Here is a 56206-nt window from a genome sequence, read left to right on the forward strand (position 1 = left end):
TCGACTGGAATCCGCGGATCGACGAGCCATCGAATGCCAGCCCATCCTCGAACACGCTCTCGTCGAACGCTGCGGCCGGAATGGAGAAGTGCTGCATCACTCCGGGCAGATCGCAGAATCGAATGTCGACGTACTCAACCGACTCGTCGGCGATGAGCTTGAAAAGGTCGGCGGCCATCTTTGGTCTCCTTCGCGTTAAGACAGCCAAACGATAGGTAGGGCACATTTCCTGGACATCATCCGGTTATTGCGTCGGCGTAACACAACCCTCACTGCGGGCCCGCTGTCCAGCGAACTAGCACGCGAGGTAGGTAGGGGTATATCGTGGCGTTGCCTGTCGAGATTTTTCAGGCAAGAACGCCGTTCAACGTCGCACGGAACATCACCTTGACCGCTGGTCCATCGGGCCCGCGGGCAAAGACGTGCGAAGGGTCAGGTGCGATGGCGCCCAGTCGGGTGGGGCTCTACAACCCCGCGTTCGAGCATGACGCGTGTGGTGTGGCCATGGTGGTCGATATCCATGGCCGGCGCAGCCGCGACATCGTCGATAAGTCGATCACCGCGTTGATCAATCTGGATCATCGTGGCGCCGCGGGAGCCGAGCCGAACAGCGGCGACGGCGCCGGAATCCTGATCCAGATTCCCGATCTGTTCCTGCGCGCGGTGACCGATTTCGAGCTACCGCCCGAGGGCAGCTACGCCACCGGTATCGCCTTCCTGCCGCAGTCGGCCAAAGAATCAGCGGCCGCGTGCGTCGGTTTGGAGAAGATCGTGGAGGCCGAGGGCCTGCAGGTCCTCGGCTGGCGTGAGGTGCCGATCGACGACTCGTCACTGGGTGCGCTGGCGCGTGACGCCATGCCCACCTTCCGGCAGCTGTTCATCGGCGGCGCCTCCGGCATGGCTCTGGAGCGCCGCGCCTACGTGGTGCGCAAGCGCGCCGAGCACGAGCTGGGCAGCAAGGGCCCCGGCCAGGACGGTCCAGGCCGGGAATCGGTGTACTTCCCCAGCCTTTCCGGCCGGACCATGGTCTACAAGGGCATGTTGACCACCCCGCAGCTCAAAGCGTTCTACCCCGACCTGGCCGACGAGCGCATGCAGAGCGCGCTGGGCATCGTGCATTCCCGGTTCTCCACCAACACCTTCCCGTCGTGGCCGCTGGCTCACCCGTTCCGCCGGATCGCTCACAACGGCGAGATCAACACCGTCACCGGTAACGAGAACTGGATGCGGGCGCGCGAGGCGCTGATTCGCACCGACGTGTTCGGCGCGGCGGGCGGACCGCGCAGCGCCGACAAGCTGTTCCCGATCTGTACGCCCGGTGCCTCAGACACCGCACGGTTCGATGAGGTTCTTGAGCTGCTGCACCTGGGTGGCCGGAGCCTGCCGCACGCGGTGCTGATGATGATTCCCGAGGCCTGGGAACGCCACGAAAGCATGGACGCGTCCACCCGGGCCTTCTACGAGTACCACGACTCGCTGATGGAGCCCTGGGACGGCCCGGCCTCGATGACGTTCACCGACGGAACCGTGGTGGGCGCAGTGCTGGACCGCAACGGTCTGCGGCCGTCGCGTATCTGGGTCACCGAAGACGGCCTGGTCGTGATGGCATCCGAAGCCGGGGTCCTGGATCTGGACCCGGCCACGGTGGTGCACCGGCAGCGACTGCAGCCGGGCAAGATGTTCCTGGTCGACACCGCCGAGGGGCGGATCATCTCCGACCGCGAGGTCAAATCCACGCTGGCCGGCGAACGGCCGTACCAGCAGTGGATCGACGAGTGCCTGATCGGCATCGACGAACTGCCCCCCGGTGACGCCCCCCGGATGGAACACCACCGGGTGCTGCTGCGACAGCAGATTTTCGGCTACACCTATGAAGAGCTCAATCTAGTGCTGGGGCCGATGGCCCGCAGCGGTGCCGAGCCAATCGGATCGATGGGCACCGACACCCCGGTGGCGGCGCTCTCGGCGCGCCCGCGGCTGCTCTATGACTACTTCCAGCAGCTGTTCGCTCAGGTCACCAACCCGCCGTTGGACGCCATCCGCGAAGAGGTGGTCACCAGCCTGCAGGGCGCGCTGGGCCCCGAAGGCGACCTTCTCAACACCGATGAGCCCACCTGGCGGCAGGTCGTGCTGTCCCAGCCGATCCTGAGCAACGCCGAGCTTGCGAAGCTGGTGAAGCTGGACCCGGAGCAGCAGATCGGATCCCGCGGCCCGCACGGCCTCTCCACGGCAGTCATCAGTTGCCTGTACCCGCCTGCCGCCGGCGGCGCCGGGTTGCGTGCGGCACTGAAGCAGGTCTGCGCGCGGGCGTCGGAAGCGATAGCCGAGGGCGCCAGCTTCCTGGTGATCTCCGACCGCGAGTCCGACGAGACGATGGCTCCCATTCCCTCGCTGCTGGCCACCGCTGCGGTGCATCACCACCTGGTCGCGGAGCGGACCCGCACCAAGGTTGGCCTGGTCGTGGAGTCCGGAGACGCCCGCGAGGTCCACCACATGGCCGCGCTGATCGGGTTCGGCGCTGCCGCCATCAACCCTTACCTGGCGTTCGAGTCGGTCGAGGACATGCTCGACCGGGGTCTGCTCGATGGCTTGCAGGCGCCCCAAGACCGCGAGAAGGCGTTGTACAACTACGCCAAGGCCGCTTCCAAGGGCGTGCTCAAGATCATGTCCAAGATGGGGATCTCGACGCGCGCGTCCTACACCGGGGCCCAGCTGTTCCAGCCGATCGGGATCTCCCAGGATGTCCTCGACGAGTACTTCACCGGGCTGTACTGCCCGATCGGCGGAATCACGCTCGACGACATCGCCGCCGACGTGGCTGCCCGTCACGGGCTGGCCTATCTGGACCGCCCGGAAGAGCGGGCCTACCGCGAACTGCCGGTCGGCGGGGAGTACCAGTGGCGTCGTGAGGGCGAGATCCACCTGTTCAACCCCGAGACGGTGTTCAAACTGCAGCACTCGACCCGCACCGGTCAGTACGCGGTCTTCAAGGAGTACACCAAGCTCGTCGATGACCAGAGCGAACGGTTGGCCACGCTGCGCGGCCTGCTGCGGTTCAAGCTCGGGGAGCGCCCACCGGTGCCCATCGAAGAGGTGGAGCCGGCTACCGAGATCGTCAAGCGATTCGCCACCGGTGCCATGAGCTATGGATCGATCTCCGCAGAGGCACACGAAACGCTGGCGATCGCGATGAACCGCATCGGCGGCCGGTCCAACAGTGGTGAGGGCGGCGAGCACCACAGTCGCTTCCTCCCCGACGCCGATGGCTCGTGGCGGCGAAGCGCCATCAAGCAGGTCGCCTCGGGACGTTTCGGTGTGACCAGCGAGTATCTCGTCAACTGCACCGATCTGCAGATCAAGATCGCGCAGGGCGCCAAACCCGGCGAAGGCGGACAGCTTCCGGGCAACAAGGTCTACCCGTGGGTCGCCGAGGTGCGTCACGCCACCCCGGGTGTCGGGTTGATCTCACCGCCGCCGCACCACGACATCTATTCGATCGAGGATCTCAAGCAGCTGATCCACGATCTGAAGAACGCCAATCCCGAGGCCCGCATCCACGTGAAGCTGGTCGCTGAAAGTGGCGTCGGCACGGTCGCGGCAGGTGTGTCCAAGGCGCACGCCGACGTGGTGCTGATCTCCGGTCACGACGGGGGCACCGGCGCCGCGCCACTGACGTCGCTCAAGCACGCCGGAGCGCCCTGGGAGCTGGGACTGGCCGAGACGCAGCAGACCTTGCTGCTCAACGGACTGCGGGACCGGATCGTGGTGCAGGTCGACGGCCAGCTCAAGACCGGCCGCGACGTGGTGATCGCCGCGCTGCTGGGCGGTGAGGAGTTCGGTTTCGCCACCGCACCGTTGGTGGTCTCGGGCTGCATCATGATGCGGGTCTGCCACCTGGACACCTGCCCGGTGGGCGTGGCGACCCAGAACCCGAAGTTGCGTGAGCGCTTCAGTGGCCAGCCGGAGTTTGTCGAGAACTTCTTCTGGTTCATCGCCGAGGAAGTGCGCGAATACCTTGCCGCGCTGGGATTCCGCACCATCAACGAGGCGGTCGGCCAGGTCAACGCACTGGACACCACGTTGGCCCGGGCGCACTGGAAGGCCCACCGGCTCGACCTGACCCCGGTTCTGCACGAACCGGATTCGGCGTTCATGAACCAGGGGCTGTACTGCACCTCGAGCCAGGACCACGGTCTGGACAAGGCACTGGACCAGCAACTGATCGCGATGAGTCGCGAGGCTGTCGACTCGGGTGCTCCGGTCCGATTCAGCAGTGCGATATCCAACGTGAACCGGACCGTCGGAACCATGCTCGGCTACGAGGTCACCAAGGCCTACGGCGCCCAAGGGTTGCCCGACGGGACCATCGACATCACCTTCACCGGGTCGGCGGGTAACAGCTTCGGGGCCTTCGTCCCCTCCGGGATCACCCTGCGGGTCTTCGGCGACGCCAATGACTACGTCGGCAAGGGCCTGTCCGGTGGTCGGATCGTGGTGCGGCCCTCGCTGGACGCCCCCGAGGGCTACGCGGCCGAGGAGAACATCATCGGCGGCAACGTGATCCTGTTCGGCGCAACGTCCGGCGAGGCGTTCCTGCGCGGGGTGGTCGGTGAGCGGTTCGCGGTCCGCAACTCCGGCGCGGTGGCGGTGGTCGAGGGAGTCGGCGACCACGGCTGCGAGTACATGACCGGCGGGAAGGTTGTGGTTCTGGGACCCACCGGCCGTAACTTCGCCGCCGGGATGTCCGGTGGCGTGGCCTACGTCTACGACCCCGATCGGGCGTTGGGCGGCCGGCTCAACACCGAGATGGTGGACCTCGACACATTCGACGATTTCGATGCCGACGATGTGGCCTGGCTGCGTGACATTCTGGCGGCGCATATCGCTGCCACCGACTCGGTTCCCGCTCGCGAGATTCTGGCCGATTGGGCCAACCGCGGAAGGGATTTCGTCAAAGTGATGCCGCGCGACTACCGGCGAGTGCTCGCCGCGGTCGCCGAGGCGAAAGCCAGCGGCGCAGATCCTGAGGAGGCGATTATGGCGGCGGCTCATGGCTGACCCGAGAGGTTTTATCAACATCCCCCTGCGGGTCCTGCCGGTGCGCCGACCGGTCAGCGAGCGCTTGGGCGACTGGAATGAGGTCTACGAAGACTTCGCCGAGGAGTCCGTGCGCGAGCAGGCCGGTCGCTGCATGGACTGTGGTATTCCGTTCTGCCACAACGGCTGTCCGCTGGGGAACCTCATTCCGGAGTGGAATGACTTGGTGCGTACCGGCCGCTGGCGTGAGGCCTTCGATCGGCTGCACGCTACGAACAACTTCCCGGACTTCACCGGGAGGCTCTGCCCCGCACCGTGTGAGCCCGCCTGTGTGCTGGGCATCAACCAGCCGCCGGTGACCATCAAGCAGGTCGAATACGAGATCGTCGAACGTGGCTTCGCTGAGGGCTGGACGGACCCGATCCTGCCGTCGGTGCAGACCGGCAAGTTGGTCGCGGTGGTGGGCTCCGGGCCGGCCGGCCTGGCCGCCGCCCAGCAGCTCACCCGCGGCGGACATTCGGTGACGGTCTTCGAGCGCGACGACCGTATCGGCGGACTGCTGCGTTACGGCATCCCGGAATTCAAGATGGAAAAGCGCATCCTGGACCGGCGACTCGAGCAGATGATCGGTGAGGGAACGGTCTTCAAGACCGGTGTGAATGTCGGGGTCGACCTGACGGTCGAGCAATTACGCGAGGAGTTCGACGCCGTCGTACTGGCGGGCGGCGCCACCGCCTGGCGTGACCTGCCGATCCCCGGCCGTGAATTCGACGGGATCTATCAGGCGATGGAATTCCTGCCGTGGGCCAACCGGGTCCAGGCGGGCGACATGGCCGAGCCCCCGATCACCGCCCACGGCAAGAAGGTCATCATCATCGGCGGCGGTGACACCGGCGCCGACTGCCTGGGCACGGCGCACCGCCAGGGCGCGACGCATGTGCACCAGTTCGAGATCATGCCGCGTCCCCCGGAGACTCGGGACCCCTCGACACCGTGGCCTACTTACCCCCTGGTCATGCGGACCACGTCGGCGCACGAAGAGGGTGGTGACCGGGTGTTCTCGGTCAACACCGAGGAGTTCACCGGTAAAGACGGCCGTGTGACCGGGCTGCGTGCGCACGAGGTACGTCGCCAGGGCGGTGGTTTCGAGAAGGTGGAAGGCACCGACTTCGAGCTCGAAGCAGACCTGGTTCTGCTCGCGATGGGCTTCGTCGGACCCGAACGGTCGCCGCTGCTGGCTGATCTGGGCGTCGAGTTCACCGACCGCGGCAACGTGGCACGTGATGCCGAGTACGCCACCGCGGTGCCGGGTGTCTTCGTCGCCGGGGACATGGGTCGAGGTCAGTCCCTGATCGTGTGGGCGATCGCCGAAGGGCGTTCCGCGGCAGCCAGCGTGGACCGTTACCTGATGGGCCGCACCGCGTTGCCGTCGCCGATCGTCTCGACGGCCGCTCCCATCCGGTAGCGGCCGCCGAGGCGGCGATCAGCTTTGCTGGATACGCCGCGGTGCGAGCAGGATTCGGGCGGCCAGATCCAGCAGATAGCCGAGCACACCGATGACGGCGATCACCGCGACCACAGAGGCGTAGTCGAGCTGATCCCGGGCGTTGAGGATCTGATACCCCAGACCCGAACGCACCCCCAGCATTTCGGCGGGAACCAGCACCACCCAGGCGATTCCGAGGGCCAGCCGCAGACCGTTCTGTACCTGAACGCGCACGGCCGGCAGCACCACTGCGGTCAGTTGCTCGATGCGGCTGGCATGCAGCGATCGTGCGACGTGCAGGAATCCGGGGTCGATCGCGTGGACACCGGCGACGGTTCCGAGTAGCACCGGCCAGACCGCTGCCACGGCGATCAGGAAGATCACCGGCTGGTTGCCGATTCCGAACAGTGCCACGGTGATCGGGGTCCACGACAGCGGTGAGATCATCCGCAGAAATGCCACCAACGGGCTGGCCGCTCGCTCGGCAGTGCGGCTCAGGCCAATGAGCAGGCCGGTCGGGATGCCGATCAGAGCGGCGATGAGCAGGCCGATCAGCAGCCGGTACAGGCTGACGGCGGTGTCGGTTGCCAACACCCCGCGACTGACCAGCTCGGCCAGCGCCGGCAGCACATGCTGCGGCGCGGTCTGTCGCAGCAGTGACTGCGGAGCGCAGAGCACAGTGGTGGCTGCCCACCACAGCGTCACGGCGACGCCGATGCTGGCAACCGGGGGCCATATCCGCGGCCACCACCGGGAGCCCGCGTTCGAGTCGCGGCCTGGAGCGGGTGGGTGACTGAGCTGCGCTGCGGTGGTGATCATAAGGCGTGCACCTGTTCTTCTCGTGTCAGTGAAGCGGCCAGACCGAATGCCGTCGGACCGCCGTGTTGGGCGAGCGCGGCCCGCACGAACTGATCGTCGACGAGGTCGTCGTGGACCCGAGCGGGATCCAGCCGCTCGAGGAATCGACGGTCGCCGTCGATGACCGTCTCGCCCATGGCTTCGACGAGGCGCCGGGTGAAGCTGGCGAAGGGAAACGGGGTGAAGCCGAGCCGCTGGGGATGCCAGTCCGGATGGTTCAGCCGATACGGGGGGTCGGGGTAGGTCAAGGCCAGCTGTACCGCGGGCACGGGTTGCGGCAGGTAGTGGCCGCCACCGAGGGCCTTGGCGGCGGCGATCCGATCGGCGTTCAGCAGTAGTTGCGCGCCGACTACGGCGTCGGTGACCTGTTGGATTGCGTTGGGCCGCTGCGCGATCACGTCGTCGCGGGTGATGAGCGCGCAGCAGGCGTGGTCTCGCCAGACGTCGCCGAGGAAGGTGTGGATGTGTCCGATCTTCTTGATCTGGGCGACCGCGTTGAACGGGTCCGCCACCACGTAGCCGCCGATGGAGCGATTGGCCAACGCCGGCACCATGTCCGACGGGCTCATCACGATCAACTCCACGGTCCGTGCGGCGCGAGAGGCGCTGCGGCGCACCACCGGTCGTAGTCCGTGTGCGCGCAGCAGCTGCTGCAGCACGATGTTGTGGATGGACCACCAGAAAGGAATGGCGACCTGGGTCCCGGCCAGGTCGGCCACGTCGGTGATCTGGGGCGCCACCGTCAGGGCCGAACCGTTGGTGTGATTCCAGCCCAGTACCCGAACACCGCCGCCCAGGGCGTAACGCAACTGCACGGCCATCGGCATCAGCAGATGCGCCACGTCCACCTTGCCGGTGACGAATGCTTCGCCCAGTGCAGCCCAACTGCGGAACATCACCGGTTTGGCCGTGCTGACCAGACCGGCCGGATACAACGCGGCGCTGTGCGCCATCAGCAAGGGCGCGGCGTCGGTGATGGGCAGGTAGCCGATGCGCAGTGGCCCGCCGATCTCGGCCCCGCGAGCGGCGGTGGCACTGCGGGCCAGATCGCCGAGTCCGAAGATGCCGCCGGCCGCGGCGGCCGCGGCAGTGCCCACCAGCAGGCTGCGCCGGCTGAGGGTGGTCACGACCGCACCCCACCGACGACGCTGGCGCGGTCGGCGTCGTACTGGGCCAGAATCTCCTGACGCAGATCCGCGTGGCCGACGGGCGCAGCGTCTGAGATCTCCCACTGGTTGCGCAGCCGCCCATCCGAGCCGAGCAGGATCACTCGCTCTGCCAGCCGTAGGGCTTCATCGACATCATGGGTGACCAGGACCACGGTCACCCGTAGTGCGGCCGCCAACTGTCCCAGCCAGCCCTGCAGGTCGGCGCGGGTGGTGGGGTCCAGTGCGCTGAAGGGCTCATCGAGCAGCAACAATCTCGGGTTGGTGGCCACCGCACGCAAGATGGCCACCCGCTGAGCCTGTCCTCCGGACAGCTGATCGGGATAGCGGTCGGCAAGCTGATCCACGCCGAATCGAGCCATCAACTCGGCGACGCGCTCCTGATCGAAGTCGGAGCGGTGGGCAGCGAAGCGCTTTGCGTAGGAGACATTCTCGGCGACGGTGAGCCACGGCATCAGTAGCGGGCGCTGAAACACCACCCCGGTGCGGGGCCGGTTGCCATCGGAGTTCCACGTGACGGTGCCGGTGTCCAGCGACTCCAGCCCGGCGAGCACCCGAAGCAGCGTCGACTTGCCGCTGCCGCTGCTTCCCAGGACCGCGACGAACTCGCCGTCACCCACGGACAGTTCGATGTCGCGGAGAACGGTGACCGCGCCGAACTGCTTGCCGCCCTGGGCTATGCGTACCGACTCAGTTCCCACCGCAGTTGTCCTTCCGAGGGCGATTGAATGGGGAGAAATGCTGCTTCCCGGAATCGGCGGTTGGCGCCGCTGCGGGTTGCATAACCGGCGCCGCCGGCCAGGGTGGATTCCAGGCGGGTTGCCGCCAGCGCGGTGGTGGCACCGTCGAGGCGTAGCCGAATGATGTCGGCGACACCTGCCGCGCGTGAGCGTGCGGCCAGTGCGAACAGCGACCCGCGCAGGCGGTGCAGGTCCGCGCCCAGCTCGGTGAGTTCGCCGCTGAACTGCTCGGCCAGCGTGCCGCCGGCCCTGCCGGCGCCCTCCAGTGCCGCGGCAGCCACCCCGACACAAAAGGCGGTCTGCAGCAGCAGAAAAGTCGGCCTGATCGTGCTGACGAACGAGGCCAGGTCGGTGGTGAGCACCTGCTCGGGCCGCACCCGAACGTCGTGAAGGTGCAGCGACGTCGATGCGGTTGCCCCCAGGGCCATCAGGTCCGGTGGCGGATTGACCGTGATGCCATCAGTATTCGCGTCAACCACCGCTACCAGCGTGGCGCCATCGCGGCGGCGGGCCGGCAGCACGATCAGTGAGTCCTCGAACACGTTGGAAGCCCAGTGAATCGGCCCGTTGATCCGCAGGCCGTCATCGGTGCTATCGGCGACCAGTGGAACCGGACCCAGCCCGGCGACCTGTTTGAGGCCGGCGGCCATCGCCGTCACACCTGCGCGGGCGCCGCTGCGCAGCGCATCCAGTCGGCCTTCGCGGGCTACCGCCGGCGCGTGCGCCAGGTAGGTCACCGCCATGGTGTGAGCCCACAGCGAGAAGCCGACCGCCAGGCTCGCCGCCGCTGCGTGTTCGATCATGGACGCCAACTCGGGAAGTCCGTCGTCACGCAGGGCGGGCTCGAAGAAGTCGGCCGCGCCGAAGCGCGCCAGGTCGTCGCGGACATCCAGGGTGCCGGCGTCGAGTGCTTCGGCCCGGTCTGCGACTACCGCGGTGAGGTCCGAGAGTGCGGTGTGCACCAGGCGCACCGGTGCGCTCACCGCTGCTCGCCTTCCAAGCGATGCAGTCGGTCGATGGGCGTGGTGACGGCCTCGCGAGCCCGGCGCACCGCGGTCTCGTCGGGGGCGTCGTAGAAGCACAGGCACTTGTCCATGTCCTCGCGCACGTAGGTACGCAGGAACGTGACTTCGGGGACATCGGCGTACTTCGGCGACTTGGCCTTCTTACGAGCAAGGTAGGTGTCCATGTCCAAGTCGGCGGGCAGGTCCCATTCGACGAGGTAGCCCGCCTCGGGGCGCGCGGCCTTGAGTTCGGCCAGCTCGGCACCCACGAGTCGCACCGGGTGGGGGCCACTGGCTTCGGCCACCGACAGCGCGGTCGCGTCGACCGAAGGCGCTTGGCAGGCGCCGAATTCCGCGATCACAAAGGTTCGGTGCTCGCCACCGGTCACTTGCGCCTCGATGAGTTCACCGCCCTGCTGGTGGATCAGGGCGTCGAGCTCTTTGATCGCCCGGTCGGCGTCGGAGCGGTCGAGGCGCAGCGGGGCGATCTCGTAGAGGTAGAGGGTCATGGGGTGTCCTTTCGCCGTCGGATGGCTACGACCGTGCCAGCAATAGACAACCCTGTCTATTGAGCGGACTGGGCTAATCTGCTGCCATGACGCGCACCACCGGAGTGGGCCAAGGCCAGGCCCCGCACGGCAGGAGCGGCGTGCCGCCGGCTCAGCGGCTTCTTGATACCGCGACGGAACTCTTTGCAGCACAAGATATTCGGGAAGTGGGAATCGACCGGATCCTGGCCGAGGCGGGGGTCGCAAAGGCGAGCCTCTATAGCCTCTATGGGTCCAAGGATGCCCTCGTGCTGGCCTATCTGAATGCTTTGGATCAGGCTGATCGCAAGCGCTATCACGGGGCTGCGGCTGCCCTGAGCGATCCCGTTGAGCAGATTCTGCTGTTCTTCGACCTGGCGGCGTCTGCGGCCAAGAAGCGTCGCTATCGCGGGTGCCTGTACGTCAACGCCGCCGGGGCTTACGCGGGCACCGAGCTGGAGCCGGTGGTAGCGCATCGCCGCTGGATGCATACGACGTTGGCGGGGCTGCTGGAGCGGGCGGGGGCCATTGATGCGCAGGACTGTGCGGGCGATCTGCAATTGCTTTACGACGGCGCGCTGGTGGGCTCCAAAGTCGAGCGGTCCGTCGCGCCGATCACCAGGGCCCGCCGGCTGGCCGCTGAGCACATCATGACAAGAACCCCACCAGCAACTTAAGTAACTTTTGTCACATCGGTCGGCGAGTCGGGCTTTGTTTGCCCTGCGGCGGGTGTCTAATGGTCAGCTATGTGATCCGCGTTAACGACGTGTTAACATGGTCCGCATTATTCCAATCTGGTCCGAGCCGGGGCGGGGGTCAGCGCCGTGTACATCAACTCGATATACCGATACCGGATGGGCCGTATGGCCTGGTCGCTGTTGCGCCATCCGCGCAGAAGTCGGGGTTTCCCCGCCAAACACGAACGCTTGATCACCGCCGACGAACTCTTGCGCTTCGCTACCTAGGCGCCCTCGGGCTGCGCGGGAGCGGGCCCTTGGCTCGCGGAAGATAGTTTGCTGACCTCTATCTGCGTGGAGTCTGGGCCAACAGCCCGGAGTCGCGGATCGCCTCCGCCAGCGGTTCGAGCACCGCAGGATCATGCGGTGTAGGCAGGTACGCGATCGCCAGATCCAGGCCCTCGGCCCCCAGTGCCGCGGCGTCGTCGATCACCCGCCGATAGTCCAGCTCGGGCTGAAGCCGCAGATGTGCCGACAGGGTGATCTGCTTCGGGTCACGCCCGATGTCGGCGCAGTGGCCGGCCAGCACGTCGCGCTTCCGGGCGAACTCGGCGGGGGTGCCGCCGACGAAGTTCCAGTGTTGGGCGTACTTCGCGGTGATTTTCAGCGTGCGCTTCTCACCGCTGCCGCCGATGCAGATCGGCGGATGGGGTCGTTGTGGGCCCTTGGGTTCGTTGCGGGCATCGGTGAGTTGGTAGTAGGTCCCGGAGAAAGTGGTGGTTTCGGAACTCAACAGCCCGATCAGGACCTGGCAGGCCTCCTCAAAGCGGTCGAAGCGCTCGCGGATGCTGCCCAACTGAATTCCGTAGGCCCCCGATTCCTCTTCGTTCCACCCCGCGCCGATTCCCAGTTCGAGCCGGCCGCCGGAGATGATGTCGAGGGCGGCAGCCATGTTCGCCAAGACGGCGGGGTGGCGGTAATGGATCCCGGTCACCAAGGTGCCCAGCCGCAGTCGGGTGGTGGCCTGGGCCAGCGCGGTCAGGGTGGTCCAGCCCTCCAGGCATGGCCCGGCCGGGTCGGCGAAGATCGGGTAGAAGTGGTCGAAAGTCCAGCCGGACTCGTAGACGTCGATGGCGTCTGCTGCTCGCCAGACGGCGAGCATGTCGTCCCAGGTGGTGTTTTGGGGTGAGGTTTTGAATGCGAATCGCATCCAGCCGAGCTTAGCGGCGACCGCAAGGACGGCGGAGCCGGCCGTGGCGGGTCGTCGCCGTGGCGGCCGCGGCGACCGCAAGGACGGCGGAGCCGGCCGTGGCGGCAGTAGGCTCACCCGGTGGTCGTGAATCTGGACATCGACACCAAGGTGACGTTGCTGTCGGCTGGCCTGATCTTTGTGTTCGCGCTTGTCCTGGGGGTGTGGAAGCACCACCAGGTCGCCGCCTCCGGCCAGGCGCATGTCTATGTCGATATCGCCTACCGGGCGGCACTGCTGTACTCGTTCGCGACCTTGCTGGTCGCGGTGTTCGTTGAGCTCAGTGCGTGGCCTACGTGGGTAAACATGACCGCGGCCATGGTCATCGTGTTCTTCTTCGTCATCGCGATCGGCAGCTACATGGTGCACGGCGCCTTGCGCGGCACCGACAAGCAATTCGAGCGCCTTGGTTGGCGCCTGCACGTCGCCATGGTGATCCTGGTGATCGGGGAGGTCGGCGGATTTGCGGTACTGCTGGCCGGGTTCGGTGTCGGCGGGTTCTGAGATCGCCTGATCGTGGCAGGCGTCAGGAGGCTTCGCCGTAGATGCTGCTGACCCAGATGTGGGTGAGGGTGTCGACCACCCGTTCGTGGGGAACCGACGGTTCCTCGGCGACCAGTGCGGCCATCATCGTGCGCTCGTTCATCTGATTCAGCGAGGTCGCGAGGTCCAGGGCGGGGATGGTGTTCGGCGCCGCGCCGCGGGTGCGTTCGGCGGCGATCATCGCGGCGGTCTGTTCGATCCACCTCTGCATGAATCCGTTCCACATCGCGCGGAATTCCGGACTGGTGGCCAGTGCCTCGGTGCCGGCCCGGGCGATCGCGCGATGCGAGCTGAACGCGACGAAGAACGCCTTGATGCCGCTGCGCCATACCCGACGTGGATCGGTGGGCAACCGCTGCACTGCCCCGACAAACTCGGAATCGGCCGACGCGATCATGGGCTCCAGCAGGGAAAGCAGCACCGCGTCCTTGGATTTGAAATAGAAGTAGAACGTCGGCCTCGAGATGCCGGCGCCCTTGGCCAGATCATCCACGGAGATCTCACTGAGCGGACGCTGCGAGAGCAGCCGTTCGGCGGTGCTGAGAATCGCCAGTTCCCGATCGTCGCCGGACGGCCGGGTCGGTCGGCGTCCGTGACGGGTTGAATTCGGGCTGGCCACGACGGTTACTTTACACGACGTCGATTTACTCAACAGGGTGTTGACCATCTCGACACACCGTTGATAATCTGACGCCATGACTGAACACCTCGACGTTGTGATCGTCGGCGCTGGCATCTCGGGCATCAGCGCGGCCTGGCATCTGCAGAATCGCTGCCCCAACAAGAGCTACGCCATCCTGGAGAGCCGGGAGAACCTCGGCGGCACCTGGGACCTGTTCAAATACCCGGGGATTCGCTCCGACTCCGACATGTTCACCCTCGGATTCCGCTTCAAGCCGTGGCGCTCGGCCCATTCGATCGCCGAGGGGCCGGACATCTGGAACTACATCAACGAGGCGGCTGTCGAAAACGGCATCGACAAGCACATCCGTTACCGGCACCGGGTGGTCGCGGCTGACTGGTCCGACGCCGACAATCAGTGGACGGTCACCGTCGACAACAACGGCACCCAAGAGCAGATCACCGCATCGTTCGTCTTCGCGTGCAGTGGCTACTACAACTACGAGCAGGGCTACACGCCGGAGTTCCCCGGATCCGACGACTTCACCGGAACCATCGTCCACCCGCAGCACTGGCCGGAGGACCTGGACTACACCGGCAAGAAGATCGTGGTGATCGGCAGTGGCGCCACGGCGGTCACCCTGATTCCCGCACTGGCCAACTCCGGGGCCGGGCATGTCACCATGCTCCAGCGTTCGCCGACGTACATCGGCGCATTGCCGCTGGTCGACCCCGTCGCGGTACAGGCCAACCGATTCCTGCCGGACAAGGCCGCCCACTTCGTCAACCGCTGGAAGGCCATCGGTTTCAGCACTTTTCAGTACCAACTGGCGCGCGCCTTCCCGAAGTACATGCGCAAGACGCTGATGACCATGGCCAAGCACCGGTTGCCCGAGGGCTATGACGTCCAGAAGCACTTCGGCCCGCGGTACAACCCGTGGGACGAGCGGTTGTGCCTGGCCCCCAATGGTGACCTGTTCAAGACCATCCGCGATGGCAAGGCCGATGTCGTCACCGACACCATCAAGACCTTCACCAAGAACGGCATCCTGCTGGACTCCGGGCAGGAACTGGAGGCCGACGTCATCATCACCGCCACCGGGCTGAACATGCAGCTGCTGGGCGGCGCGACGCTGCTGCGCAACGGTGAGCCGATCGACCTGCCCAAGGCGATGACCTATAAGGGCCTGATGTTCTCCGGCGTGCCCAACGCTGCGGTCACCTTCGGCTACACCAACGCCTCGTGGACGCTCAAGGCCGACTTGGTCTCGGAATTCGTCTGCCGCGTGCTCAATTACATGGACGCACACGGCTACGACCGCGTCGAACCGCAGCACCCTGGATCTGCGGTGAAAGAGGAGCCGTTCATGGACTTCAGCCCCGGCTACTTCCGCCGGGCGATGGACGAGCTGCCCCGCTCGGGATCCGAGGCACCGTGGCGGCTCAAGCAGAACTATCTGCTCGACCTCCGGCTGATCCGGCACGGCAAGGTCGACGAGGAGTCACTGAAGTTCAGCAAACACCGTGCGCCGGTGAACGCCTAACCGCGTTCCGGCCAGTAGTGGGAGTCGGGGTAGGGTCGGGCGCCGAACAGGGCGGTCCCGATCCGCACCTCGGTGGCCCCCTCCGCGATAGCCAGCCCGAAGTCGCCACTCATCCCCATCGACAAGCGCGGCAGGTCGTGCCCATGTGTGGTGGCGGTATCACGTAACTGCCGCAATCGGCGGAAACAGCCTCGAACTGTTGCAGGGTCGTCGGTGTTGATGGCCAGCGTCATCAAGCCGCGTACGCGCAGGGTGGGGTAGTCGGCCAGTTCGTCGAGGAAGGGCAGCAGCTGGGCGGGTTCCAGGCCGTACTTGCTGGGCTCATCGGAGGTCTTGACCTGCACCAGCACATCGATGACGCGGTTCTCTGCGCGCAGGTGCCGATCCAGTGTGACAGCCAGCCGGGAGCGGTCCAGCGACTGCACCTCGGCCGCCAGCCGGGCGACCACACCGGCCTTGTTGGTCTGCAGGTGCCCGATCATCACCCAGTCGATCCCCGCACCGGCCAACGCCTCGGCCTTGTCCTTGATCTCTTGGACCTTGTTCTCACCGAAGCGGTGCAATCCCAGTTCGACCGCTTCCCGGATCAATTCGGGAGCGAAAGTCTTACTGACCGGCAGCACGTCGACTTCATCCGGCGACCGCCCCGCGGCCGCGCACGCCTCATCGACGCGCTCACGCAGCAGTTCCCACCGCTGCCGCAAGGTCTCGGGCATGTGAGGTGGACCTAGACGACGACGATGCCGTCGTCGTCGCTGTGGGCGACCGCCCCGGGCACGAACGTGACACCACCGAAGTCGAGCACGACGTCGCGTTCACCTGCGCCGGTCTTGGTGCTCTTGCGGGGATTGGTACCCAGCGCCTTGATGCCGAGGTCAAGGGTGCGCAGGGTGGCGGCGTCACGCACCGCGCCGTGCACGATCAGGCCCGCCCAGCCATTGCCGCGGGCCAGCTCGGCGATGACGTCGCCGACCAGCGCGGTATGCAGCGAACCGCCGCCATCGATGACCAGCACCCCGCCGTCACCGGGTTCGGAGAGAACGGATTTCAGCAGGGCGTTGTCCTGGAAGCAGCGCACCGTGGTGATCCGGCCGGCGAACTCCGTGCGGCCGCCGAGCTGGCGGAACTGAACGTCACAGCTCAGTGCGTCGGGGCCGATCTCGTCGACCAGGTCGGCGGTGGGCCGGAAACGTACGGTCACCGCGGTCAGCCCCGGCGGGCGCGCCGCAACCGGCGAAGCAGCAGCAGCCCAAACACCCCGAGGATGCCGGCGGCCAGTAGCGGCCCGGGCGAACGCCGTGCCGGCGAACTCGGCGGCCGCAGCGGGTTGCGGGCGGTGTCCACGCTGGACTTCGCCTGGGCGGCGGTCTCCTTGGCGCGCTCAGCGAGTTGGCCCGCGCCGTTGGTGGCTACAGCAGGGGCAGGCACGGCGGCGGGCGCCGCGGGAGCAGCGGGCGCACTCTTGACGGGCGCCTTCTTGGCAGGCGCCTTCTTGACCGCCTTGGCGGGTGCCTTCTTGACGGCGGCCTTCTTCGCCGGAGCTTTCTTGGCGGGGGCCTTCTTCGCGGGAGGCTTCGGTGGGGCCGGTGCAGCGGGATCGGCCGGCAATTCGGCGCCGGCCGGGGCGATCGGTTCGGGCGAAGCGGCGGATTCGTGGTCGGGCTGGCCTTGCGGTTCGGTCATACGACAGCTCCTCTGCGAGTTTTCGTCGTGGGCACCGGCAACGTTCCCATCATGCCAGCATCCGCAGGCGGTGATCGCCGGCCAGGAATCAGGAACGCCGCCGGGTGAACCACAGACCGGCTCCAACGAGCGCCACGGCCCCGGCCACGAAGGGCCAAATCGGCAGGTCACCTTCGGGGTCGGCGTAGCGGCGCGGGAGCGCGGGGGTCGCGTCAGGGCGGTCGGTGACCGGGGGACCGGGCTCGCCGGTGCCGGCCACCGTCAGCTCGAAGGGCCACGAGCCCGACACCACATGCCCGTCGGCGGAGGTCACCCGGTAGTGGACGGTGTAGGTCCCGGTCGGACCCAGGGGCCGGACCGCGACGTCTGCGGTGGCGCCGTCGACCCGCGTCTCTCCGATGGACCACAGGCGCGCGTCAGGCCCGACCACCGTCATGGCGGCGAAATCGGCCTGCAGTTGCTCATTGAAGGTGGCGCTGACTCGTTCGGGACCGCGGGCCAGCTTTGCGTCACGGGCCGGGTCGGTCGACACCAGCACGGCATGCGCCGCGGCAACCGCCGGTAGCGCCACCTGCGTCACCATCGCAGCCAGCAACATTGCCGCCACCACGCTGCCGCGCAGCGCCCGTATCACGCCCGCCGCCTACCCAGGGCGATCACGGCGGCCAACGCAGCGACCAGCAGGGCGCCGCCGGCGAGCAGCCGGGCCGCGTTGTCGGCATGGTGTTCGCCGGGTCCGGCCACGGTCTCCGGGCCGGGGCCGGCGGAGACGGCCGGCTCCTGGTGGTGGGAGTGGTGGTGTTCGGATGGCGCGGCCGGGCCGGTCCCCAATTGCAGGCTCGGAACGGGGTGCTCTGCTTCGCCGCCGCCTGGTGGGGGTGCCTGGTCCCAGCGGACCTCGGTGCCATCGGCATAGCGCTGCGCCGAGGGAAAGTTCACCGTTTCGGCGTCGGGCAGACGCATCGCGATCCGGAAAAGTCCGAACTGATCGGCCCCGATCCCACTGCCGGGCGTGGCGGTCCAGGTCACCGAGTGCACCACGCCAGACTTTGTGTCGCGGTCCAGCCGCGCGGTCCATCCGGGTTTGGTCTCGGTGCGGGCCGAGGCGACATCGGGCAGTGTCACTGTGAGTTCCGTTGTGGCAGAACCGGTCGGCGACTCGTTGGGGACCTCGAATGTCACCATCGCGACTCCGCCGCGCACGGCGCCGGGACTGCTGGCGTGTACATGTGCCCACACCGGCGCTGCACCGGCCAAGGACCCTGCGGCCAGTGCCACCGACAGCGCGACGGCGCGGATACGGTTGCTCATGACGGCAGCCCCAACCGGGCCATCAGGTCGGCGTCTATTCCGTCGAGCTGGTCGCTGATCGAGGCGGCGGCCACCCTGCGCCGATCTCCCGGCATGGTCTCGATGGCCGTGACGGCTGTCGCGAGGTCTGAAAGGCGGTCGGTGATCGCTGCAACGAACTGTTTGGTCTCGGAATCCTTGGGCTTGCGGTCGGCCACCAGGCGCACGGTCTTCTCCGCCCCGGCGATCCGGGCTGAAAGCCGGGCGCCATTTCCGGAGAACTCGCCGATCTGCGCCAGCGGCACGCCCAGGTGCGCTGCCCGCTGTTCGTCGATCAGCCCGCGGACCGCCATCGCGACCCGGTACACCACGGGCACGACGATCGGGGCCAGCATTCTGGTGACGACCAAGGTTCGGCGGACGCGGGCCGGCGAGAGGATGCGGCCGTCGCGAGCGGCTTTGAGTTGGCTTTCGGCTGCCTTGCGGGCAGTGCGGTCGCGATTTCGCTCGGAGCGGACCTGAGCCTTCAATGCGCGGGCGTCGGCGCGCTGGGTGGCCTTGAAACGTTTCGCCTCACCCTTGGCGGCGAGCCGAGCTTCAAGCTTGGCGCCGGCTTTCAGCGCACGCGCTTCGGCGCGCCGGGTGGCGCGACTCTTGCGTTTTCTGAACAGGCCCATCGCGGCCGCCTCCCGGTGTTCGCTGGAACCGATCACGCCACCCTAATCGCGGTGCGAGCACCTCAGGCGCTGAGGTGCTCCTTGCGGCGGAGCTCATCGATGTGGGCCAGGACCTCTTCCTGGGCTTCCGGGGAGAGGCCGATGGCCTGGGTGGCGATGCGGCGCACCCCGGGGTCACGCACGCTGTCCAGCCACGCCAACTCGGCGTCGAGTTTGGTGTAGTAGGCGTCGTCGGTGAAGAAGTCGGGTTTGATTCGGAAGAAATTGGCCAGCGCGGCCATGGTGGCGGTGGACGGGTTCGTCCGGTTGCCGGAACGAAGCTGGGAGAGATAGGGGGCCGACATCGTGACGCCCTCTGCTTTGAGTGCCGCGATCACCTCGGCGGACGTGTGAGGTCCTCGGCCGGGCGGATAGACCACATCGAAAAGGCGGTTCAAGCGGACAGCGAACGTCGCGCTCATCGATAGGACCTCCAAGGGGTGGGTAGGCGGCCGTCAGCGCGCTGCCACGGAAAGCAGTAGCGCCTGGTGATTTGCTGATCATCGTAGCCATAGTTACCGACACAACCAAGGGTGCGGCTTGACTCACGAAAAGTGCCCGCGAAACGCCCTCGGTGCCTCACGTAAGAATGCCCGCGAAATGGTGATCGTCGTGGAGCATGGGAAGTGGGTTGTCGATGGCGTCTCGTGCCGAGGTCACCGCCAGGTACGCCAAGGCGTATGTGAGGGCTTCGAAGAAGGACCGGGGCCGGATTCTGGATCAGGTGGTCGAGGTGACCGGCTGGTCGCGTGATAACGCCCGCCGGCGGCTCACGGTAGCGGCCAGGCGCCCGCCGGGTGCGGGCCGCAGTGTCGCAAAACGGCCGCGCAAACCGCGCTCGCCGAAGTACAGCTATGACACCCGTAAGGTGCTGCAGAAGGTCTGGGCCGCCTCGGGTGGGCAGTGCGGCAAGTACCTGGCTGCTTCGATGGCCCTGCAGCTCGACGGGTTGGAGCGCCACGGCGAGTTGGTCTTTGGCCGTGACCGTTACAGCCCGACGGTGCGCGAGGAGCTGTTGGCGATGAGCGCGGCGTCAATCGACCGCTATCTGGCGCCGGTGAAAGCCAAAGACCAGATCAAGGGCAAGTCCACCACCAAGCCCTCGCCGCTGTTGCGCTCGTCGGTCAAGATTCGCAAGGCCACCGACGAAATCGAAGCTGCGCCAGGCTTTTTCGAAGGAGACACCGTCGCGCACTGCGGGCCGACGTTGAAGGGCGAGTTCGCCCGCACCCTCAACCTCACCGATGTGCACACCGGCTGGACTTTCACGCGGACCGTGCGCAACAACGCCCACACCCACATCCTGGCCGCCCTGAAAGCAGGTGTGCATGAAATACCGTATGAGGTAACTGGTTTGGACTTCGACAACGGCACCGAGTTCCTCAACAAAGCCGTCATCAAATGGGCCGGGCAGATGGAGATCTTCTTCACCCGCTCCCGGCCGTACAAGAAGAACGACCAGGCCACCATCGAGTCCAAGAACAACCATCTCGTCCGCAAGTACGGGTTCTACTACCGCTACGACACCGACGAGGAACGTGCGGTGCTCAACCGGCTCTGGCCTCTGGTCAACGACCGGCTCAACTACCTGACCCCCACCATCAAACCCATCGGCTACGCCAGCAGCGGTGACGGCCGGCGCCGCCGTCTCTACGACCAGCCCAAGACCCCACTGGACCGGCTACTGGCGGCCGGCGTCCTCTCACCAGCCCAAGAATCGGAGCTCCTGACCTACCGCGACAGCCTGAACCCGGCCGCGATGGGACGCCAGATCGCCGACCTGCAGAACCGACTTCTCCAGCTGGCCAAGGAGAAAACCGAACAGCTCTACCTCGCCAGCATCCCCACCGCCCTACCCGACACCCGCAAAGGCATCCGGATCAAGGCCTCCTGACCCAACGCCGTTTCGCGGGCATTCTTACCTGAGGCATGGATCAGATTTCGCGGGCATCTTGATCTGAGGCATCACGGGGTGCTTGGGTTGCAAATCCGATCTTGTGGCACGAGATCGGTTTTGCCGCAGTCTATTCGGCGTTTCGTAAAAATCGCTGTGCCCGGAATTTCTTGCAGCGCCTCGCATAATGGGGACCGAAGTCAACGAACCAAAAGTTCCACCATCGTCGGACATTTGGTCCCTATCGCTGGAAGGTGCTCCGGCGAAGTGAAGTTTGCCCCGCTTAACCAGCGGCCGGAGGGATTTGCTGCTGTGCGGTGGAATCGTCTCCGGCGGTCAGCCCGGAGCGGCGCAGCGAAGCGCGCCACAGTGTCGTGCCCAGCGTCATCGCCACCACGCCGACGACCGAGGCGATCGCCACCGGCCGCCAGTCGAGCGCCTCGTCGAACAGGATCCACAGGCCGCATGACAGGAACAGCAGGCCGGCGGCGGTGTGCAGCAGGTGTTCGGGCAACCGGCGGTGCAGCACGTTTCCGGCCGCGATCGCGACCCCGTCGGCCAGCACCATCCCTGCCGTAGCTCCCAGCCATACGCCCAGCCAGTTGCGGTCACTGGCCAATGCGACCGTCGCCAACATCGTCTTATCGCCGAGCTCGGCCAGCAGCACCGAAGACACCACTGCGAACAGCACGAAGCGTGGTTCACGGACCGGGGTCGCGCCCGGAGTGGCGGTGGTTCGCTCTCGCCAGGTCCACGCCGCAAAACCAATGAACGCCACGCCGGCGACGGCGGAGATCGGCCGCGCCGGCAACGTCAGCCCCAGGAAGTGGCCAACCGTCACCGAGATGCCGTGGATGGCGAAGGCCGCGATGGACACTCCGCCCAGCACCACCCACCAACGGTGGCGCAGCGCATAGGTCATGGTGATCAGCTGCGACTTGTCGCCAAGTTCGGCAAGGAACACCACGCCCAGGCTGATCAGCATGGCGGCAAACATGCAGGACGCCCTTTCCTCAGGCCCGAGGCTAGTGACTCACCGGCATGGCCGCCACCGAGCTGAGAAGTTCGACGGCCCGAAACCGAGAGTTCGCGACCGACGGTGCGCGAATGGCGTTATGCGGCAAGCAACATCGCCAGGATCGCGGTGTCGGGATGGCAGACCGGGTCAACACTGACCCGGCTCACCATGGACGTGACCGTGCCGTCCGACTCCGCTTCGACCCAGGCCGCTCGGTGCTGCAGGCCCAGGTAGGGCAGGCCCGGAAGCAAGACGCATCCGGAAGCGGCGCCGCGGCACTCCGGCAGTGAGGGAACGGTCTCCGAAGGTGGGTGCAGCATCAGCAGTGCCGAGGGCTGACGGCCGGCGAAGTATCCCGGCGCTATCGCCGACCGACCCGACACAGTCCCTTCGGCCACCAGCAATCCCACTGTGCCGGGTCCAGGATTGTCGGGCAGTTCCTCGCGCGTACCGAAAACCGTTGTGGTGGAAAGCAATCCGGGCGTGGATGCCACGCGAACCGCGATGCTCAGCAGCTGGGCCCATTCCTTGGTCGAATCCGGCCAGCGGCCGAAGACCACGAATCCGTGGAGTTCCCCACGGGAGTGAAACGGGGCGACCTCGATCGCCCGACCGGACCCTGTCGTCTCCATCGCGCGCACCCTCCGCGACATTGTGGATTGGTGGCTGACTCGCCTGCCCGTATTTCAGCGGCGGGGTTATCTGGCAGCATGCGACAACCACACACGTGATTCAAGGTGACACGGCGAGGGCGCCGATAACGAAACGGTGAAGAATCCTGGCGTAAACCACGATGGGGCGCCGCGCCAACGGCGCAACGCCCCACCGATACCGACAGTGCGGTTAGAAGATCAGGCCCGAGGTCTTCGAGGTGGCCGCCGCGAAACGCGCCTGCACGTCGGCCCAGTTGACCACGTTCCAGAACGCCTTGACGTAGTCCGCCTTCACGTTCTTGTACTGCAGGTAGAAAGCGTGCTCCCACATGTCGACCTGCAGCAGCGGGATGATGCCCAGCGGCACGTTGGCCTGCTGGTCGTAGAGCTGGAAGGTCAGCAGCTTGCCGCCCAGGGTGTCGTAGCCCAGCACCGCCCAGCCTGAACCCTGAAGGCCGTTGGCGGCCGCGGTGAACTGCGCACGGAACTTGTCGAACGAGCCGAACGCGTCGTCCAGAGCCGCTGCCAACTCTCCGGTCGGCTTGTCGCCGCCGTTCGGCGACAGGTTCTTCCACCAGATTGAGTGGTTGACGTGCCCGCCGAGGTGGAAGGCGAGGTTCTTCTCGTTCAAGAAGATCGCGGCGTGGTCGTCGTTGGCACGAGCCTCTTCGAGCTTGGCTACTGCGCTGTTCACTCCGGCGACGTAGGCGGCGTGGTGCTTGCTGTGGTGCAGTTCGTTGATCTGGCCCGAGATGTGCGGCTCAAGGGCTCCGTAATCCCAGTCCAAGTCCGGCAAGGTGTAGTCGGCCACGGGGTTCCTTCCTTCGATAGGTACTGATCCGGTGTCGATCACCGATGATCATTGTCGACAGGTGTTGACGATCTAGCGGCACCCCACTCCCGCCGGCGATCGCGGCGCGATGGGACACCCTTCGACCACACTGCTCCAACACCGAGAGGACCGCAACAATGGGTCAGGCCGGCGCCGGGCCGCGGCCGATCACAGCGCCTGTGTGGGGATTCAGGTCAGGACGAGTGCAAGCAGGAATGACAGCAGTACCAGTGCGATCAATCCGGCGCGCAGCGACGCGAGCAGATAAGCGCGCTTGTACGTCGACGATCCCGCGTGCCAGTGCGCCGCCGCGGCGACGGATCCGGGTCCGACCGGGCTTGCCGTCATTCTCCTGCCCCCAACCTCGCTGTGCGCCCACCCCCGTGAGGCGCATCACATCTGTTCTGTGACGGTGATCATAGCGGTTTACGCGCTCAGTGGAAAAATTCGACGGGATAACCCGGCTTACCTGCGGCGATGTGATCTTGAGGCGTCGATCCGCGGAATGGGGAGTCACCGGCAGCTGGTTAGCGGATCAATCGATTTCGCTCGATGCTGTTAGTCGGTTTGCGCCGAGCTCGGCGCGTTATCCACAGCCGGGGTGACGCTGGCCCTACATCAGCACATCACCGTGCCCGCAGCCTCCGCCGCGCTTGTGGATAAGGCTGTGGAAACTGTGGATAGCCCGTGGTAGCTGGCCGCTTACGCGGTGGGGCACCGCAGGCGCCGGCGACGCGTCCTCGCCAGTGCCGCGGCGGTCTGCTGTGCCGACTTGGCAGTCGTCGCGGGGTGGTAAGCGGTGACCCGCCGCGGTCTGCTTCGCCGACCTTGCGGTCGCCGCTAGGCTGGTGCGGTGATCCAGGTGTGTTCCCGCTGCAACACGCGGTGGAACGTGCGTGAGCAGCAGCGGGGCTGGTGCCCACGCTGCAACGGTGCGCTGTGGGCGCCTCTGACACCCGAACAAGAGGCCCAGCTGCAGTGGACCCAGCCGGGCCCGCAGGCAGCGCCCGCAACATCCGGGGGTGCGCCGCCGCGTCAGGGGCCGGGATACCGCTGGATCGCCGTCCGGCCCGGTCCGCCGCCGCCGCAGGGCCCGCAGCGGCGGCCGCTGGGGCCCACGCCTCGCTACTCGGTGATGCCGCGCTGGACCCTGATGGGTGCGCCGGTTCGTGCTGTGGCCCAACCGAAGTCGGCAGAGCGGACGGCGCCCACAGTGCGCTCGCTGGAGCGGGCGCTCGGGGGTGCGATCGCCGCGCTGGGCATCGCCGCGGTGATCCACGCCCTGATCTACGTCTTGATGATCGTCAATCGCACCAAGCTGCTCAACCCGCTGCTCGCCGGCGGTGCGGTGTGGCTGGGCCGGCTCGCCGGGCTCGCCGCGATCATGGCCGTGGTCAACTGCGCGGTGATGCTGACCAGGTGGCTGATTGCCCGCCGAGCGGCGGCGTTCGCCCGGGCGCACGTGCCTGAGTCGCGTCCGGCCTGGGCCCTGTGGGCCGGGTGCCTGGTCCCGGTGGTCAATCTGGCGTGGGCGCCGGTCTTTGTCATGGAATTGGCCAAGCGGGAGAACCGGCTGGCACCGCTGCGTAAAGCCATCGTGATCTGGTGGGCGGTGTGGGCGGCCAGCACCGCGGCCGCGGTCTTCGCCACCGCCACCAGCTGGGCCGACGGCGCGCAGGCGATCGGCAACAACATGGTGGCCACGGTGTTGGCTTACCTGCTCGGGCTGGCGGCCGTGGTGACCGCGGCCCGGGTCGTGGAGGGATTTGAGCGGCGGTCGATGGGGCGGCCCGCCCAGCACTGGGTCGTGGTCCCTGACGGGCGCGACCCCGCCCCTGCTGTGCCGCGCCCGATTTCAACCGGGACGCCGAAGCCGGAAGAGGCCACGACTCCGGCCCCGGCTCTTGAGTCCGACGGGCGTGAACCGGCAGCATAGGCCCATGACACCGGCTGGCGATGTCGTCTCGGAGCACCCGTTTGTGGTCGCACACCGCGGTGCCTCGATCGACCGCCCGGAACACACCCTGGCCGCTTACGACTTGGCCCTGCAGGAGGGGGCGGACGGTGTCGAGTGCGATGTCCGGCTGACCAGCGACGGCCATCTGGTCTGTGTCCACGATCGGCGGGTGGACCGGACCTCCAGCGGGGCCGGGCTGGTCAGCGAGATGACGCTCTCGGAGCTGCAGCGTCTCGATTACGGCGCCTGGCACCCGGGAGGACAGCCAGGCTCCCTGGGCGGTTTCGGCGACACCGGCCTGCTCACCCTCGATGCGCTGGTTGCGCTGGTGCTGGACTGGCGTCGTCCGGTCAAGATTTTCATCGAGACCAAGCACCCGGTGCGTTTCGGTTCCATGGTCGAGCGTGAGGTGCTCGCGCTGTTGCACCGATTCGGCCTTGCCGCGCCGGCGTCGGCCTCACGGTCGCGGGCGGTGGTCATGTCGTTCTCCGCGGCGGCAGTCTGGCGCATCCGCCGAGCCGCGCCGCTGCTGCCGACCGTGCTGCTCGGTACGGGCGCTCGCTACCTCGGTGGCGGAACAGCGACCACGGTGGGCGCCACCGCGATCGGCCCGTCGATCGAGACGCTGCGTGAGCATCCGGAATTGGTGGACCAGGCCGCCGCACGCGGCCGCGCCCTGTACTGCTGGACCGTTGATCGCAGCGAGGACGTCGATTTCTGTCGGGATATCGGTGTCGCGTGGATCGCGACGAATCAGCCCGCCCGAACCAAGGCGCGGTTGCGGGCGGGCTGATCGGCGGGCGAGGGGTTACCCGCCGGCGATTCGCGGTGCGCCGGCTTCTTGGCCCACCGTGATCTCGCGTGCGATGAAGTTCTCCAGCTCGAACAAGTTGTGCCCGGCACGGTCGGCGACCCTCAGCAGACGGGTCATCAGGGCCACCTCCTCGACCTGTTCGCGCAGGAACCACTGCATGAACTGTTCGCCGAGGTGGTCACCCTCGTCGCGCGCAACGCTGACCAGCCTGCTGATCTGCTCGGTGACGGAGCGTTCCTGCTCGAGGGTGAGCGCCAGAGCCTCGCGAGGCGCGTCGAAGTTATTACGCACCGCGTCAACGCCGGGGATCTCGACCCGGACGTCTCGGTCAAGCAGGTACTGCACCAGCATCATGGCATGATTGCGCTCCTCGACGGCCTGGGCGTAAAAGAATTTCGCCAATTGCGGCAAATCATCCCCGTCGAAATAAACGGCAACTGCGATGTATTGCTGGGCTGCGGTGAATTCGTGGTAAATCTGCTCTTGAAGCAGTGCATGGAATTTAGTCTTGTGGTTGTCGATGTCGCTCATGCCTGCCGATGCTACCCCTGGTCAGAGTAGGTTTGCATCCAAGGTGATGCTTACTCAGGTCAGCGTTGCCTAAGTAAAGATAGGGTTGGCTGAATTTGCGCCGGGTCAATAGTGAACGACGCGTGTCTTAATTGCCCAGGCCTAATGGAGGCGGGGCATCGCGACGCAATGCATCGAATACCTCTTCGGCCGCGCCCTGGTCCCACACCACGACATCGCCCACCTCGGACGCCACGAACTCACCGATCGGCACCGTCAGGTCGGTGGTCGGGCCGCGCAGCGCCCAGCCCAGCGCCGTCAGACCCAGCACGCCGGATCCGTTGTCCACGGTCACCGCCCGGGCTGCGGCGTGGGGCACCTGGTACCAGCGCAACGGGTTGAGCCACACGGACGGATCGGCGACGCGGGCCAGCAGCGCCGACAAGAACTGTCGCTGGTGTGCCATCCGGTCCAGATCGGCGCGCGGTGTCGCGCGACTGCGCACGTAGCCCAGGGCGGCTGCGCCGGTCAGGTGCTGACAGCCCGCAGGCAGCTCCAGCCCGGCAAGCGGGTCGTCGATCGGCGCGTCCGGGCACAGTCGGACGCCGCCGAGAGCGTCGACGAGAGACGCAAAGCCGCCGAACCCGATCTCCAGGTAGTGGTCCACCCGCAGTCCGGTCGCCTGCTCGACCGTTCGGGTCAGCAGGGGTGCACCGCCCACGGCGAACGCCGCATTGATCTTGTCGTCGCCGTAGCCGGGGATGGTGACGTAGGAGTCGCGCGGCAGTGAGACCACCGTGGTCGGTGAGCCCGATCCCGGTTCGGGCAGGTGAACCAGAAGGATGGTGTCGGTCCGTCCGTCGCCGGTCTCGCCGCCGGTACTCAGCTGTTGCTGCTCCCCGGGCGTCAGCTCGCCGCGACTGTCCGAGCCGACCAGCAGCCACGTCGTCCCGCGGCCCGGTGCCGGGCGATCCGGGTATCCGGTGAATGCCGCGGTCCGTTGCAGCGCGGTGTCGAGCCATGCCGCGCTGCCCAGGAGTCCGGCGACCGCGAGCAGTGCCGCCAACGACGCCAGTAGCGCGACTCTTCGCGGCCAGGAGCGTCGGCGGGGTGCGGGTGGCCGCCGTGTGGGCAGCGGTGGTCGGACCGCCGGATGCGGAGGCGGTGCCATGGGACGCCGGACGGGGCCGGCCGCCGGCCTGGGAACCGCCCGCGGTGGTGGCGGTCCCGGCGGCACGGGCCGACCCCTTGGATCGCGGTAGAGCAGTGGCGGCGGCTCACGGCCCGGTGGCGGGTGGTGCCAGGGCCGGCCCGGGCCGCGATCGCCGTTCACCCGCCCAATCTACGTACCGCTCGGCGAAGGGGCGCTCACCGAACGGAACCCAGGCGGTCGCCGGACGGGCGCACCGCGAGCCCACCAACGCCGATCCGCCGATATCTCAGGTTTTATTAGTAATCTTCCGAGCAAATCGTTATCTTGATCCCCCGTCACTCGCCGCCGGCGAGCATGGAGAGAGGTCTACCGCGGATGATTCGTCAGCTCAGCAATCAGCGGACACGTCGCGTTGCCGGGCTGGGAACAGCTGTCGGGGCGTTCCTGGCGTTCGGGCTGACGCCACTGGCACCGGCGCCGACCGCGGCTGCTGACGGCTTTGATGACGTTTTCGAGCTGGCCCTGGCGCCGTTTGTCGAGGGGTCCACCGGTGCGCTCGACTGGAATGCGGTGTTCAGCCCCGAGGCGTGGAACACGTTCTTCGACCCGGCGCACTGGGACACCGGGTTGGCCGACCCGGCGTTGGCGTTGTCGAACCTTGTCCTGCCGGACGCGACGACGTTGATGAACAACTGGGTGTACTCCCCGCTGTACACCGGGATCGACTGGCTGGTCAGCAGCTCGTGGATGGCGCCGATCATCGACGGGGCCAACCAGCTCAGCGGGGCGCTGGGACTGGGCATCATGATCGGAGACGGCGCGGCAGGCACGGCCGAGAACGCCGCCGGCGGTGTCGGTGGCTGGCTGTTCGGAGATGGTGGAGCCGGCTGGGACAACACCGAGGTCAACGGTGTCGGCGGCGCCGGGGGCGCGGCCGGATTCTTCGGCAACGGCGGCGCCGGCGGTGACGGCGGTGAAGGTGGTGCCGGCGGAACCGGCGGAACCGGTGGCTGGTACATGGGTGTCGGGGGCGCCGGGGGTGACGGCGGCGACGGGCTCAACGGTGGTATCGGCGGCGCGGGTGGTGACGGTATCGGCTGGATGCTCGGCATCGGCGGACACGGTGGCGACGGAGGTGACGGTAGCCACCTCGGCGGTAACGGTGGTGACGGCGGAAACGGCTCGATGTGGTTCGGCAGTGGCGGCGACGGCGGTGATGCCGGCAACGGCGTCTATCAAGGCCCGGGTGACCTTCCCGCCTTGGGCGGGGCCGGCGGGCTGGCCGGCTCGATGGGCACGCACGGCGCGGTCGGTCACTTCGGCGCGCTGGACGGTGCGCCGGTCAAGGCTTCGGCAGAACTGGGCACCGCCGGCCAGTGGATCGTCGACATCGACGGCCGTGTGGTGATCCTGCAGGGCGTCAATCAGGTGTACAAGTCGCCTCCGCTCACCCCCGGCGGCGACGGTTTCGGCGCCGACGACGCGGCATTCCTGGCCGCCAACGGCTTCACCGCGGTACGGCTGGGTGTGTACTGGTCGGAGATCGAGCCGCAGCCCGGCGTCTATGACTTCGGCTACCTGGCCTCGGTCAAGGAGACCATCGAGACGCTCAAGGCATACGGCATCGTCAGCGTCATCGACATGCACCAGGACCTGTACAACGAGCAGATCGGTGGCCACGGCGCGCCGGACTGGGCCACGATCTTCAACCCTGCTGACAACGACAACACTCAGCCCTTCCCGTTCGCCTACGCCCTCAACCCTGCGCAGAACCAGGCGTGGGATGCGTTCTGGACCAACACGAAGGTCGACGACATCGGGCTGCAGAACTCCTACGCCCGGATGTGGCAGGTCACCGCCGACTACCTGGGTGGCACCCCGGGCGTGGCCGGCTACGAGATCATGAACGAGCCGTGGCCCGGTTCCCCGTGGCTGACCAGCTTCCTCGGCTTCCCGGCCTTTGACCAGCAGACGCTGACCCCGTTCTACAACCAGGTGACCTCGGCGATCCGTTCGGTCGACTCGACCACCACGGTGTACTACGAACCGAACGTGCTGTTCGGCAACGCGACCGCGGGTACCAACCTGGGTGCGGTCGACGACGACAACACCGTGTTCGCCTTCCACGACTACTGCATCTTCGACGCCCTGGGAGGTGGCACCGCTACGGGCTGCTCGCTGTGGGACGGAATGATGATGGAAGGCGCCCAGCGCTACATCGACCGCTACGACGTGCCGGCGGTGGTCACCGAATTCGGTGCCACCCACAACATTCCCACCATCGCCAGCCAGCTGAACTCGATCAACCCGCGCATGTTCGGTTGGCTGTACTGGGGTTACACCAACGAGGCGGGGTCGTTGGTGCACGACACCAACCTGCCGCCGACCGGGGACAATGTCGATGAGCCGATCGTGGCGGCACTGGCCCAGCCGTACCCGCAGGTGATCGCTGGAATCCCGAACGCATGGTCGTTCTCCGGCGGCGTCTTCTCGTTCAGTTACTCCACGGCCATGGCCGATGGCTCGGGTAGCTTCGGCGCGGGATCGGAGACCAAGATCTCCCTGCCGGACATTCAGTTCCCCAACGGCTATCAGGTCAGCATCACCGGCGGTCAGGTGGTCTCTGCGCCCAATGCTTCGGTGCTGGTCATCGAGTCCAACGCGGGGGCGGGAAGTGTCAGCGTCACGGTCAACCCCGTACCGAGTTAGGCCGGGCGGCTAGCGCAGCCAGCCCAGTTTGGGGGCGAACAGCGCGTAGCCCACGAACGCGATGGCGTCGATCAGGGCGTGGGCGAGGATCAACGGCCACAGCCGTCCGGTGCGCTGCCAGGCATAACCGAATACCAGGCCCATGGCGATGTTGCCGAGCCCCGCCCCGAAGCCCTGGTAGAGGTGGTAGGCGCCGCGCAGCAAAGCGGAGCAGATCAGCGCCACTCGCGGTGAGATCCGCAGCTGCGACAGCCGTGTCAGCAGGTAACCGACGACGATCACTTCCTCGGCCAGCGCGTTGGCGAAGGCGATGAGTACCAGCATCGGGGCGCGCCACCAGGTGTCATTGAGGGCTGCGGGAATCACGTCGGCGTTGAGGCCCAGAGCCCGTGCCAGCAGGTACAGCCCCAACCCGGGCAGCCCGATCAGCGCCGCCAGGCCGAGACCGCCGGCCACATCGCGACGGCTTGGCCACCCTCCCAGCCCGATGCGGGCAGGTCCCCACCCGCTGCGCCACAGCAGGTAGAGAGCCAGAGCCCCCCAGGCGATCAGTTGGAACGCCCATGCGGCGTTGAGGCCGAAGTCGATCAGGCCGAAATAGGAGCGCCGCGGATTGAGCGGGATGCGTTGGGCACTGAGGCCGCGCAGCACGGCGTCAGCGAGCTGCAGTACCGCGGTGACGGCGCTCAGCCCGTAGGTGACCGCCAGCACCAGGAAGATTTCCAGGCGCAGTGCGCGTCGCTGGTCCTGCGGCTCGGTCACCTCGCAACGGTAGCGGCTGCGCCGCGCGCTAGCGCTCCTGGCGGCGGGCCTGCAGTCCGTTGAGGAAGGGGCAGCCCATCAGCGCGCGTACCGCCCGATTCAGGCTCAGCACGTCCTCCACGGGCTGCGGGAAGCTCAGCCGCACATCGCGATCGCCGTCGGGTGCCTCCACCCTCAGCCACATGCCATAGCGATCGACGGCCAATGGGCGAGCCTGTCCGCGCCGCAGCTGCGGCGGCAGCTTGGCGGCGGCCAGTCGGGCGACCATCTCGGGGTGCGCGGAGTCCAGATGCTGCAGCCAATGCGCCTCGATCGCGCAGAACGGGTCGGGACGCGCCGACAGCAGCTCCCGGACGTCGACGGCCTCGGCGCCGGTCGCGTCGGCCAGCACCGCCGAGTCCGGAGTGAGCCGCATCAAGAGGTAGTCGACGTCGGAATCGTTGTCGTCCCGGGCGCCGATGTCGCGATGGCGGCCCGCTGACCGCGGTGAGACGACCTGCAGCAGTGCCGGGTTGGGGTCGACTTCCGCGATGCGGTCGAGCAGCACGGTGACCTCGTCGTTGGGAACCGGGTGCAGCATTCCCGTGATCCATGCCAGCGCACGGACGCGTTCGCGCAGCCTCAGCGGCGCGTGATCGGTCAGCTCGAGCATGGCTTGCACACCGGTGTCGGCGGCCGCCTGGGCGACCGGGTCGGCGGCGGGAATAGCGACCGCGACAGATCCGTCCCGCAGCAGGTGACAGATCGGTGCGCTGACCGGCGCGGCGTCGGCCGAGTCGGCGATCGCCAAGAGGGCTTGCCCCCGGATGCAGGCGCTGCGAATCCGCTCTGCGGACGACGGGACCGTTGCTGCTGTGGTGGTTGCCATCGATCACCTTTCGAAGTGAGGTAAGGCTAACTTAATTAAATGCCGCGGCGCGCGCAACAGGAAGGGTTCCGTCGGGGGCTGTCGGTGAACCCGCCGGCGGCCCGCGGCCGATAGGGTTGTCCGGTGACCCGCATCAGCTATCTCGGCCCGGCGGGGACCTTCACCGAAGCGGCGCTGCTCGCGTTGACCAGCGCCGGGCGGGTTCCCGGTGCCGAGCATCACCCGGTGCCGGTCGAGAGCACCCCAGCCGCTCTCGACGCAGTGCGCAACGGTGCCGCCGACTACGCCTGCGTGCCGATCGAGAACTCGATCGAGGGCGGTGTGACACCCACCCTGGACGGGCTCGCGGCCGGATCGCCGCTGCAGATTTTCGCCGAGACCACACTGGACGTCCTGTTCTCCATCGTCGTTGCGCCGGGCCGTGGTCAGGCCGACATTCGCACCGTGGCCGCCCACCCGGTGGCGGGCGCGCAGGTTCGGCACTGGCTGGCTGAACACCTGCCCGGGGCGCAGACGGTGCCGGCCAACTCCAATGCCGCTGCCGCCCAGCAGGTCTGCGACGGTGAGGTGGACGCCGGGGTGAGCACCGCGCTGGCCGCCGAACAGCGTGGGTTGGTTCCGCTGGCTACGGGCGTCATCGACGAACCCAACGCCCGCACGCGTTTCGTGCTGGTGGGCGCTCCGGCGCCGCCTCCGGTGCGCACCGGCGCCGACCGGACTTCGATGGTGTTGCGCCTGGACAACGCGCCCGGGGCTCTGGCGGCGGCGCTGACGGAATTCGGGAGTCGCGGTATCGATCTGACTCGCATCGAGTCTCGTCCGACGCGCACCGAGCTGGGCACATACCTGTTCTTCCTGGACTGCGTCGGACATATCGACGACGAAGGGGTCGCGCAGGCTCTGCAGGCACTGCGCCGCAGCTGCGCCGACGTTCGCTACCTGGGCTCCTGGCCCATCGAGTCGCCGGGCGGATCCGGGGTGATGGCATGAGCGGGCGGCTGGTGCTGCTGCGGCACGGGCAGTCCTACGGCAACGTCGACCGTCGACTCGACACCCGCCCACCCGGGTCGGAACTGACACCACTGGGACGCGACCAGGCCAGGGCCTTCGCGGAGCGGGGAACGCACCGACCGATGCTGGTCGCTCACTCGGTGGCCACCCGCGCGGTTCAGACCGCCGCCGAGATCGGCGCTCGGCTCGGGGTGACCACTCGGGCGCTTGAAGGCATTCACGAGGTTCAGGCCGGTTCGCTGGAGAACCGCAGTGACGACGACGCGATCGCCGAGTTCAATGCGATCTATCAGCGTTGGCACTCAGGCGAGCCAACCGTGGCGTTGCCGGGCGGCGAGTCGGCCGCGCAGGTGCTCGATCGCTATCTGCCGGTCGTCACGGACCTGCGGCTGCGCTACCTCGACGATGACGACTGGACCGGCGACATCGTCGTGGTCAGCCATGGTGCGGCGATCCGCCTGGCGGCGGCGACGTTGGCGGGCGTGGACGGCAGCTTCGTGCTGGACAACCACCTGGAGAACGCCACCGCCGTGGTGCTGGCTCCGATCACCGATGGCCGATGGAGCTGTGTGCAGTGGGGCTCGTTGACCCCGCCGTTCTACCCCGAACCCGATGCGGATCCGGTCGGCGACGCGCTACGGTCCGACGCCGACCCGATGGGCTAGACAGCGAGCGCGAAGAGCAGCGCGCAGCGGCAGCCGACCGTCTCGCAATCCACGGCGAACGAGTGCGGTAGCACCTCGCCGGGGCAGCCGTCCTCAGTGCACTCGGTGGCCTGGTACGCGTGGTGGATGAGTGAGCCGTGGCAGTGATCCAACCCCGCCCGGCAGTCTCGGCAGTGGTCATCCATGCCTTGTTCTTAGCACTGCGCGCCGACAGGTCCGATCCGGCGCGCCGCGCCGGGTGCCGTCAGCTCCAGCCCAGCTCGTGCAGCCGCTCGTCATCGATGCCGAAGTGGTGGGCGATCTCGTGGATCACCGTGATCCGGACTTCGTCGACGACCTCCTCGTCGGACCTACACATCTCCAGCAGTGCGTCCCGGTAGATCGTGATGGTGTCGGGCAGTGACCCGGCGTAACTCGAATCGCGTTCGGTCAGGGCCACGCCGTCGTAGAGCCCCAGCAGATCGGGTTCCTCGGCGTTGCGGCCCTCCACCAGGATCACCACATTGTCGAAAGCCGCGGCCAGCTCGGCCGGGATCAGATCCAAAGCATCGGAGACCAACTCGTCGAACCGCTTCGGGTCCATCGCGACACTCACCGTGGCTGGCTCCCGGCGGGCAGCTGGTTCAGCCGTTCGGCGGGGATCGACGGCGGCGGGATCGGGGGCTGACCGTTGATCAGCAGCGGTCCGCGGGCACTGTTGATCAACGCGGCCCAGCCACCGTTGCCCAGCGTGGCGCCCAGGCTGCAGGCCACTTCGCGGCTGCCCGCAGACCAACTGGGCAGCGACACGGTGGCATAGGTCAACGTCAGCGTCGTGTCCCGTAACTGCACCGGGTCCAGGTAGGCGTCGGTGAGCCGGGTGCAGGAGTCCTTGATGAACGCATCCTGTTCGGCCTCGGGCGGTAAGGCATCAGGGAAGCGTTCGGCCAGGTTCACGGTGCCGGTGACCTCTTTGGTGTGCGGTGCAGCGCAGTCGACCGGAACGTCGTTGGGCTGGTTGGTGCCCGGGTCGATTCCCAGGCACGTGCCCGGCGGCCACACCTTGGATTGGTCGATATCGGCGACCTTGCCCACGAATGCCGTCTGCTGCCCACCCACGCCGGGGAGCTGCAGGCCACACAGCATCCGACGCTCACCATGCTGGCGCCACGCTCGTTCGCCGGCCCACAACATGCTGGCGACGAACTTGCTGTGCGGGTCGAACTTGGCGCCCAGGTAGCGGCGCACCGCCGACTCGCACTGCTCCTGGGTGATCTGCTCGATGCGGGCCATCGACGGTGGTGGCGCGTCGGGGCCGTACTCGGCGCCCGGGAACATCTTCATGTCGACCGGCCCGGCCACCTCGAACTTGTGCTCCTCGGCGCAGTTGACGATCGTCGCGCCGTCCAGGTCGTTGTTCGGCCAGTTCAGGCAGTCACCCGCCACTGCGTGGTCGATCGCGTCGTTGCCTTTGACCGTGCCCAGTCCCAGTCCCGGACCAGCGCCTTTGCCCCCGCCGGCCGCCGCCGGCTCGGCGTTGAGCCGGCCCAGCAAGCCTCCGGGGCCGTCGCCGACGACCGGGACCACGGTGATCAGTCCGGCGATCAACAGCCCGCCCAGTGCGGTCAGCACCAGGGCGCCCCGGGTCGGGGCGGCGTGCAGCGTGCGCCGCCACAACACCCGCCGGGCGGGTGGATTCTGCTGGTCGGCTGCCTGTGACATCGGGTCCATTCTGACAGGCAGCCGCGGGCGCGTGACAAATGATGCGAAAGTGATGCCGGCTGCCAGGTTGTAGGGTTTTGCCGTGATCGACCTGAAGCTGCTGCGTGAAGATCCCGACCGTGTCCGGCGCTCCCAGGTGGCTCGTGGCGAGGATCCCGCCTTGGTGGATGCCCTGCTGGCCGCCGACAGTGCGCGGCGCACGGCAATCGCGGCGGGCGACACGCTGCGGGCCGAGCAGAAAGCGGCCAGCCGCTCGGTGGGCGCGGCGTCGCCCGAGGAGCGGCCCGCGCTACTGGCCCGGGCCAAGGAGCTGGCCGAGCAGGTCAAGGCCGCCGAGGCCGCCCAGTCCGAGGCGGAGGCGGCCTTCACCGGCGCGCACATGGGAATCGCCAACGTCGTGATCGACGGGGTTCCCTCGGGCGGCGAGGACGACTTTGCTGTGCTGGACGTGGTCGGTGAGCCGCCGGCGATCACGAACCCGCGCGACCACCTCGAGCTCGGCGAGGCGCTGGGGCTGATCGACATGGGGCGCGGCGCCAAGGTATCGGGTTCGCGGTTCTACTTCCTGACCGGTCGAGGCGCGCTGCTGCAGTTGGGGCTGCTGCAGTTGGCGGTACGGCTGGCGGTGGAGAACGGGTTCACCCCGATGATCACCCCGTCGCTGGTGCGGCCCGAAGTCATGTCCGGCACCGGGTTTCTCGGGGCGCACGCCGACGAGATCTACCGGCTCGAGGCCGACGACCTCTATCTGGTGGGGACCTCCGAAGTGCCGTTGGCGGGTTACCACTCCGACGAGATCCTGGATCTGTCGGGCGGTCCGCTGCGTTACGCCGGATGGTCGTCGTGCTTTCGCCGGGAGGCGGGCAGTTACGGCAAGGACACCCGCGGGATCATTCGTGTGCACCAGTTCGACAAGGTCGAGGGATTCGTCTACTGCCGGCCCGAAGACGCCGAGGCCGAACATGGTCGGCTGCTCGGCTGGCAGCGCGAGATGCTGGCCCGTATCGAGGTGCCGTACCGAGTGATCGACGTCGCCGCCGGAGATCTTGGTTCCTCGGCCGCTCGCAAGTTCGACTGTGAGGCCTGGGTGCCCTCCCAGGGCACCTACCGCGAACTCACGTCGACATCGAACTGCACCACCTTCCAGGCCCGCCGGCTCTCGACCCGCTACCGCGACGAGAACGGTAAGCCGCAGACGGCGGCCACGCTCAACGGCACGCTGGCCACCACGCGTTGGCTGGTGGCCATCCTGGAGAACCACCAGCAGGCCGACGGCAGTGTCCGGGTACCGCAGGCGCTGGTGCCCTATGTCGGTGTGGACGTCTTGGAGCCGGCCACTTCCTGATCCTCGTGGTTCTGGGCGCCGAAGAGCCGGCGCGAGCAGTCCAGCAGCATGCGGTGCAGTTTCTCGTTGGGGATGTCTGACACGGTGGGATCGGCTGCCGCGCCCAGGATCCCGGGGACCAGAACCGCGATGGCGATGAGGGTGGCGGCGTCAGGCTCCGGTCCCGCCAGGATCGTCTGCAGGCGCCGGGAGGCATCTCGGAAGTCTCCGACGGCCTCGACGATCCCCACCACCGCGGGGTCGGTGTGCACCAGGGCGGTGGTACGGCGGTGCCGGACCGCCAGTTCGATGATCCCGCTGATGGTGGCCTCGCGCTGCACCTCGCGCGATCCGATGGCCTCGGCGATGGCGACCACCCGGGCGATGTCGTCGAATACGGGGCGGAACACCGCGACGACGATGGCGTCCTTGCAAGGGAATTGGTAGTACACGGCGGACTTTCTGACGCCCAGTCGATCCGCGATCATCTGCAGCGATGTCCCACTGACCCCGTGTTCGGCGAAGAGGCCCTGGGCGGCCTCCAATACGCGCTCCCGCGCGAAACCTCGCGGCGTCGTCTTCGCCACTCCCGTGCCTCTCTCCTCCGGTAGACCGCTCGCGGGTGTGAGCCACGCCGCACAGTTCCGCTGACCGATCGCTTGATTCTACTTTACTGTTCATATAACTTGGCCTTTCGTCAAACTCAAGCGCAGATCTGGGCAGAGAGGGCCTTCCGATGCTGAATTCGCAGGTGCACAGGCTGTCTGGACCTGAATCGGCCACCCCCGGCGCAGCCCGGGTGACCCAGGGCGTTACGGCCTATGTGGTCGACGCGCCGGAGATGGTGGCCGGTGATCATCCGTTGTTCCAGGCGATCGTCGAACTGGGCGTCGCGGCCAAGCGATACGCGGCCGACACCGAGGTCCTGGTGGTGGTCCGCAAAGCCACCGCCAAGGCCGGGACGGCTCGATGAAGGCGTTGCGGCGGGCGTGGATGCCGCTGCTCATCGTGGTGGTGGTGGCGCTCGGGACGCTGACGGTGCTGCGGGTGCGTACCTACTTCGGCGGCGAGAACTCCAACCTCATCAGCGCCAAGGTCGACGACACCAAGCCCTACAACCCGAAGGTCGTCACCTATGAGGTCTTCGGTGAACCCGGCGCGACCGCCGACATCAGCTACCTCGACCTCGACAGCAGGCCGCAGCGGGTCGACGCCGCAGCGCTGCCCTGGTCGGTGACCCTGAGCACCACGTTGTCGGCGGTCTCGCCCAACCTCTACGCGCAGGGCAAGGGCTCCGTGCTGGGCTGCCGCATCAGCATCGACGACGAGCTCAAGGACGAACGAACCACCACCGGCGCCAGCGCCCTGACCTTCTGCTTGGTGAAATCCGCATGAGCAACCGAACCGACAATTCCCCCCACGGTGCCCAGCGCGGCCGGATCGCCACCTGGATCCGGCGCCTGGCTGTCCCGATCATGCTGGCCTGGATCGGCATCATCGTGCTGGCGAATGTGACCGTCCCCCAACTGGAGAAGGTCGCCGAGATGGCGGCGGTGCAGATGACGCCGGAAGAGGCGCCGTCGATGATCGCGGTCAAACGCCAGGGCGAGGTGTTCAAGGAATTCACCTCCAACAGCTCGGTCATGCTGGTCCTTGAAGGCGAGGAGCCGCTGGGCGCTGAGGCCCACCACTACTACGACCAGATCGTCGCCAAACTCAAGGCCGACACCACTCACGTCGAACACGTCCAGGACTTCTGGGGTGATCGCCTGACCGCCGCCGGAGCCCAGAGCCCAGACGGCAAAGCCGCGTACGTGCAGATATATACCGCGGGCAACCAGGGTGAGGCCCTGGCCAATGAATCGGTCAGGGCGGTCAACGAGGCGGTCGACAGTGTCACCGCACCGCCGGGGGTGAAGGCGTATGTGACCGGCGGGGCGGCGCTGGCGGCCGATCAGGACAAGGCCGGCACCCGCAGCATGCGCGTGATCGAGTCGCTGACCTTCGTGGTCATCATCACCATGATGCTGACGGTCTACCGTTCGATCACCACCGTGCTGCTGGCGCTGGCGATGGTGGTGACCGGACTGGCGTCGGCTCGGGGGATCGTGGCGTTCCTGGGCTATCACGGTCTGATCGGGCTCTCGCCCTTCGCCACCAACCTGCTGGTGACCCTGGCAATCGCGGCGGCCACCGACTACGCGATCTTCCTGATCGGCCGGTACCAGGAGGCGCGCAGCGCCGGTGAAGACCGGGAACAGGCGTACTACACCATGTTTGCCAGCACGGCGCATGTGGTGCTGGGCTCGGGCATGACCATCGCGGGCGCCACGCTGTGCCTGCATTTCACCCGGTTGCCCTACTTCCAATCCTTGGGGATACCGCTGGGGATCGGCATGACCATCGTCGTCATCACCTCTTTGACGATGGGGTCGGCGGTGATCGCGGTGGCCAGCCGATTCGGCACGCTGCTCGAACCCAAGCGGGCCAACCGCGGCCGCGGCTGGCGGAAAATCGGTGCGGCGGTGAGCCGTTGGCCGGGACCGATCCTGATCGCTGCGACAGCCGCAGCGCTGGTCGGGATTCTGGCCCTGCCCGGATACCGGCCGGGCTACAACGACCGCGAGTACATGCCCGCCGATCTGCCCGCCAACCAGGGGTTCCTGGCCTCGGACCGGCACTTCCCCTCCGCGCGGATGAACCCCGAGATGCTCATGATCGAGACGGACCACGACATCCGAAATTCTGCGGACTTTCTGGTCATCGAGCGAATCGCCAAACGAGTCACGGGCGTGCAAGGCGTCTCTCGGGTCATGTCCATCACCCGGCCGCAGGGCATTCCGATGGAGCACTCCACCTTTGGCTACATGCTCGGGATGCAGGCCGTCAGCCAGGACATGACCCGAAAGTTCAACGACGACCGCACCGCGGAGATGCTGGCGCAGGCCGAGGACATGCAGGTCAACATCGACGCGATGACCAAGATGATCGAACTGATGGAGCAGATGAACGCCACCATGGGGCGCATGGTGGGCAAGATGCACCTGATGGTCGACGACATCGAAGAGCTGCGGGACGACATCGCCAACTTCGATGACTTCTTCCGGCCGATGCGCAGCTACTTCTATTGGGAACCGCACTGTTTCGACATCCCGGTCTGCCACGCGCTGCGGTCGGTCTTCGACGCCATGGACGGTGTCGACACCATGACCGACAACTTCAAGCAGATCGTTCCGGACATGGATGCGATGGCGGCGCAGCTTCCGCAGATGCTCACGCTGATGCCGCCGATGATCCAGATGATGAAGAACACCAAGGCCATGATGCTGACCATGTATGCCACCCAGAGTGGACTGGCCAAGCAGGCGCAAGAAGCCCAGGGTGACCCGGCTGCCATGGGGGAGGCCTTCGACAAGGCTCGTAATGACGACTCGTTCTATCTGCCGCCGGAGATCTTCGACAACGCCGAGTTTCAGCGCGGCATGAAGAGTTTCGTGTCGCCGGATGGGCGCGCGGTGCGGTTCATCGTCAATCACGAGGGCGATCCACTCAGTGCGGAAGGTATCGAGCACATCGATGCGATCAAGCTTGCCGCCAAGGAGGCCATGAAGACGACGCCGTGGGAGGGCTCGAAGATCTACGTCGGCGGCACCGCTGCGATGTTCAAGGACATGCAGGAGGGCTCCAACTACGACCTCATGATCGCCGGGATTGCAGCACTGTGCCTGATCTTCATCATCATGCTGGTGATCACCCGAGCCGTGGTGGCCGCCCTGGTGATCGTGGGCACCGTGGTGGTTTCGCTGGGCAGTGCGTTCGGACTGTCGGTGTTGTTGTGGCAGAACATCATCGGACTGCAGGTTCACTGGATGGTGATGGCCATGGCGGTGATCATCCTGTTGGCGGTGGGCGCCGACTACAACCTGCTGCTGGTCTCGCGCCTGCGCGAGGAGATTCACGCCGGGTTGCACACCGGCATGATCCGCGCGATGGGTGGCAGCGGTTCGGTGGTCACCGCGGCGGGACTGGTGTTCGCCTTCACGATGATGACCATGGCGATCAGTGAACTGCGCGTGATAGGCCAGGTCGGTACCACGATCGGACTGGGTCTGCTGCTCGACACATTGATCATCCGTTCATTCATGACGCCGTCGATCGCGACGCTGCTGGGGAAGTGGTTCTGGTGGCCGCAGGTCCCGCGACAGCGGCCTAAGCCTTCGCCGTGGCCGGTGCCGTTGCAGCGCGACCCGAGCGACCAGCTCGTTGAGTCTGGCGGCGGAGCGCATCGGAGCGGTTGGTGATGAGGCCCGCACGTTGCGTATTCGCAGCTGCCGTGGTGGCAACGGTGTTCGCGGCGCCCAGCCACGCCGATGTCGACACCGATTTCGCCGAGAGGTTGCACGGTTATGGCATCTACGGTGCACGCGACTACAACGCCTGGCTTGGCAAGCTCGTCTGCAAGCGGCTGGTCAACGGCGTCGACCACAACGCCTTCGACTCGGTGGCGTTCGTGGGTAACAACCTCCATGGCAGCGACACCGAGCAGGCCTGGCAATTCGTGGGTACCGCGCTGAGCACCTACTGCCCCGACAAGACGATCGTTCTGGAGCAGGCCGGAGGTATCCGATGAACCGCAGGAGCTGGGCTCTGGCCCTGTTGCTGGCCGGCATGGCCGCCGCGGGACCTGCGGCAGCGGATGCGACCGAGAACTTTCCGATTCCCAACCGGATGTTGCACACCGGCTGCACGGCCGAACAGATCATGGCGGCCGCCCGCGACGTCACCCCCATCTACTACGAGCGCTACATGATCGACTACAACAACAAATCTCCACAGCTGCATCAGGCTGTACAGGACCGGATCCACTGGTTCTACGCGATGGATTACTCCGGCCGGCGCGCCTACTCGGAGAACGTGGCCACCGACATCTACTACGAGAAGTTGGCCTTTGCATGGCCGAACTGGTCCAAGCTGTTCTTCAACAATCATGGGGTCGCGGCCCGGACCACCGACGTCTGCGAGCAGTACCCCGCACAGGACACGGGCGTGTGGAGCTGGACCTGACCGATCAGGACAGCGGTTGCACCACCCGCCGGGCGATGGTCAGCAGGATCTCGTGCAGTTCCTCGTCGGCGATGTCGGCGAGCTCTGGATCGGCTGCCGCGGTGAAGGTTCCCGCCATCAGCGCGGTCGTGATCACGCGGGCTGTCGCATCCGGTTCGGGGCCGCGGACGATTGCCGCCGCGTCATCGCTGACGGCCATGAAGTCTTCGCGGGAGCGCACCGCATGCTCCACGGCGCGGTCATAGAACAGGAACGTCAAGCGGCGATAGCGCACCGCGAGTTCGACGACGCCGCTCACCGTCACGTCTCGCTTACCCTGCGGGGTGGGCATGGCCTGGGCGATCTTGATGACCCGGACGATGTCGTCGAACATCGGCTCCACCAGTGCGACGACGATGTCGTCGCGGGACCGGAATTGGTAGTACACGGCCGGCTTACTGACGCCCAGCCGGTCGGCGATCATCTGCATGGACGTACCGCCCACGCTGTGCTCGATGAACAGGTCCAGCGCAGCCTGCAGCACCCGCTCGCGCGCGGATCCGCGCGGCGCCACCGGCTTGGCCACGACCGTCCTCCTCCTTGTCGCGGCCAGCCTAGCGGCGCGCGGCCTCCAGCGGCACGGCGGAGCTAGGACGCGTCCTTGGCGTGCCGGTGCTGGCGTTCGATGGTCGCGAAGTAGAAGGCGTAGGCGAATGCGCAACTGGTGAACAGGCTCGACACGAAGTACAGCCACGGGCGTCGCAGGCCTCGCCGATAGCCGTCGACAATGGTGAACAGCGGCAGCAGGACGACGTTGATGATGGTGTAATCCTGGCTCGCCGAACCGGCCGCCGGATTGGTGTACATCAGCTGGATGTAGTGCGTCCAACTGCCCGGTCCCCAGATCGGATTGTGGTTGGGTCCGTGCGCGTACTCGTTGACGAATCGGATGTTGAAGTACCAGCCCAACGCGATCGAGGCGATGCCGACCACGTAGAACGCCACTTCCAGCGGTGAGAACGCCTTGCCACCTTCTGGTTTCGCAAAGACCGGGCGGTTGGATGTCACGATCCACCAGACTGTCGCCAGGCCAAGCACCGCATGCACGATGAGCGAGATCATGTGGCCAGTGTCACCATGCGCCGCAAGTTTTGTCAATATTGACGTCCATGGCGCAGCGGCGGCGCGGTATCTTTACCTCCATGCCTCGAGCGCCGCAGACCGCGCGCAGTGAACGCACCCGCGAAGCGTTGCGGCGGGCCGCGTTGGTCCGGTTTCTGGCGCAGGGTGTGGAGGACACCTCCGCCGAGCAGATCGCCGCGGATGCCGGGGTGTCGCTGCGGACCTTCTACCGGCATTTCACGTCCAAACACGACCTGCTGTTCGCCGACTACGACGCCGGACTGCAGTGGTTCCGCAGTGCGCTGTCCGGGCGCCCGCCGGCCGAGCCGGTGATCGAATCCGTGCAGGCAGCGATCTTTGCCTTCCCTTACGACGTGGAGGCGGTGACGCGGATCGCCGCGTTGCGCGCCGAGGAACTCGACCCGGAGCGCATTGTGCGCCACATCCGGCAGGTCGAGGCCGACTTCGCCGACGCGGTGGCCGAGCGGCTGCGCGCCGCAGCCCCCTCGTCGGCGGCCGACCCGCTACGGGTTGCGGTGACAGCGCGCTGCATTGCTGCCGCCGTGTTCGCCGCGATGGAGGTCTGGATGCTGGGCGCAGATCGCTCGCTGGCCGAGCTGGCCCGGATGTGCCGGACCGCGCTGGACTCGCTGAGGACCCTTTAGTTACGTCAATATTGACAAAACTGTCACTGCGTGCCAGCGTTCCCCGAAAGCGGAAGGGCGGACAGATGACGGATTACGACGCGATCGTCATTGGCGCCGGACACAACGGCCTGGCCGCGGCGCTCATCTTGCAGCGGGCCGGGTTACGCACGTTGTGCCTGGAAGCCGGACTCTATGCCGGGGGGATGGCCTCCACGGTGGAACTGTTTGACGGCTACCGGTTCGAGATCGCCGGCTCGGTGCAGTTCCCGACGTCGGCGGTGGTCAGCGCGGAGCTGGGACTGGACGGGTTGGAGAGCCTCGACCTCGAGGTGATGTCGGTGGCGATGCGCGGCGTGGGGGATGACCCGCTGATCCAGTACACCGATCCGATGAAGCTGTTCACCCACCTCAGTGAGGTACACGGCGCCGAGGCCGTCAACGGCATGGCCGGACTGTTGGCGTGGAGTCAGGCCCCGACCCGGGCGTTGGGCCGGTTCGAAGCGGGTCGCCCGCCCAAGACGCTGGACGAGATGTATGCCTGTGCCGAAAGTGAATTCGAGCGATCGGCTATCGACGACATGCTGTTCGGCTCGGTCACCGACGTACTGGATCGCTATCTGCCGGACCGCGAGAAGCACGCTGCGCTGCGCGGATCTTTCACCGTGCTGGCCGTCAACACCCTCTACCGCGGCCCCGCCACGCCGGGCAGCGCCGCGGCCTTGGCATTCGGCCTGGGCGTACCCGACGAGAACACCGTGCTGATGAAGAAGCTGCGCGGCGGGATCGGTGCGCTCACCGGGCACCTGCACAAGACCTTCACCGGGCTGGGTGGCCAGCTGCGACTCCGTGCCGCGGTAGCGGAGATCCTGGTCGCCGACGGCCGGGTCACCGGAGTGCGCACCGAGTCCGGAGAGACCGTGAGCGCACCGGTGGTGGTGTCGGCCATTGCGCCCGACCTCACCGTCACCGGGCTGCTCGACGCCGCCGCCGTCCCCGAAGACGTCCGTGCGCGCTACGCCAGAACCGATCACCGGGGCAGCTACCTGCAGATGCATTTCGCGTTGGAGCAGGCGCCGGAGTTCGTCGCTCCGTACGAGGCCCTCAACGACCCCGCGATGCAGGCGTCCCTGGGAATCTTCTGCACGCCCGAGGAGGTGCAGCAGCAGTGGGAGGACGCGCGACGCGGCATCGTCCCGGCCGATCCGACTGTGGTCCTGCAGATTCCGTCGCTGCACGACCCGGATCTGGCCCCGCCGGGCAAGCACGCCGCTTCGGCCTTCGCGCTGTGGTTCCCCATCGAGGGCGACGGCAACTACGGCGAGATGAAGGTCGAGATGGGTCAGCGGGTGATCGACAAGATCACCAGACTGGCCCCCAACTTCGAAGGCAGCATCACCCGGCACACCACATTCACCCCGCGGCATATGGGCACCATGTTCGGCGCGCCCGGCGGCGACTACTGCCATGGCCTGCTCAACCCCGATCAGATCGGCCCCAACCGGCCCGGGCCGCGGGGCTTTCTCGGGCAGCCGTTACCGGTGGAGGGGTTGTATCTGGGTAGCGCGGGCTGTCATGGGGGCCCGGGGATCACCTTCATTCCGGGCTACAACGCCGCTCAGCAGGTGCTGGCCGACCGCTGATCGCGGCGCCGGGCCGCGCTTACCGGCCCGAGAGCAGCTCGTCGAGCAACGTCGTGAAGGTCTGCGGGTCGGCCGGAGTGAACGCCGGCTGCGGCCACGAGTCACCGTCGAGCTCCAGGGTGATCAGGGTTGATCGCATCGGGCGTCCGATGTCCAGTGGCAGCCAGCGCCGGAGGTCCGAGCTGCCCCAGATGCGGAATCGGTGGGTCAGCATGCCCAAGGGCTCGGCGCGGTAGCCGCGCACCGCCGACAGTGGGATCACCTTGGAGGTGCCGGAGGGGAAGTGGTAGCGACGCAACGTGATCGCCCGGCGATCCAGGGCTACCAGGCCATCGTCGTAGGAGTCGCCGGTCATACCTTCTCGCAACGCAGCTCGTGGCCCTTGGTGGTCAGGCAGCGGCCGGTTTCCAGATCCCATTCCCAGCCGTGCTGATTGCAGGTCAGGGTTTTGCCCTCGACCACCCCGACCTTCGACAGGTCGGCCTTCATGTGCGGACAGCGGCGCTGAATCTGCCAGTCGCCCAGCGTGATCGTCGCCGAGTCGTCGTGGCTCTCGCCGAACCACCCTTCGGCGTAGACGATCCGGTCCTCGGTGAGGCACTTGAAGAACGTGTAGAGGTATTCGTTGTAGCCACCGACCCGCCACGCCCGGAACCTGGTGGACAAGAAGATGGTGTTGACCCAGTCCGGTTCGTCATCGCGCAACACAGTTCGCACCAACTCGGGTGGAATGCCGAAGCCGTAACGGAACTTCTCGCCCGGAATCGGCTCGCGAACCATCCGTTTGGGGAAGTCCAGCACCACCGTCTCGGTGTGGCCCGCACCGTCGAGTACCAGCTCGACGGGATAGCCGATGCCGTCGCAGATCTCATTGCTGCGGGCCATGATCGGCTCGAACAGCGCCCGCAGGGGTTCGAGCATCGCCGGCCCCGCTGCCGGCGCCCACGCGGCCTTCTCGGCAGCCAGAACCGGTGCCATTCGCTCGGCGTAGGCGGCGATGTAGTCGGCCTTACCGGTGGTGAAGATGGCCTCGACAGCCTCGACGGGCAGCGGGTGGTTCAGCGAATCCAAGTGCGCGCCAGTGAAACTCGCTGTGCTGCCGGGAATCATCAGCAACCCGCCGTCGTGACCGTTGCGGCGCATCTGATCCAGGAACACCATCTCGTCGGGGAAGATATTGGCGGGATCGTCATGGTCGTCGTTGAGGTGGCGCAGCTCGGGGTCCAGGAAACACGGCGGCCCGGCAGAGGGAACCACCCAGGTCGCGTCGACGTGGGCGATGTACTGGCGGGCCCGGTCCATCTGGCGCTGGCGCTTCTGCGTGCCGAACGCCTCTTTGGCGCGAGCGGGCATGTCGTAGACCATCGGGTACCAGATGGCGCCCGAGTACTGGAGCAGGTGCACGTCGATGCCCCCGAAGGCGCCCAGCACGTCTAAGTCGATCGGGCGGGAGTCGTTCATGTTGAACACGGTGGTCACCCCGTCGGAGACCACCAGGCCCGAGTCGCCGATCGGGCCGTCGGCGGGAGCCCGCAAGGCGATGATCATGACGTCCAGGTCGCCCTTGGGCCCGTGCACCGTGTGACGCACCGAGTCGGTGGTCTCGTAGAACCGATGAAAGCCCAGTTCTTCCAGGGCCCGGCGCAGATCCGGCACCGGGTAATCGGGCAGCAGAACCACCGCGTCCTTGTTGACGTGCGCCGCCAGGTGCCGGGGGTCGTAGTGATCGTGGTGCAGGTGCGAAATGTAGAGGTAGTCGCAGTCGCCGAGGGCATCCCAATCCAGTGCCGAATTGTCCGGGAACGGGAACCACGAGGCGAAGTAAGCCGGATTCACCCACGGGTCGCACAGGATGCTGCCCGCGGCGGTCTCGATCCGGAAGCCGGCGTGCCCGACGCTGGTGACCTGCACGTGTACCTTCTCCCGACGCTGAAAGAGCCTCCCTGGGGAGTTTACCGGCGGCGGACCCAGCCCCATCGCCTAGGCTTTGGTGCTGTGGAGCCTTGGTACGGGACTGTCGCCTTCTTGGCGCACACGCTGTGGCGTTATGAGGGCTTGAAGATCACGGTGACCGGCCGGGAGCACCTGCCTGCCACCGGCGGCGCGGTGATCGCCATCAACCACACCGGCTACCTGGACTTCCTGTTTGCCGGGGTGGCCTCCTATGACGCGAAGCCGCGGCGGCGCGTGCGCTTCATGGCCAAAAAGGACACGTTCGAGCACCGGTTCAGCGGCCCGATCATGCGCGGTTGCCGGCACATCGCCGTGGATCGCAGCCAGGGCGCGGAGTCCTATGCCACCGCCGTGTCCTATCTCAAGGCGGGCGAGCTGGTCGGGGTGTACCCCGAGGCCACCATCAGCCGCAGCTTTGAGCTCAAGGAGTTCAAGAGCGGCGCGGCCCGGATGGCTCTCGAGGCTCAGGTGCCGATCATCCCGCATATCGTCTGGGGCGCCCAGCGGATCTGGACCAAGGATCATCCCAAGAAGCTGGGACGCACCAAGGTGCCCATCACGGTGGCGATCGGCGAACCGATACAGCCGACGTTGCCGGTCGACGAGCTGCGGGCCCTGCTGCAGACCCGGATGCAGGAGCTGTTGGAGCAGGTGCAGGACGCCTATCCCGAGCATCCTGCCGGCGCGTTCTGGGTGCCTCAGCGTTTGGGGGGCAGCGCCCCCACCCCCGCCGAGGCCCTGGAACTCGACGCCGCCGAAGCTGCGCGCAAAGCCGAACAGCGTGCTCTGCGCCAGCAGCAGCCGCCGAGCCCGACGGGCGCCGCGGAATAGAGCTGGCATGCAGCCGGTCTTTCGCGCGATGGAGCTCACGGCGCGCACCGCGGTGCGGCTGACCGGGGCGCGGATCGACTATCTCGGGCTGGAGCACATTCCAGCCGAGGGTGGTGCCGTGATCGCGATCAATCACACCGGCTATGTGGATTTCCTGCCTGCCGGGCTGGCCGCCTACTACCGGGGCCGCCGGATGCGGTTCATGATCAAAGCCGAGATGCAGCAGGTGCCGGTAGTGAACTACCTGATCAAACACACCGGCACCATCCCGGTGGACCGTGCGGCCGGGGCCGGTGCCTACCAGCACGCGGTGGCGGCGCTGCGTTGCGGCGAAGTGGTGGGCGTCTACCCCGAGGCCACCATCAGTCGCAGCTTCGAGCTCAAGGAATTCAAGTCTGGGGCGGCCAGGATGGCCCTGGACGCGCGGGTGCCGATCGTGCCCCTGATCGTCTGGGGCGCCCACCGGCTGTGGACCAAGGGCCACCCGAGGGCGCGAATGCTCCGCAGCGGAATTCCCGTCACCGTGCTGGCGGGAGAGCCGTTGGCGCCCGCCGGCGACGCCGCCACGCTCAGCGCCCGACTGCGCGAGCGGATGGCGCCGATGTTGGCCCAGGTGCAACAGGAGTACCCGCACCCCGCCGGTCAGTTCTGGGTGCCGCGGCGTCTTGGCGGCGGCGCGCCGACCCCGGACGAGGCCAGGGTCGTTGAAGAGCAGGAGCTGGCGGAGCGCAGGCGCAAAAGCTCCGGCACCAGCCAGACCGACCCGTCGGGCACGGAGCTGTAAAGACATGGCCGAACCCTTCTTCCGGACGCTGGAGCTCGTGATTCCGCGGCTTGCCGCCGCGAACGGGCCGCATGTGACGATCGAAGGCCTGGACAACATTCCCGAGCAGGGCGGTGCAGTGGTCGCGGTCAATCACACCAGTTACCTGGACTGGTATCCGGCTTCGGTGGCTGCCCTGCGGCGCCGGCGCCGGTTGCGGTACATGATCAAGGCCGAGATGACCGAGGTGCCGGTGGTCGACTACGTGATCAGGCACGCCAAACTGATCCCGGTCGACCGGTCCGCAGGGGCGGGAGCCTACGACGAGGCGGTGCGGAGGCTGGCCGACGGAGAGCTGGTCGGACTGAATCCCGAAGCCACCATCAGTCGCAGCTTCGAGCTGCAGGAGTTCAAGACGGGAGCCGCCCGGATGGCCCATGCCGCTGACGTGCCGCTGATCCCGGTCATCGTCTGGGGCATCCACCGGGTCTGGACGAAAGATCACCCAAAGAATTTGTGGCGCAATCACATTCCTGTACTGACCAAGATCGGCCGGCCGATGGCGGCATCGGCGGACACGACGGCGAGCACCGCCGCGCTGCGGAACACCATGGCGGCCATGCTCGAGGAGGCGCAAATGGAGTACCCACACCCCGCAGGGGCGCATTGGGTGCCGCGCAGGCTGGGCGGCGGTGCGCCGACTATGGACGAAGCCCTGCAGCTGCGCGCAGCCGAGCTGGCCGAACGTGATCGCCGACGGAGCGCGCACTGATGCAGCCCCACAGTGATCGACTGGCGCTGATCGCCAGCGATGTCGACGGCACCCTGCTCGACGACACCGAGAACGTCACCCCGCGAACCCGGGCAGCGGTGCGCGCGGCCGTGGACGCCGGCACACACTTCGTGCTGGCGACGGGACGCCCGCCGCGGTGGATCGCGCCGGTGGTCGATGCGCTCGGATTCGCCCCGATGGCGGTGTGCGCCAACGGTGCGGTGATCTACGACCCGGCCACCGATCGGGTGGTGTCGGCGCGGACGCTCTCGGTCGACAGCCTGGTCAAGCTGGCCGAAGTCGTGGGCCACGCGCTGCCGGGAGCGGGTCTGGCGGTGGAGCGGATCGGTCTGAGCGCGCACGATGCGGCCACCCCGCAGTTCGTCAGCTCGCCGGGCTACGAACACGCCTGGCTCAACCCGGACAACACCGAGGTGTCGCTGGAGGATCTGCTGTCCCAGCCGGCGATCAAGCTGTTGATCCGCATGGCAGGGACTTCCAGCGCCGAGATGGCGGCGCAGCTGCAGCCGCATATCGGGACGGCCGCCGAGATGACCTACTCCACCAACAACGGCCTGATCGAGGTGGTGCCCCCGGGCATCACCAAGGCCAGCGGTCTCGAAGAGCTGATCGCGCCGATGGGCCTCGGGGTCGAGCAGGTGGTGGCCTTCGGCGATATGCCCAACGACGTTCCGATGCTGGTACGCGCAGGCCACGGTGTGGCGATGGGCAACGCCCACCCCGAGGTGCTGGCGGCGGCCGCGGAGATCACCGCACCCAACACCGACGATGGCCTGGCCCGGGTCCTGGAGCGGATCTTCCTGCGTTGACTCTGCGCTGACGGCCGCAGAGTCGACGGGCTATCCGAGGGAGAAGGGATCGATCACCCGCGAGAAGCGCTCCAGCTGCACCGGCGGGCCCTCCGGAGGTGGCGGGGGCAGCTCTTCGGCATTGCCGTCGACGACCCGGATGATCGTTGCGTTGGCCCGGTTGTAGTTCAGCGTGCCGTGCTGGAAGTTCTGGCCCACCCACTCGGGTTCGGCCAGTTCGGCGCTGGTCGGCAGTCCCAGGACGCCACGCTCGTAGCCCAGCGAGGCCCACGCGTCGTAGATGGCCCCGGTGACGGGTTGCGCACCGGTCTCCGGCGACCAGTAGATGGCGCCGTGCTCGAAGGTCGCGTACTTGGTGGAACCCTCGCCGATCGCCTCCGGGGAGGTGGGCGCGCCGAGCATGCCCTCCATGCCGCCCAGTTCCAGCCAGCGGGTGTGAATGGCGCCGCCCTCCATGACCCGGGCCAGGTCTTCGGGCCCTGGCGGGTCATTGAAGCGGGCGGCGATCTCGCGAATCTCGTTGAGCGCGACGTAGCCCTGGTCGCCGGGGCACTCGGTGGCGTCGAGGTCGCGGTGGCCGATGATCGAGGGCAAAGTCAGCGATGCCCCGCGGGGAAAGTTCGTGAACGACCCCCCGCCCGAGGTCAGCTCGGCCATGCCGCGCGGGTCGGTGCGATCCAGCCCGAGCCGCCAGCCCAACAGCCTGCCGACCGTTTCGAGCTGGATCGGTGGGGGAGGCGCGTCGTCGAAGGTGCCGATCATCGACACCCCCCAGGTGTTGCGGTTGAAGCCGCCGGCATGGCTGCCCATGATGCCGCGGGCGAGGCCGCCGGCCCTGCCCTCGAATACCTGGCCGAATTTGTCCACCAACGCGTTGTAGCCGATGTCGCACCAGCCCAGGGTGCGGGTGTGATAGGCGTAGATCGCCCGGATGATCTCCGCGGAGTCTTCGGGGGAGTAGTCGTTGGAGCCCGCCGTGTGGTGCACCACGGCCGCATGAACCGGTCCGCTCTCGACGGCCTTGCCGCAGCGGCCGTAGGCGCCCGCGCCCCAGTGGCTGCGCGGGATGATGTTGGGCGGCTGTCCTGGGGCCAGTACCGCCATCGGCGGGGTCCATTGCGCGTCGACGGGGGCCTTGGGCGGCGTGATCAGCACCGCCGAGACGCCCTGCGCAAGCGGTTGTGCCGCGGTGGCCGGCACGTACCCGAGATCGGGTCCCGGCGCCGGCTTCTTGGGGGCAGGTTGCGCTTTGGCTGGGCCCTTCGTCGTGGCCGGGCCCTTGGTCTTGGGTGCGCCGCCGGATGGACTCGGGTCGGTGCGGGTCACCGCGATCTGTACGGCGGTGGTGCGGCCGACGAATACCGGCTCGGTTCCGTCGGGGCCTGAAGCGGGTGCATCGGCAGCGCGGGGGCCCGGTGTCTCCTGTTTGGTCTCGTGCGCGGTCGAATACCACGGGCCCCATGACCCGTCGGCGCGTTTGGCCCGGATCCGTGCCGACGTCCCGCTCAGGTCGGCGCCGGTGAGCGCCACCATAGTGAACGGCTCGTCCTGGGTGATCTCACGAACGGTGACGCCCGGTTCCAGGTCGGGCAGCGGTTGCTGGTTGAGCTTGGTTGCCGCGGCGCTCGGGGGTGACCCGTCCTGATTGGCTGTCCTGTGGGCCGCCCCGGAGTTCAGTGCCCACGGCAGGATCAGCACTGTCGCGACAGTCGCGGTCAGCTTGATCGTCGGCAGGGGACGACGACGGGTTGGCACGTGCTGATGTTACGTATGAGTCATGTGTTGTTGGTGATGCGACACGCGCCTACCCGTGCAGGCCGCTCCGCCGAGGGATAACGGCACCGCAGAGTCGTTCTGGCGCCCGCCGGATGCGGGCTGACTCTGCGGTGCCGTTGGGCGGAACAGCTCCGCTGTATGCCTGTGTCAGGGCAGCGCCGGCGGGGGCGGGGCGGCGATTGCCGGCCCAGCGCCCTGCGCGGCCTGTGCGATGGACGGGATCACCACACCTTTGAGCAGGTCGATGGCCTGTCCGGCGCCCAGCTGGTTGGCGGCGCTCATCAGGTCGCTGACGAGTCCGCCGCTGCTGCTGCTCTCCGGCATCCCCAGCGAGGGGTCGCCGAGGATCGGGTAGGTGCCGTCGAGGCCCGGGTCCAGGCCCAGCGGGGAGGTGAGCGGCAGGCCGTCAGACCCCAGCAGCCCGGTGTCCGGGCTGGTCAGGCCGGGACTGGTCAGGCCCGGGCTGGTGAGGGGACTGGTCAGGCCGGGGCTGGTCAGCGGGCTGGTCAACCCGGGACTGGTCAATCCCGGGCTGGTCAGCGACGAGTCCAGCGGCGGGGTGGTCAGTCCGGGGGTGGTCAGGCCGGGCGTGCCCAGTCCGGACGTGGTCGACACGCCGGGTGTGCCCAGGGGCGGCGTCGACAGCGACGGCGCGGTCAGCGAGGGGTCGGTGAGCCCGGGGGTGGTCAGGCCGGGCGAGGTGAGGCCCGGGGTCAGCAGCGACGGGTCGGTGAGCCCGGGGGGTGCCCAGACCCGGCGAGGTCAGGCCCGGGTACATGCCCGTCGAGGCGCTGCTGTTGTTGAAGCCGGGGACCGGCGGGAGGTTGACCCCGAACTGGGACAGTCCCTGGCTCAGCGCGGAGATCAGCTCACCGGGCAGGTCGGCCACCGATGAGGCGGCAACAAAGTCGTGGTGCTGCGGTGCGCTGTTGTGGGCAACCAGCTCGGACACTGCGACAACTGCGAACGGACTCGCGACCGCCAAGGCGGCGACTGCGCTCATGGTTGTCGAGAGCCTGCGTCGACGTCGGTTCGGCACGGAAGTCTCCTCAATATGTTTTGCCGTCGGGTCCGGTTCTGTTCGGGCCGTCGTGGCGCTTACTGCACTTGCATCTGACCTACGTGACCGACGGTACGCGTGTGACTCGTGTGAAAAGAGTGACGAGATCGAATCGTGAGGAAACTGCTACCAACCCTTCCCCGGCGCGAGGTGACCGCGGGGCGCCGACGATGCGTGCGGCCGCTGGTCGGCTACCCTTGGCGCCGATGACCGCTCGTTTTGACCTCTTTGTCGTGGGTTCCGGATTCTTCGGCCTGACCATCGCCGAGCGCGTAGCGACGCAGCTCGGCAAGCGTGTTCTCGTCGTCGAGAAACGCCCCCACATCGGCGGTAACGCCTATTCGGAGGCGGAACCGCAGACCGGCATCGAGGTCCACAAGTACGGTGCCCACCTGTTCCATACCTCTAATAAGAGGGTCTGGGACTACGTGCGCCAGTTCACCGAATTCACCGGCTACCAGCACCGGGTGTTCGCCATGCACGGTGGGCAGGCCTACCAGTTCCCGATGGGTCTGGGGCTGGTGTCGCAGTTCTTCGGCCGCTACTTCACCCCCGACGAGGCCCGAGCGCTGATCGCCGAGCAGGCCGCCGAGATCGACACCGCAGACGCGCAGAACCTCGAAGAGAAGGCGATCAGCCTGATCGGGCGTCCGCTGTATGAGGCATTCGTCAAGGACTACACGGCCAAGCAGTGGCAGACCGATCCCAAGGAACTCCCGGCGGCCAACATCGCCCGGCTGCCGGTGCGCTACACCTTCGACAACCGCTACTTCAACGACACCTACGAGGGTCTGCCGGTTGACGGCTACACCGCGTGGCTGGAGAACATGGCGGCCGACGAGCGCATCGACGTGCGGCTGGACACCGACTGGTTCGACGTCCGCGACGAACTCCGTGCTGCGAACCCGGACGCTCCGGTCGTCTACACCGGACCGCTGGACCGCTACTTCGACTACGCCGAGGGCAAGCTCGGCTGGCGGACCCTGGACTTCGAACTCGAGGTGCTCGACACCGGCGATTATCAGGGCACGCCGGTGATGAACTACAACGACGGCGACGTGCCGTTCACCCGTATTCACGAGTTCCGGCATTTCCACCCCGAGCGCGACTACCCGACCGACAAAACGGTGATCATGCGGGAGTACTCGCGTTTCGCCGATGACACCGACGAGCCCTACTACCCGATCAACACCGAGGCCGATCGGGCGGTCCTGGCGTCGTACCGGGCGCGCGCCAAAGCCGAACTGGACTCGGCCAAGGTGCTCTTCGGCGGCCGGCTGGGCACCTACCAATATCTGGACATGCACATGGCCATCGCCAGTGCGTTGAACATGTACGACAACGTCCTGGCGCCGCACCTGTCCGACGGTGTGCCGCTGGGGGAGGGCAGTAAGGCATGACCGACAGTTCGCGCGCGGTGAGCCGGCTTTCGCGGATCATCCTGCCCCGCCAGGGTGAGCCGCTGGATGTGCGCAAGCTCTACATCGAGGAATCCGAGACCAACAATCGGCGGGCGCACCCGCTGACCCGCACCAGCCTGGAGATCGGCGAGGAGTCCGAAGTCTCGTTCGCGACGTACTTCAATGCCTTCCCGGCGTCGTACTGGCGGCGCTGGTCGACGCTCGAGTCGGTGGTGCTGCGTCTGGAGCTGACCGGATCCGGGCGCGTCGATGTCTACCGCTCCAAGGCGACCGGCGCGCGCATCGCGGTGGACGGCAAGCCCTTCGGGTCGGTCGCGAACAGCGACACCCCGACGGTGGTCGAATTCGAGGTGGGCCTGCAGCCGTTCGAGGACGGCGGCTGGATCTGGTTCGACATCACCACCGACACCGCGGTCAACCTGGAACGCGGTGGGTGGTACGCCCCGGTCGAGGCCCCCGGAAGGGCTGACATCGCCGTCGGCATCCCGACCTTCAATCGGCCCGACGACTGCGTCAACGCGCTGCTGGCGCTGACCTCCGATCCGGATGTCGACGAGGTGATCAGCGCGGTGATCGTGCCCGACCAGGGCACCCGCAAGGTGCGAGACCACCCCGGCTTCGAGGCGGCGGCAGCAGCACTGGGAGACCGGCTGTCGATTCACGACCAGCCCAACCTCGGCGGTTCCGGCGGCTACAGCCGGGTCATGTACGAGGCGCTGAAGAACACCGGCTGCGAACAGATCCTGTTCATGGACGACGACATCCGCATCGAGCCGGACTCGATCCTGCGCGCGCTGGCGCTGAACCGTTTCGCCAAGAAGCCCACCCTGATCGGCGGGCACATGCTCAACCTGCAGGAGCCCTCACACCTGCACATCATGGGCGAGGTCGTCGATTCGGGCGTCTTCATGTGGACCAATGCCCCGCACACCGAATACGACCACAACTTCGCCACCGACCCGCTGGCCGAATCGCCAGATCTGCACCGGCGGATCGACGTCGACTTCAACGGCTGGTGGATGTGCATGATCCCCCGCTCGGTAGCCGAGGAGATCGGCCAGCCCATCCCCTCGTTCATCAAGTGGGATGACGCCGAATACGGGATCCGCGCCGGCGAGCACGGCTACCCGACCGTCACGCTGCCAGGCGCGGCGATCTGGCACATGGCCTGGAGCGACAAAGACGACGCGATCGACTGGCAGGCCTACTTCCACCTGCGCAACCGGTTGATGGTGGCGGCCCTGCACTGGGACGGCAACATCACCGGACTGATCCGCAGCCACCTCAAGGCGACTCTGAAGCACCTCGCCTGCCTTGAGTATTCGACGGTGGCGGT

Annotated in this window: 57 protein-coding genes and 1 pseudogene (1 of these 58 cut by a window edge); 25 read left to right on the forward strand and 33 right to left on the reverse strand. The window is 67.0% G+C overall.

Annotation, left to right across the window (positions count from 1 at the left end; genetic code table 11):
* Window positions 1-226, reverse strand: a 226-nt coding sequence (locus BST15_RS12460; RefSeq protein ID WP_420093281.1) for a glutamine synthetase, incomplete at its 3' end; no start/stop codon positions are given.
* A 215-nt stretch (window positions 227-441) separates the two neighbouring features.
* Between BST15_RS12460 and gltB the strand changes: the two genes are divergently transcribed.
* Window positions 442-5058, forward strand: a complete 4617-nt coding sequence (gene gltB, locus BST15_RS12465) for a glutamate synthase large subunit (protein WP_046190651.1) — start codon at window positions 442-444, stop codon at window positions 5056-5058.
* A complete protein-coding gene (locus tag BST15_RS12470; protein ID WP_046190650.1) occupies window positions 5051-6502 on the forward strand; it encodes a glutamate synthase subunit beta in 1452 nt (483 codons plus the stop codon). Before gltB ends, BST15_RS12470 begins: the two co-directional genes overlap by 8 nt.
* An 18-nt stretch (window positions 6503-6520) precedes the next feature.
* Here BST15_RS12470 and BST15_RS12475 read toward each other — a convergent pair whose 3' ends face one another.
* The 5 genes from BST15_RS12475 to BST15_RS12495 are packed head-to-tail and all read right to left on the reverse strand — an operon-like array spanning window position 6521 to window position 10800.
* Complete coding sequence (locus tag BST15_RS12475) at window positions 6521-7342, reverse strand: ABC transporter permease (protein WP_083070975.1); 822 nt, start codon at window positions 7340-7342, stop codon at window positions 6521-6523.
* Window positions 7339-8508 carry an ABC transporter substrate-binding protein gene (locus tag BST15_RS12480; protein ID WP_046295612.1) on the reverse strand — a complete coding sequence of 390 codons (1170 nt, stop codon included), beginning with the start codon at window positions 8506-8508 and terminating at the stop codon, window positions 7339-7341. The genes BST15_RS12475 and BST15_RS12480 overlap by 4 nt, the downstream gene beginning before the upstream one ends.
* Window positions 8505-9248 (reverse strand): ABC transporter ATP-binding protein, encoded by a 744-nt coding sequence (locus tag BST15_RS12485; protein ID WP_046190653.1) that lies wholly within the window; start codon window positions 9246-9248, stop codon window positions 8505-8507. The genes BST15_RS12480 and BST15_RS12485 overlap by 4 nt, the downstream gene beginning before the upstream one ends.
* Window positions 9224-10270, reverse strand: a complete 1047-nt coding sequence (locus BST15_RS12490) for an acyl-CoA dehydrogenase family protein (RefSeq protein ID WP_046190648.1) — start codon at window positions 10268-10270, stop codon at window positions 9224-9226. Before BST15_RS12490 ends, BST15_RS12485 begins: the two co-directional genes overlap by 25 nt.
* The gene (locus tag BST15_RS12495; RefSeq protein WP_046190647.1) at window positions 10267-10800 is read right to left on the reverse strand and encodes a DUF4242 domain-containing protein; all 534 of its coding nucleotides are present in this window, start codon (window positions 10798-10800) and stop codon (window positions 10267-10269) included. Before BST15_RS12495 ends, BST15_RS12490 begins: the two co-directional genes overlap by 4 nt.
* Window positions 10801-10886: 86 nt before the next feature.
* On the opposite strand from BST15_RS12495, the gene BST15_RS12500 reads away from it, so the two are divergent.
* Window positions 10887-11495: a TetR/AcrR family transcriptional regulator gene (locus tag BST15_RS12500; RefSeq protein WP_046190646.1), complete on the forward strand. Its 609-nt coding sequence runs from the start codon at window positions 10887-10889 to the stop codon at window positions 11493-11495.
* A gap of 346 nt (window positions 11496-11841) precedes the next feature.
* On the opposite strand, the gene BST15_RS12505 is transcribed toward BST15_RS12500, so the two are convergent.
* A complete protein-coding gene (locus BST15_RS12505; RefSeq protein ID WP_046190645.1) occupies window positions 11842-12705 on the reverse strand; it encodes an LLM class F420-dependent oxidoreductase in 864 nt (287 codons plus the stop codon).
* 126 nt (window positions 12706-12831) lie between these two features.
* Between BST15_RS12505 and BST15_RS12510 the strand changes: the two genes are divergently transcribed.
* On the forward strand, window positions 12832-13248 hold the full coding sequence (locus BST15_RS12510; protein WP_046190652.1) for a hypothetical protein: 417 nt from the start codon (window positions 12832-12834) through the stop codon (window positions 13246-13248).
* Window positions 13249-13270: 22 nt separating this feature from the next.
* Here the strand turns inward: BST15_RS12510 and BST15_RS12515 are convergent, their stop codons facing one another.
* Entirely contained in the window at window positions 13271-13954 is a 684-nt protein-coding gene (locus BST15_RS12515; RefSeq protein WP_276037351.1) for a TetR/AcrR family transcriptional regulator, read from the reverse strand.
* A gap of 28 nt (window positions 13955-13982) precedes the next feature.
* Between BST15_RS12515 and BST15_RS12520 the strand changes: the two genes are divergently transcribed.
* Window positions 13983-15452 (forward strand): flavin-containing monooxygenase, encoded by a 1470-nt coding sequence (locus BST15_RS12520; RefSeq protein ID WP_046190643.1) that lies wholly within the window; start codon window positions 13983-13985, stop codon window positions 15450-15452.
* Here BST15_RS12520 and BST15_RS12525 read toward each other — a convergent pair.
* The 7 genes from BST15_RS12525 to BST15_RS12555 form a co-directional block, all read right to left on the reverse strand.
* Window positions 15449-16168, reverse strand: a complete 720-nt coding sequence (locus BST15_RS12525; RefSeq protein WP_046190642.1) for a YggS family pyridoxal phosphate-dependent enzyme — start codon at window positions 16166-16168, stop codon at window positions 15449-15451. The two genes, BST15_RS12520 and BST15_RS12525, sit on opposite strands and share 4 nt — an antisense overlap.
* Window positions 16169-16179: 11 nt before the next feature.
* Window positions 16180-16653: a ribonuclease E activity regulator RraA gene (gene rraA / locus BST15_RS12530; RefSeq protein WP_046190641.1), complete on the reverse strand. Its 474-nt coding sequence runs from the start codon at window positions 16651-16653 to the stop codon at window positions 16180-16182.
* 5 nt (window positions 16654-16658) lie between these two features.
* Window positions 16659-17135, reverse strand: a complete 477-nt coding sequence (locus BST15_RS12535; RefSeq protein WP_083070976.1) for a hypothetical protein — start codon at window positions 17133-17135, stop codon at window positions 16659-16661.
* 88 nt (window positions 17136-17223) lie between these two features.
* Window positions 17224-17733 carry a copper resistance CopC family protein gene (locus tag BST15_RS12540; protein WP_046189562.1) on the reverse strand — a complete coding sequence of 170 codons (510 nt, stop codon included), beginning with the start codon at window positions 17731-17733 and terminating at the stop codon, window positions 17224-17226.
* Between the two features lie 32 nt (window positions 17734-17765).
* On the reverse strand, window positions 17766-18446 hold the full coding sequence (locus BST15_RS12545) for a YcnI family protein (RefSeq protein ID WP_046189534.1): 681 nt from the start codon (window positions 18444-18446) through the stop codon (window positions 17766-17768).
* A complete protein-coding gene (locus tag BST15_RS12550) occupies window positions 18443-19102 on the reverse strand; it encodes a DUF6474 family protein (protein ID WP_046189563.1) in 660 nt (219 codons plus the stop codon). Before BST15_RS12550 ends, BST15_RS12545 begins: the two co-directional genes overlap by 4 nt.
* A gap of 62 nt (window positions 19103-19164) precedes the next feature.
* Window positions 19165-19563, reverse strand: coding sequence for a helix-turn-helix domain-containing protein (locus tag BST15_RS12555; protein WP_046189535.1), 399 nt, complete (start codon window positions 19561-19563; stop codon window positions 19165-19167).
* A 215-nt stretch (window positions 19564-19778) separates the two neighbouring features.
* Between BST15_RS12555 and BST15_RS12560 the strand changes: the two genes are divergently transcribed.
* Window positions 19779-21035, forward strand: a complete 1257-nt coding sequence (locus tag BST15_RS12560) for an integrase catalytic domain-containing protein (protein ID WP_176215952.1) — start codon at window positions 19779-19781, stop codon at window positions 21033-21035.
* Window positions 21036-21318: 283 nt separating this feature from the next.
* Here the strand turns inward: BST15_RS12560 and BST15_RS12565 are convergent, their stop codons facing one another.
* The 4 genes from BST15_RS12565 to BST15_RS22115 all read right to left on the reverse strand — a co-directional run bounded on the left by BST15_RS12565 (window position 21319) and on the right by BST15_RS22115 (window position 23886).
* Window positions 21319-22032, reverse strand: a complete 714-nt coding sequence (locus tag BST15_RS12565) for a TMEM165/GDT1 family protein (RefSeq protein WP_046189536.1) — start codon at window positions 22030-22032, stop codon at window positions 21319-21321.
* Window positions 22033-22148: 116 nt separating this feature from the next.
* A complete protein-coding gene (locus tag BST15_RS12570; protein WP_046189537.1) occupies window positions 22149-22685 on the reverse strand; it encodes a hypothetical protein in 537 nt (178 codons plus the stop codon).
* A 211-nt stretch (window positions 22686-22896) separates the two neighbouring features.
* Window positions 22897-23517, reverse strand: a complete 621-nt coding sequence (locus BST15_RS12575; RefSeq protein WP_046189538.1) for a superoxide dismutase — start codon at window positions 23515-23517, stop codon at window positions 22897-22899.
* 210 nt (window positions 23518-23727) lie between these two features.
* Window positions 23728-23886: a hypothetical protein gene (locus BST15_RS22115; RefSeq protein WP_165757121.1), complete on the reverse strand. Its 159-nt coding sequence runs from the start codon at window positions 23884-23886 to the stop codon at window positions 23728-23730.
* Between the two features lie 505 nt (window positions 23887-24391).
* Between BST15_RS22115 and BST15_RS12580 the strand changes: the two genes are divergently transcribed.
* Both BST15_RS12580 and BST15_RS12585 read left to right on the forward strand, forming a co-directional pair.
* Window positions 24392-25474: a DUF4328 domain-containing protein gene (locus BST15_RS12580; protein ID WP_046189539.1), complete on the forward strand. Its 1083-nt coding sequence runs from the start codon at window positions 24392-24394 to the stop codon at window positions 25472-25474.
* Window positions 25475-25478: 4 nt separating this feature from the next.
* Window positions 25479-26288, forward strand: coding sequence for a glycerophosphodiester phosphodiesterase (locus tag BST15_RS12585; RefSeq protein ID WP_046189540.1), 810 nt, complete (start codon window positions 25479-25481; stop codon window positions 26286-26288).
* 15 nt (window positions 26289-26303) lie between these two features.
* On the opposite strand, the gene BST15_RS12590 is transcribed toward BST15_RS12585, so the two are convergent.
* Both BST15_RS12590 and BST15_RS12595 read right to left on the reverse strand, forming a co-directional pair.
* Window positions 26304-26840: a ferritin gene (locus BST15_RS12590; protein ID WP_046189541.1), complete on the reverse strand. Its 537-nt coding sequence runs from the start codon at window positions 26838-26840 to the stop codon at window positions 26304-26306.
* Window positions 26841-26967: 127 nt separating this feature from the next.
* The gene (locus BST15_RS12595; RefSeq protein ID WP_083070977.1) at window positions 26968-28152 is read right to left on the reverse strand and encodes an LCP family protein; all 1185 of its coding nucleotides are present in this window, start codon (window positions 28150-28152) and stop codon (window positions 26968-26970) included.
* 195 nt (window positions 28153-28347) lie between these two features.
* Between BST15_RS12595 and BST15_RS23075 the strand changes: the two genes are divergently transcribed.
* Window positions 28348-30681, forward strand: a complete 2334-nt coding sequence (locus BST15_RS23075; protein ID WP_052751435.1) for a cellulase family glycosylhydrolase — start codon at window positions 28348-28350, stop codon at window positions 30679-30681.
* Between the two features lie 9 nt (window positions 30682-30690).
* Here the strand turns inward: BST15_RS23075 and BST15_RS12605 are convergent, their stop codons facing one another.
* Window positions 30691-31443, reverse strand: a complete 753-nt coding sequence (locus BST15_RS12605) for a CPBP family intramembrane glutamic endopeptidase (protein WP_046189542.1) — start codon at window positions 31441-31443, stop codon at window positions 30691-30693.
* Window positions 31444-31471: 28 nt separating this feature from the next.
* Window positions 31472-32311, reverse strand: a complete 840-nt coding sequence (locus BST15_RS12610) for a DUF2470 domain-containing protein (RefSeq protein WP_046189543.1) — start codon at window positions 32309-32311, stop codon at window positions 31472-31474.
* Between the two features lie 123 nt (window positions 32312-32434).
* Between BST15_RS12610 and pheA the strand changes: the two genes are divergently transcribed.
* Window positions 32435-33301, forward strand: a complete 867-nt coding sequence (gene pheA, locus BST15_RS12615) for a prephenate dehydratase (RefSeq protein WP_046189544.1) — start codon at window positions 32435-32437, stop codon at window positions 33299-33301.
* Window positions 33298-33987, forward strand: coding sequence for a histidine phosphatase family protein (locus BST15_RS12620; RefSeq protein ID WP_046189545.1), 690 nt, complete (start codon window positions 33298-33300; stop codon window positions 33985-33987). The genes pheA and BST15_RS12620 overlap by 4 nt, the downstream gene beginning before the upstream one ends.
* Here the strand turns inward: BST15_RS12620 and BST15_RS22690 are convergent.
* Genes BST15_RS22690 through BST15_RS12635 form a run of 3 tightly spaced genes read right to left on the reverse strand, consistent with a single transcriptional unit; the run spans window position 33984 to window position 35688 of the window.
* Window positions 33984-34172 (reverse strand): hypothetical protein, encoded by a 189-nt coding sequence (locus BST15_RS22690; RefSeq protein WP_046189546.1) that lies wholly within the window; start codon window positions 34170-34172, stop codon window positions 33984-33986. The two genes, BST15_RS12620 and BST15_RS22690, sit on opposite strands and share 4 nt — an antisense overlap.
* 59 nt (window positions 34173-34231) lie before the next feature.
* Entirely contained in the window at window positions 34232-34582 is a 351-nt protein-coding gene (locus BST15_RS12630) for a metallopeptidase family protein (protein ID WP_046189547.1), read from the reverse strand.
* Window positions 34579-35688 carry a septum formation family protein gene (locus BST15_RS12635; protein ID WP_308214560.1) on the reverse strand — a complete coding sequence of 370 codons (1110 nt, stop codon included), beginning with the start codon at window positions 35686-35688 and terminating at the stop codon, window positions 34579-34581. The genes BST15_RS12630 and BST15_RS12635 overlap by 4 nt, the downstream gene beginning before the upstream one ends.
* 82 nt (window positions 35689-35770) lie before the next feature.
* On the opposite strand from BST15_RS12635, the gene serS reads away from it, so the two are divergent.
* Window positions 35771-37033 carry a serine--tRNA ligase gene (gene serS, locus BST15_RS12640; RefSeq protein WP_046189549.1) on the forward strand — a complete coding sequence of 421 codons (1263 nt, stop codon included), beginning with the start codon at window positions 35771-35773 and terminating at the stop codon, window positions 37031-37033.
* Here the strand turns inward: serS and BST15_RS12645 are convergent.
* A complete protein-coding gene (locus BST15_RS12645) occupies window positions 36994-37599 on the reverse strand; it encodes a TetR/AcrR family transcriptional regulator (RefSeq protein WP_046189550.1) in 606 nt (201 codons plus the stop codon). The two genes, serS and BST15_RS12645, sit on opposite strands and share 40 nt — an antisense overlap.
* A 149-nt stretch (window positions 37600-37748) precedes the next feature.
* Here BST15_RS12645 and BST15_RS12650 point away from each other — a divergent pair, with 149 nt between their 5' ends.
* Genes BST15_RS12650 through BST15_RS12670 form a run of 5 tightly spaced genes read left to right on the forward strand, consistent with a single transcriptional unit; the run spans window position 37749 to window position 42076 of the window.
* Window positions 37749-37985 carry a hypothetical protein gene (locus BST15_RS12650; RefSeq protein WP_046189551.1) on the forward strand — a complete coding sequence of 79 codons (237 nt, stop codon included), beginning with the start codon at window positions 37749-37751 and terminating at the stop codon, window positions 37983-37985.
* Window positions 37982-38407, forward strand: a complete 426-nt coding sequence (locus BST15_RS12655) for an MmpS family transport accessory protein (RefSeq protein ID WP_046189552.1) — start codon at window positions 37982-37984, stop codon at window positions 38405-38407. The genes BST15_RS12650 and BST15_RS12655 overlap by 4 nt, the downstream gene beginning before the upstream one ends.
* Window positions 38404-41313: an MMPL/RND family transporter gene (locus BST15_RS12660; RefSeq protein WP_046189553.1), complete on the forward strand. Its 2910-nt coding sequence runs from the start codon at window positions 38404-38406 to the stop codon at window positions 41311-41313. Before BST15_RS12655 ends, BST15_RS12660 begins: the two co-directional genes overlap by 4 nt.
* Entirely contained in the window at window positions 41313-41642 is a 330-nt protein-coding gene (locus BST15_RS12665) for a DUF732 domain-containing protein (RefSeq protein ID WP_046189554.1), read from the forward strand. Before BST15_RS12660 ends, BST15_RS12665 begins: the two co-directional genes overlap by 1 nt.
* A complete protein-coding gene (locus BST15_RS12670; protein WP_046189555.1) occupies window positions 41639-42076 on the forward strand; it encodes a DUF5078 domain-containing protein in 438 nt (145 codons plus the stop codon). The genes BST15_RS12665 and BST15_RS12670 overlap by 4 nt, the downstream gene beginning before the upstream one ends.
* Window positions 42077-42080: 4 nt before the next feature.
* Here BST15_RS12670 and BST15_RS12675 read toward each other — a convergent pair whose 3' ends face one another.
* Together BST15_RS12675 and BST15_RS12680 are read right to left on the reverse strand one after the other, a co-directional pair.
* The gene (locus BST15_RS12675) at window positions 42081-42641 is read right to left on the reverse strand and encodes a TetR/AcrR family transcriptional regulator (RefSeq protein WP_046189556.1); all 561 of its coding nucleotides are present in this window, start codon (window positions 42639-42641) and stop codon (window positions 42081-42083) included.
* Between the two features lie 62 nt (window positions 42642-42703).
* Window positions 42704-43177 carry a DUF2834 domain-containing protein gene (locus BST15_RS12680; RefSeq protein WP_046189557.1) on the reverse strand — a complete coding sequence of 158 codons (474 nt, stop codon included), beginning with the start codon at window positions 43175-43177 and terminating at the stop codon, window positions 42704-42706.
* 80 nt (window positions 43178-43257) lie between these two features.
* Between BST15_RS12680 and BST15_RS12685 the strand changes: the two genes are divergently transcribed.
* Both BST15_RS12685 and BST15_RS12690 read left to right on the forward strand, forming a co-directional pair.
* A complete protein-coding gene (locus tag BST15_RS12685; RefSeq protein ID WP_046189567.1) occupies window positions 43258-43842 on the forward strand; it encodes a TetR/AcrR family transcriptional regulator in 585 nt (194 codons plus the stop codon).
* 65 nt (window positions 43843-43907) lie between these two features.
* Entirely contained in the window at window positions 43908-45464 is a 1557-nt protein-coding gene (locus BST15_RS12690; protein ID WP_046189558.1) for a phytoene desaturase family protein, read from the forward strand.
* 19 nt (window positions 45465-45483) lie between these two features.
* Here the strand turns inward: BST15_RS12690 and BST15_RS12695 are convergent, their stop codons facing one another.
* On the reverse strand, window positions 45484-45819 hold the full coding sequence (locus BST15_RS12695; RefSeq protein WP_046189559.1) for a hypothetical protein: 336 nt from the start codon (window positions 45817-45819) through the stop codon (window positions 45484-45486).
* Window positions 45816-47375, reverse strand: coding sequence for an MBL fold metallo-hydrolase (locus BST15_RS12700; protein ID WP_046189560.1), 1560 nt, complete (start codon window positions 47373-47375; stop codon window positions 45816-45818). The genes BST15_RS12695 and BST15_RS12700 overlap by 4 nt, the downstream gene beginning before the upstream one ends.
* 84 nt (window positions 47376-47459) lie before the next feature.
* Between BST15_RS12700 and BST15_RS12705 the strand changes: the two genes are divergently transcribed.
* The 4 genes from BST15_RS12705 to BST15_RS12720 are packed head-to-tail and all read left to right on the forward strand — an operon-like array spanning window position 47460 to window position 50613.
* Complete coding sequence (locus tag BST15_RS12705; RefSeq protein WP_046686410.1) at window positions 47460-48248, forward strand: lysophospholipid acyltransferase family protein; 789 nt, start codon at window positions 47460-47462, stop codon at window positions 48246-48248.
* A 7-nt stretch (window positions 48249-48255) separates the two neighbouring features.
* Window positions 48256-49032, forward strand: a complete 777-nt coding sequence (locus tag BST15_RS12710) for a lysophospholipid acyltransferase family protein (protein WP_046190830.1) — start codon at window positions 48256-48258, stop codon at window positions 49030-49032.
* Between the two features lie 4 nt (window positions 49033-49036).
* Entirely contained in the window at window positions 49037-49783 is a 747-nt protein-coding gene (locus BST15_RS12715; RefSeq protein ID WP_046190829.1) for a lysophospholipid acyltransferase family protein, read from the forward strand.
* On the forward strand, window positions 49783-50613 hold the full coding sequence (locus tag BST15_RS12720) for a Cof-type HAD-IIB family hydrolase (RefSeq protein ID WP_046190828.1): 831 nt from the start codon (window positions 49783-49785) through the stop codon (window positions 50611-50613). The genes BST15_RS12715 and BST15_RS12720 overlap by 1 nt, the downstream gene beginning before the upstream one ends.
* Before the next feature lie 30 nt (window positions 50614-50643).
* Here BST15_RS12720 and BST15_RS12725 read toward each other — a convergent pair whose 3' ends face one another.
* Window positions 50644-52368 (reverse strand): N-acetylmuramoyl-L-alanine amidase, encoded by a 1725-nt coding sequence (locus tag BST15_RS12725; RefSeq protein ID WP_046190827.1) that lies wholly within the window; start codon window positions 52366-52368, stop codon window positions 50644-50646.
* Between the two features lie 168 nt (window positions 52369-52536).
* Window positions 52537-53428: pseudogene (locus tag BST15_RS12730) on the reverse strand (hypothetical protein).
* 218 nt (window positions 53429-53646) lie between these two features.
* Here BST15_RS12730 and glf point away from each other — a divergent pair.
* Window positions 53647-54849, forward strand: a complete 1203-nt coding sequence (gene glf, locus BST15_RS12735) for a UDP-galactopyranose mutase (protein WP_188108836.1) — start codon at window positions 53647-53649, stop codon at window positions 54847-54849.
* Window positions 54846-56206 carry the 5' portion of a glycosyltransferase gene (locus BST15_RS12740; protein WP_046190824.1) on the forward strand. Its footprint extends 535 nt past the window's final position, so the window shows 1361 of its 1896 coding nt (coding positions 1-1361); the start codon lies at window positions 54846-54848; its stop codon lies off the right edge, out of view. The genes glf and BST15_RS12740 overlap by 4 nt, the downstream gene beginning before the upstream one ends.

It is taken from the genome of Mycolicibacter arupensis, assembly GCF_002086515.1.
GTDB classification, from domain to species: Bacteria; Actinomycetota; Actinomycetes; order Mycobacteriales; family Mycobacteriaceae; genus Mycobacterium; species Mycobacterium arupense.

Bases quoted from the DNA above. Each gene is read 5' to 3' on its own strand.
- gltB (WP_046190651.1), top strand. From the start codon at position 442: ATGGCGCCCAGTCGGGTGGGGCTCTACAACCCCGCGTTCGAGCATGAC.
- BST15_RS12470 (WP_046190650.1), top strand. From the start codon at position 5,051: ATGGCTGACCCGAGAGGTTTTATCAACATCCCCCTGCGGGTCCTGCCG.
- BST15_RS12475 (WP_083070975.1), bottom strand. From the start codon at position 7,342: ATGATCACCACCGCAGCGCAGCTCAGTCACCCACCCGCTCCAGGCCGC.
- BST15_RS12495 (WP_046190647.1), bottom strand. From the start codon at position 10,800: ATGACCCTCTACCTCTACGAGATCGCCCCGCTGCGCCTCGACCGCTCC.
- BST15_RS12500 (WP_046190646.1), top strand. From the start codon at position 10,887: ATGACGCGCACCACCGGAGTGGGCCAAGGCCAGGCCCCGCACGGCAGG.
- BST15_RS12505 (WP_046190645.1), bottom strand. From the start codon at position 12,705: ATGCGATTCGCATTCAAAACCTCACCCCAAAACACCACCTGGGACGAC.
- BST15_RS12515 (WP_276037351.1), bottom strand. From the start codon at position 13,954: ATGGTCAACACCCTGTTGAGTAAATCGACGTCGTGTAAAGTAACCGTC.
- BST15_RS12520 (WP_046190643.1), top strand. From the start codon at position 13,983: ATGACTGAACACCTCGACGTTGTGATCGTCGGCGCTGGCATCTCGGGC.
- BST15_RS12525 (WP_046190642.1), bottom strand. From the start codon at position 16,168: ATGCCCGAGACCTTGCGGCAGCGGTGGGAACTGCTGCGTGAGCGCGTC.
- BST15_RS12535 (WP_083070976.1), bottom strand. From the start codon at position 17,135: ATGACCGAACCGCAAGGCCAGCCCGACCACGAATCCGCCGCTTCGCCC.
- BST15_RS12540 (WP_046189562.1), bottom strand. From the start codon at position 17,733: ATGTTGCTGGCTGCGATGGTGACGCAGGTGGCGCTACCGGCGGTTGCC.
- BST15_RS12545 (WP_046189534.1), bottom strand. From the start codon at position 18,446: ATGAGCAACCGTATCCGCGCCGTCGCGCTGTCGGTGGCACTGGCCGCA.
- BST15_RS12550 (WP_046189563.1), bottom strand. From the start codon at position 19,102: ATGGGCCTGTTCAGAAAACGCAAGAGTCGCGCCACCCGGCGCGCCGAA.
- BST15_RS12555 (WP_046189535.1), bottom strand. From the start codon at position 19,563: ATGAGCGCGACGTTCGCTGTCCGCTTGAACCGCCTTTTCGATGTGGTC.
- BST15_RS12560 (WP_176215952.1), top strand. From the start codon at position 19,779: ATGGCGTCTCGTGCCGAGGTCACCGCCAGGTACGCCAAGGCGTATGTG.
- BST15_RS12565 (WP_046189536.1), bottom strand. From the start codon at position 22,032: ATGTTTGCCGCCATGCTGATCAGCCTGGGCGTGGTGTTCCTTGCCGAA.
- BST15_RS12570 (WP_046189537.1), bottom strand. From the start codon at position 22,685: ATGGAGACGACAGGGTCCGGTCGGGCGATCGAGGTCGCCCCGTTTCAC.
- BST15_RS22115 (WP_165757121.1), bottom strand. From the start codon at position 23,886: ATGACGGCAAGCCCGGTCGGACCCGGATCCGTCGCCGCGGCGGCGCAC.
- BST15_RS12585 (WP_046189540.1), top strand. From the start codon at position 25,479: ATGACACCGGCTGGCGATGTCGTCTCGGAGCACCCGTTTGTGGTCGCA.
- BST15_RS12590 (WP_046189541.1), bottom strand. From the start codon at position 26,840: ATGAGCGACATCGACAACCACAAGACTAAATTCCATGCACTGCTTCAA.
- BST15_RS23075 (WP_052751435.1), top strand. From the start codon at position 28,348: ATGATTCGTCAGCTCAGCAATCAGCGGACACGTCGCGTTGCCGGGCTG.
- BST15_RS12610 (WP_046189543.1), bottom strand. From the start codon at position 32,311: ATGGCAACCACCACAGCAGCAACGGTCCCGTCGTCCGCAGAGCGGATT.
- BST15_RS12620 (WP_046189545.1), top strand. From the start codon at position 33,298: ATGAGCGGGCGGCTGGTGCTGCTGCGGCACGGGCAGTCCTACGGCAAC.
- BST15_RS22690 (WP_046189546.1), bottom strand. From the start codon at position 34,172: ATGGATGACCACTGCCGAGACTGCCGGGCGGGGTTGGATCACTGCCAC.
- BST15_RS12635 (WP_308214560.1), bottom strand. From the start codon at position 35,688: ATGTCACAGGCAGCCGACCAGCAGAATCCACCCGCCCGGCGGGTGTTG.
- BST15_RS12650 (WP_046189551.1), top strand. From the start codon at position 37,749: ATGCTGAATTCGCAGGTGCACAGGCTGTCTGGACCTGAATCGGCCACC.
- BST15_RS12655 (WP_046189552.1), top strand. From the start codon at position 37,982: ATGAAGGCGTTGCGGCGGGCGTGGATGCCGCTGCTCATCGTGGTGGTG.
- BST15_RS12660 (WP_046189553.1), top strand. From the start codon at position 38,404: ATGAGCAACCGAACCGACAATTCCCCCCACGGTGCCCAGCGCGGCCGG.
- BST15_RS12665 (WP_046189554.1), top strand. From the start codon at position 41,313: ATGAGGCCCGCACGTTGCGTATTCGCAGCTGCCGTGGTGGCAACGGTG.
- BST15_RS12670 (WP_046189555.1), top strand. From the start codon at position 41,639: ATGAACCGCAGGAGCTGGGCTCTGGCCCTGTTGCTGGCCGGCATGGCC.
- BST15_RS12680 (WP_046189557.1), bottom strand. From the start codon at position 43,177: ATGATCTCGCTCATCGTGCATGCGGTGCTTGGCCTGGCGACAGTCTGG.
- BST15_RS12685 (WP_046189567.1), top strand. From the start codon at position 43,258: ATGCCTCGAGCGCCGCAGACCGCGCGCAGTGAACGCACCCGCGAAGCG.
- BST15_RS12690 (WP_046189558.1), top strand. From the start codon at position 43,908: ATGACGGATTACGACGCGATCGTCATTGGCGCCGGACACAACGGCCTG.
- BST15_RS12695 (WP_046189559.1), bottom strand. From the start codon at position 45,819: ATGACCGGCGACTCCTACGACGATGGCCTGGTAGCCCTGGATCGCCGG.
- BST15_RS12710 (WP_046190830.1), top strand. From the start codon at position 48,256: ATGCAGCCGGTCTTTCGCGCGATGGAGCTCACGGCGCGCACCGCGGTG.
- BST15_RS12715 (WP_046190829.1), top strand. From the start codon at position 49,037: ATGGCCGAACCCTTCTTCCGGACGCTGGAGCTCGTGATTCCGCGGCTT.
- BST15_RS12720 (WP_046190828.1), top strand. From the start codon at position 49,783: ATGCAGCCCCACAGTGATCGACTGGCGCTGATCGCCAGCGATGTCGAC.